Origin of the sequence: Streptomyces sp. MMCC 100, assembly GCF_041538145.2 — a bacterium.
Taxonomy (GTDB): domain Bacteria; phylum Actinomycetota; class Actinomycetes; order Streptomycetales; family Streptomycetaceae; genus Streptomyces.
This window is the reverse complement of record NZ_JBGORK020000001.1, coordinates 7339341-7395125: the sequence shown is the minus strand read 5'-3', so window position 1 is coordinate 7395125 and position 55785 is coordinate 7339341. Positions and strand designations below refer to the sequence as shown.

At 70.0% G+C, this 55785-nt stretch carries 59 protein-coding genes and 2 pseudogenes (2 of these 61 running past the window's edge); 34 read left to right on the top strand and 27 right to left on the bottom strand.

The features are described from left to right. On the top strand, positions 1–1025 hold the 3' portion of the coding sequence (locus ABS735_RS34280; protein ID WP_373903976.1) for a protein kinase domain-containing protein. It extends 769 nt beyond the left edge of the window; only the last 1025 of its 1794 coding nucleotides appear in the window; its start codon lies beyond the left edge, outside the window; its stop codon occupies positions 1023–1025. Positions 1026–1031: 6 nt separating this feature from the next. On the opposite strand, the gene ABS735_RS34275 is transcribed toward ABS735_RS34280, so the two are convergent. Then, a complete protein-coding gene (locus ABS735_RS34275) occupies positions 1032–1334 on the bottom strand; it encodes a PLD nuclease N-terminal domain-containing protein (protein WP_373904299.1) in 303 nt (100 codons plus the stop codon). An 87-nt stretch (positions 1335–1421) separates the two neighbouring features. Here ABS735_RS34275 and ABS735_RS34270 point away from each other — a divergent pair, with 87 nt between their 5' ends. Next, the gene (locus tag ABS735_RS34270; protein WP_373903975.1) at positions 1422–2879 is read left to right on the top strand and encodes a menaquinone biosynthesis decarboxylase; all 1458 of its coding nucleotides are present in this window, start codon (positions 1422–1424) and stop codon (positions 2877–2879) included. Continuing rightward, entirely contained in the window at positions 2876–3781 is a 906-nt protein-coding gene (gene mqnP, locus ABS735_RS34265) for a menaquinone biosynthesis prenyltransferase MqnP (RefSeq protein WP_373903974.1), read from the top strand. Before ABS735_RS34270 ends, mqnP begins: the two co-directional genes overlap by 4 nt. Positions 3782–3831: 50 nt before the next feature. Here mqnP and ABS735_RS34260 read toward each other — a convergent pair whose 3' ends face one another. The 3 genes from ABS735_RS34260 to ABS735_RS34250 are packed head-to-tail and all read right to left on the bottom strand — an operon-like array spanning position 3832 to position 5518. After that, the gene (locus tag ABS735_RS34260; protein ID WP_373903973.1) at positions 3832–4161 is read right to left on the bottom strand and encodes a hypothetical protein; all 330 of its coding nucleotides are present in this window, start codon (positions 4159–4161) and stop codon (positions 3832–3834) included. Continuing rightward, on the bottom strand, positions 4158–4640 hold the full coding sequence (locus tag ABS735_RS34255) for a hypothetical protein (RefSeq protein ID WP_373903972.1): 483 nt from the start codon (positions 4638–4640) through the stop codon (positions 4158–4160). The genes ABS735_RS34260 and ABS735_RS34255 overlap by 4 nt, the downstream gene beginning before the upstream one ends. Continuing rightward, complete coding sequence (locus tag ABS735_RS34250; protein ID WP_373903971.1) at positions 4637–5518, bottom strand: P-loop NTPase family protein; 882 nt, start codon at positions 5516–5518, stop codon at positions 4637–4639. The genes ABS735_RS34255 and ABS735_RS34250 overlap by 4 nt, the downstream gene beginning before the upstream one ends. A gap of 203 nt (positions 5519–5721) precedes the next feature. Here ABS735_RS34250 and ABS735_RS34245 point away from each other — a divergent pair, with 203 nt between their 5' ends. The 9 genes from ABS735_RS34245 to ABS735_RS34205 all read left to right on the top strand — a co-directional run bounded on the left by ABS735_RS34245 (position 5722) and on the right by ABS735_RS34205 (position 12569). Then, positions 5722–6372 (top strand): UbiX family flavin prenyltransferase, encoded by a 651-nt coding sequence (locus ABS735_RS34245; RefSeq protein WP_373903970.1) that lies wholly within the window; start codon positions 5722–5724, stop codon positions 6370–6372. A gap of 93 nt (positions 6373–6465) precedes the next feature. Continuing rightward, positions 6466–6921, top strand: a complete 456-nt coding sequence (locus ABS735_RS34240; RefSeq protein ID WP_030401669.1) for an Lrp/AsnC family transcriptional regulator — start codon at positions 6466–6468, stop codon at positions 6919–6921. 251 nt (positions 6922–7172) lie between these two features. Continuing rightward, entirely contained in the window at positions 7173–8336 is a 1164-nt protein-coding gene (gene mqnE / locus ABS735_RS34235; protein ID WP_030145306.1) for an aminofutalosine synthase MqnE, read from the top strand. Between the two features lie 173 nt (positions 8337–8509). After that, a complete protein-coding gene (locus ABS735_RS34230; protein ID WP_373903969.1) occupies positions 8510–9166 on the top strand; it encodes a UdgX family uracil-DNA binding protein in 657 nt (218 codons plus the stop codon). A gap of 16 nt (positions 9167–9182) precedes the next feature. Beyond that, positions 9183–9707: a GNAT family N-acetyltransferase gene (locus ABS735_RS34225; RefSeq protein WP_373903968.1), complete on the top strand. Its 525-nt coding sequence runs from the start codon at positions 9183–9185 to the stop codon at positions 9705–9707. A 117-nt stretch (positions 9708–9824) separates the two neighbouring features. Further along, positions 9825–10124, top strand: a complete 300-nt coding sequence (locus ABS735_RS34220; protein ID WP_373903967.1) for a DUF4229 domain-containing protein — start codon at positions 9825–9827, stop codon at positions 10122–10124. A gap of 141 nt (positions 10125–10265) precedes the next feature. Continuing rightward, positions 10266–10367 carry a putative leader peptide gene (locus ABS735_RS34215; protein WP_315978814.1) on the top strand — a complete coding sequence of 34 codons (102 nt, stop codon included), beginning with the start codon at positions 10266–10268 and terminating at the stop codon, positions 10365–10367. Between the two features lie 73 nt (positions 10368–10440). Continuing rightward, the gene (locus tag ABS735_RS34210) at positions 10441–11799 is read left to right on the top strand and encodes a dicarboxylate/amino acid:cation symporter (protein ID WP_373903966.1); all 1359 of its coding nucleotides are present in this window, start codon (positions 10441–10443) and stop codon (positions 11797–11799) included. Between the two features lie 71 nt (positions 11800–11870). Continuing rightward, the gene (locus ABS735_RS34205) at positions 11871–12569 is read left to right on the top strand and encodes a TetR/AcrR family transcriptional regulator (protein WP_373903965.1); all 699 of its coding nucleotides are present in this window, start codon (positions 11871–11873) and stop codon (positions 12567–12569) included. Here ABS735_RS34205 and ABS735_RS34200 read toward each other — a convergent pair. Both ABS735_RS34200 and ABS735_RS34195 read right to left on the bottom strand, forming a co-directional pair. After that, positions 12557–13444, bottom strand: a complete 888-nt coding sequence (locus tag ABS735_RS34200; protein WP_373903964.1) for a MaoC family dehydratase — start codon at positions 13442–13444, stop codon at positions 12557–12559. The genes ABS735_RS34205 and ABS735_RS34200 overlap by 13 nt on opposite strands. Next, the gene (locus tag ABS735_RS34195; protein ID WP_373903963.1) at positions 13444–14766 is read right to left on the bottom strand and encodes a 3-oxoacyl-ACP reductase; all 1323 of its coding nucleotides are present in this window, start codon (positions 14764–14766) and stop codon (positions 13444–13446) included. The genes ABS735_RS34200 and ABS735_RS34195 overlap by 1 nt, the downstream gene beginning before the upstream one ends. Positions 14767–14911: 145 nt before the next feature. Between ABS735_RS34195 and ABS735_RS34190 the strand changes: the two genes are divergently transcribed. Together ABS735_RS34190 and ABS735_RS34185 are read left to right on the top strand one after the other, a co-directional pair. Then, entirely contained in the window at positions 14912–16189 is a 1278-nt protein-coding gene (locus ABS735_RS34190) for an acetyl-CoA C-acetyltransferase (protein ID WP_373904298.1), read from the top strand. Between the two features lie 223 nt (positions 16190–16412). After that, positions 16413–18344 (top strand): AMP-dependent synthetase/ligase, encoded by a 1932-nt coding sequence (locus ABS735_RS34185; RefSeq protein ID WP_373903962.1) that lies wholly within the window; start codon positions 16413–16415, stop codon positions 18342–18344. A 60-nt stretch (positions 18345–18404) separates the two neighbouring features. On the opposite strand, the gene ABS735_RS34180 is transcribed toward ABS735_RS34185, so the two are convergent. Together ABS735_RS34180 and ABS735_RS34175 are read right to left on the bottom strand one after the other, a co-directional pair. Then, entirely contained in the window at positions 18405–19049 is a 645-nt protein-coding gene (locus tag ABS735_RS34180) for a class I SAM-dependent DNA methyltransferase (protein WP_373903961.1), read from the bottom strand. Between the two features lie 152 nt (positions 19050–19201). Then, on the bottom strand, positions 19202–19405 hold the full coding sequence (locus ABS735_RS34175; protein WP_003992177.1) for a cold-shock protein: 204 nt from the start codon (positions 19403–19405) through the stop codon (positions 19202–19204). A 302-nt stretch (positions 19406–19707) separates the two neighbouring features. Between ABS735_RS34175 and ABS735_RS34170 the strand changes: the two genes are divergently transcribed. Further along, positions 19708–20556: a menaquinone biosynthetic enzyme MqnA/MqnD family protein gene (locus ABS735_RS34170; RefSeq protein ID WP_373903960.1), complete on the top strand. Its 849-nt coding sequence runs from the start codon at positions 19708–19710 to the stop codon at positions 20554–20556. A gap of 75 nt (positions 20557–20631) precedes the next feature. After that, positions 20632–22422 carry a serine/threonine-protein kinase gene (locus ABS735_RS34165; RefSeq protein WP_373903959.1) on the top strand — a complete coding sequence of 597 codons (1791 nt, stop codon included), beginning with the start codon at positions 20632–20634 and terminating at the stop codon, positions 22420–22422. A 326-nt stretch (positions 22423–22748) separates the two neighbouring features. On the opposite strand, the gene ABS735_RS34160 is transcribed toward ABS735_RS34165, so the two are convergent. After that, entirely contained in the window at positions 22749–27326 is a 4578-nt protein-coding gene (locus ABS735_RS34160) for an FtsK/SpoIIIE domain-containing protein (protein ID WP_373901294.1), read from the bottom strand. A gap of 287 nt (positions 27327–27613) precedes the next feature. Between ABS735_RS34160 and ABS735_RS34155 the strand changes: the two genes are divergently transcribed. Continuing rightward, positions 27614–27916, top strand: coding sequence for a WXG100 family type VII secretion target (locus tag ABS735_RS34155; RefSeq protein WP_030145321.1), 303 nt, complete (start codon positions 27614–27616; stop codon positions 27914–27916). 86 nt (positions 27917–28002) lie between these two features. On the opposite strand, the gene ABS735_RS34150 is transcribed toward ABS735_RS34155, so the two are convergent. The 13 genes and pseudogenes from ABS735_RS34150 to ABS735_RS34090 form a co-directional block, all read right to left on the bottom strand. Further along, positions 28003–28713: a hypothetical protein gene (locus ABS735_RS34150; protein ID WP_373901295.1), complete on the bottom strand. Its 711-nt coding sequence runs from the start codon at positions 28711–28713 to the stop codon at positions 28003–28005. A 53-nt stretch (positions 28714–28766) separates the two neighbouring features. Next, the gene (locus ABS735_RS34145; protein WP_373901296.1) at positions 28767–29681 is read right to left on the bottom strand and encodes a hypothetical protein; all 915 of its coding nucleotides are present in this window, start codon (positions 29679–29681) and stop codon (positions 28767–28769) included. A gap of 54 nt (positions 29682–29735) precedes the next feature. Then, complete coding sequence (locus ABS735_RS34140; RefSeq protein ID WP_373901297.1) at positions 29736–30953, bottom strand: enoyl-CoA hydratase/isomerase family protein; 1218 nt, start codon at positions 30951–30953, stop codon at positions 29736–29738. A gap of 2 nt (positions 30954–30955) precedes the next feature. Beyond that, on the bottom strand, positions 30956–31261 hold the full coding sequence (locus tag ABS735_RS34135; RefSeq protein ID WP_373901298.1) for a hypothetical protein: 306 nt from the start codon (positions 31259–31261) through the stop codon (positions 30956–30958). A 36-nt stretch (positions 31262–31297) separates the two neighbouring features. Next, the gene (locus tag ABS735_RS34130; protein ID WP_373901299.1) at positions 31298–31666 is read right to left on the bottom strand and encodes a hypothetical protein; all 369 of its coding nucleotides are present in this window, start codon (positions 31664–31666) and stop codon (positions 31298–31300) included. A 496-nt stretch (positions 31667–32162) separates the two neighbouring features. Continuing rightward, complete coding sequence (locus ABS735_RS34125) at positions 32163–32801, bottom strand: hypothetical protein (protein ID WP_373901300.1); 639 nt, start codon at positions 32799–32801, stop codon at positions 32163–32165. Between the two features lie 37 nt (positions 32802–32838). After that, complete coding sequence (locus tag ABS735_RS34120; RefSeq protein WP_373901302.1) at positions 32839–33471, bottom strand: hypothetical protein; 633 nt, start codon at positions 33469–33471, stop codon at positions 32839–32841. Beyond that, on the bottom strand, positions 33458–33871 hold the full coding sequence (locus ABS735_RS34115) for a hypothetical protein (protein ID WP_373901303.1): 414 nt from the start codon (positions 33869–33871) through the stop codon (positions 33458–33460). Before ABS735_RS34115 ends, ABS735_RS34120 begins: the two co-directional genes overlap by 14 nt. Positions 33872–33880: 9 nt before the next feature. Then, entirely contained in the window at positions 33881–35236 is a 1356-nt protein-coding gene (locus ABS735_RS34110; RefSeq protein WP_373901304.1) for a coiled-coil domain-containing protein, read from the bottom strand. Between the two features lie 4 nt (positions 35237–35240). Further along, entirely contained in the window at positions 35241–35540 is a 300-nt protein-coding gene (locus ABS735_RS34105) for a WXG100 family type VII secretion target (RefSeq protein WP_373901305.1), read from the bottom strand. A 182-nt stretch (positions 35541–35722) separates the two neighbouring features. Continuing rightward, positions 35723–35931, bottom strand: a pseudogene (locus ABS735_RS34100) (hypothetical protein); the annotation flags it as partial. Positions 35932–36014: 83 nt separating this feature from the next. Next, positions 36015–36683, bottom strand: a complete 669-nt coding sequence (locus ABS735_RS34095) for a hypothetical protein (protein ID WP_373901307.1) — start codon at positions 36681–36683, stop codon at positions 36015–36017. A 117-nt stretch (positions 36684–36800) separates the two neighbouring features. After that, the gene (locus ABS735_RS34090; RefSeq protein WP_373901308.1) at positions 36801–37541 is read right to left on the bottom strand and encodes a hypothetical protein; all 741 of its coding nucleotides are present in this window, start codon (positions 37539–37541) and stop codon (positions 36801–36803) included. Between the two features lie 113 nt (positions 37542–37654). On the opposite strand from ABS735_RS34090, the pseudogene ABS735_RS34085 reads away from it, so the two are divergent. Then, positions 37655–37818: pseudogene (locus ABS735_RS34085) on the top strand (IS5/IS1182 family transposase); the annotation flags it as partial. Here ABS735_RS34085 and ABS735_RS34080 read toward each other — a convergent pair. The 3 genes from ABS735_RS34080 to ABS735_RS34070 are packed head-to-tail and all read right to left on the bottom strand — an operon-like array spanning position 37805 to position 40283. Further along, positions 37805–38536, bottom strand: a complete 732-nt coding sequence (locus ABS735_RS34080; RefSeq protein ID WP_373901309.1) for a hypothetical protein — start codon at positions 38534–38536, stop codon at positions 37805–37807. The pseudogene ABS735_RS34085 and the gene ABS735_RS34080 sit on opposite strands and share 14 nt — an antisense overlap. Then, positions 38536–39579 (bottom strand): hypothetical protein, encoded by a 1044-nt coding sequence (locus ABS735_RS34075; RefSeq protein WP_373901629.1) that lies wholly within the window; start codon positions 39577–39579, stop codon positions 38536–38538. Before ABS735_RS34075 ends, ABS735_RS34080 begins: the two co-directional genes overlap by 1 nt. A 32-nt stretch (positions 39580–39611) precedes the next feature. Next, positions 39612–40283 carry a hypothetical protein gene (locus tag ABS735_RS34070; RefSeq protein ID WP_373901310.1) on the bottom strand — a complete coding sequence of 224 codons (672 nt, stop codon included), beginning with the start codon at positions 40281–40283 and terminating at the stop codon, positions 39612–39614. Between the two features lie 471 nt (positions 40284–40754). Between ABS735_RS34070 and ABS735_RS34065 the strand changes: the two genes are divergently transcribed. Then, positions 40755–41057: a hypothetical protein gene (locus ABS735_RS34065; RefSeq protein WP_373901311.1), complete on the top strand. Its 303-nt coding sequence runs from the start codon at positions 40755–40757 to the stop codon at positions 41055–41057. Between the two features lie 597 nt (positions 41058–41654). Here the strand turns inward: ABS735_RS34065 and ABS735_RS34060 are convergent. Both ABS735_RS34060 and ABS735_RS34055 read right to left on the bottom strand, forming a co-directional pair. Next, positions 41655–42419, bottom strand: a complete 765-nt coding sequence (locus ABS735_RS34060; RefSeq protein WP_373901312.1) for a hypothetical protein — start codon at positions 42417–42419, stop codon at positions 41655–41657. A gap of 32 nt (positions 42420–42451) precedes the next feature. Further along, on the bottom strand, positions 42452–43351 hold the full coding sequence (locus tag ABS735_RS34055; RefSeq protein ID WP_373901313.1) for a hypothetical protein: 900 nt from the start codon (positions 43349–43351) through the stop codon (positions 42452–42454). Between the two features lie 501 nt (positions 43352–43852). Between ABS735_RS34055 and ABS735_RS34050 the strand changes: the two genes are divergently transcribed. The 15 genes from ABS735_RS34050 to ABS735_RS33980 form a co-directional block, all read left to right on the top strand. Further along, complete coding sequence (locus ABS735_RS34050; RefSeq protein ID WP_373901314.1) at positions 43853–44572, top strand: hypothetical protein; 720 nt, start codon at positions 43853–43855, stop codon at positions 44570–44572. An 18-nt stretch (positions 44573–44590) separates the two neighbouring features. Next, a complete protein-coding gene (locus ABS735_RS34045; RefSeq protein ID WP_373901315.1) occupies positions 44591–45472 on the top strand; it encodes a hypothetical protein in 882 nt (293 codons plus the stop codon). After that, positions 45469–46776: a TadA family conjugal transfer-associated ATPase gene (locus tag ABS735_RS34040; protein ID WP_373901316.1), complete on the top strand. Its 1308-nt coding sequence runs from the start codon at positions 45469–45471 to the stop codon at positions 46774–46776. Before ABS735_RS34045 ends, ABS735_RS34040 begins: the two co-directional genes overlap by 4 nt. Positions 46777–46837: 61 nt before the next feature. Further along, complete coding sequence (locus ABS735_RS34035; RefSeq protein WP_373901630.1) at positions 46838–47839, top strand: type II secretion system F family protein; 1002 nt, start codon at positions 46838–46840, stop codon at positions 47837–47839. After that, complete coding sequence (locus tag ABS735_RS34030) at positions 47836–48759, top strand: type II secretion system F family protein (RefSeq protein ID WP_373901317.1); 924 nt, start codon at positions 47836–47838, stop codon at positions 48757–48759. Before ABS735_RS34035 ends, ABS735_RS34030 begins: the two co-directional genes overlap by 4 nt. Before the next feature lie 57 nt (positions 48760–48816). After that, entirely contained in the window at positions 48817–49068 is a 252-nt protein-coding gene (locus ABS735_RS34025; protein WP_134654608.1) for a hypothetical protein, read from the top strand. Between the two features lie 30 nt (positions 49069–49098). Further along, the gene (locus ABS735_RS34020; RefSeq protein WP_373901318.1) at positions 49099–49560 is read left to right on the top strand and encodes a TadE family protein; all 462 of its coding nucleotides are present in this window, start codon (positions 49099–49101) and stop codon (positions 49558–49560) included. Beyond that, on the top strand, positions 49561–50031 hold the full coding sequence (locus tag ABS735_RS34015) for a TadE/TadG family type IV pilus assembly protein (protein WP_373901319.1): 471 nt from the start codon (positions 49561–49563) through the stop codon (positions 50029–50031). Beyond that, positions 50028–50501, top strand: coding sequence for a Tad domain-containing protein (locus ABS735_RS34010; protein ID WP_373901320.1), 474 nt, complete (start codon positions 50028–50030; stop codon positions 50499–50501). Before ABS735_RS34015 ends, ABS735_RS34010 begins: the two co-directional genes overlap by 4 nt. A gap of 61 nt (positions 50502–50562) precedes the next feature. After that, positions 50563–51228 carry a hypothetical protein gene (locus tag ABS735_RS34005; protein WP_373901321.1) on the top strand — a complete coding sequence of 222 codons (666 nt, stop codon included), beginning with the start codon at positions 50563–50565 and terminating at the stop codon, positions 51226–51228. Continuing rightward, the gene (locus ABS735_RS34000; RefSeq protein WP_373901322.1) at positions 51228–52274 is read left to right on the top strand and encodes a hypothetical protein; all 1047 of its coding nucleotides are present in this window, start codon (positions 51228–51230) and stop codon (positions 52272–52274) included. The genes ABS735_RS34005 and ABS735_RS34000 overlap by 1 nt, the downstream gene beginning before the upstream one ends. Positions 52275–52516: 242 nt before the next feature. After that, the gene (locus ABS735_RS33995; RefSeq protein WP_373901323.1) at positions 52517–52843 is read left to right on the top strand and encodes a hypothetical protein; all 327 of its coding nucleotides are present in this window, start codon (positions 52517–52519) and stop codon (positions 52841–52843) included. A 26-nt stretch (positions 52844–52869) separates the two neighbouring features. Continuing rightward, a complete protein-coding gene (locus ABS735_RS33990; RefSeq protein ID WP_373901324.1) occupies positions 52870–54264 on the top strand; it encodes a putative T7SS-secreted protein in 1395 nt (464 codons plus the stop codon). After that, positions 54261–55589 carry a hypothetical protein gene (locus ABS735_RS33985; RefSeq protein WP_373901325.1) on the top strand — a complete coding sequence of 443 codons (1329 nt, stop codon included), beginning with the start codon at positions 54261–54263 and terminating at the stop codon, positions 55587–55589. The genes ABS735_RS33990 and ABS735_RS33985 overlap by 4 nt, the downstream gene beginning before the upstream one ends. After that, positions 55586–55785, top strand: partial view of a hypothetical protein gene (locus tag ABS735_RS33980; protein ID WP_373901326.1) — the beginning only. 439 nt of this gene lie beyond the right edge of the window; 200 of the gene's 639 nt are visible here — the first part of the coding sequence; it begins with the start codon at positions 55586–55588; the stop codon falls past the right edge of the window. Before ABS735_RS33985 ends, ABS735_RS33980 begins: the two co-directional genes overlap by 4 nt.

The window sequence follows — 55785 nt, the reverse complement described above, 5'->3', positions numbered from 1 at the left end:
CGCGCGAGATCCTCGCCCGCATCGGACCGCTGGGCGGCGAGAGCGCGACGGCCCTGCCGCACGCGCAGCAGTGGACGCCGGCCGTCCGCCCGACCCGCGCGGACGCCGTACCCACCCAGGCCGTACCCACCCAGGCCGTACCCGCCCAGGTCGTCCCGCCGCCCGCCGCGCCCGAGGGCCATCCGCGGACCAGGGTCGACCCCTCACGCCCGCCGGCGCCCGCACCGCCGGAGGTACGCCCGACCTCGGTTGGGACCGAGGGCCGCCGCAGCCGACGGGCCTTCCTGCTCTCCGGCGCGGGCGCGCTCGCCGCCCTCGGTGTCGGAACCGGGTTCTGGCTCAACCGCCCGGCCGGACCGGGTACGGCGGACGGCTCCGCGCCCCAGCCGTCGCCCTCACCTTCCTCCGCGGCCCCGCCGCCCCCGGGACCGGTCGGGCTCTGGCACCTCGACGAGGCCGCCGGTCATGTCGTGCGGGACGCCGCGGGCGGCCACGACGGCACCGCGACCGGCGTCGCCTGGCAGGACGCCGGGGGAGGCGCCCTCTTCGACGGCACCGGCAGCCAGATCGTGACCGACGGCCCGGTGCTGGAGACCGGCGCGGGCCGCAGCTTCACCGTCGCCGCCTGGGTCCGCCTCTCCGTCGTGCCGGATGTCTTCGCCACCGCCGTCAGCCAGGACAGCGCCGACGCCAGCGGCTTCTACCTCCAGTACTCCAGCGAGGACCACGGCTGGGCCTTCGCACGCCCCGGTCTGCGCGCGGTCGGCCGTACCGCACCCGCCGCGCACGTCTGGACCCACCTGACCGGCGTCTGCGACGGCCCCGCCCGCAAGCTGCGCCTGTACGTCAACGGCGTCCAGGAGGCCGTCGTCGAGGACACCGCCCCCGCCCCCGCCACCGGCGCCTTCATCATCGGCCGGGCCTCCTTCGCCGGGGAGCCCCGCGACTTCTTCCCCGGTGCCATCCGCGACGTACGGGCCTTCGACCGGGCGCTCACGGCGGCCCGGATCAGGACACTCGCGTGAGGAGCCTCAGTCCCTCTTGGGGTCCTCGTCCCGGTCGTCGTCGAGGGACTTCAGGAAGTCCGGGTTGTCGTCCGGCGCCACCCACTGCCGCCGCCCGCCGCCGCCCTGCCAGGGCGAGGAGCCGGCGGGCTGCCGCTTCTTGCCGGCGATGATCCAGGAGATCGAGCCGACCAGCGGGAAGAGCAGCACGAGGATCGCCCACAGCGGCTTGGGCATGTGGCGGATGTCGGCGTCCTTCGTGCTGATGCAGTCGATGAACGCGTAGACGCTCAGAGCCAGTGGCACGAGGAACATCAGCACCCGGAGCATGGGCTTCTCCAGCTCAAGCGAGGGGTGGGGACGCGTCATGGCCCCCAGGTACAGGGCCAGGGTAGCCGCTCGGGGATACTGGACGGCATGGCTTACGACGATCTTCGCTCCCTGCTCAGGGCGCTGGAGCGCGAGGGCGACCTCAAGCGCATCAAGGCCGAGGTGGACCCGTACCTGGAGGTCGGGGAGATCGTCGACCGGGTGAACAAGGCAGGCGGCCCGGCGTTGCTCTTCGAGAACGTGAAGGGCTCCGACATGCCCCTCGCGATGAACGTCTTCGGCACCGACCGCCGCCTGCTCAAGGCCCTCGGCCTCAAGTCGTACTCCGACATCTCGGACAAGATCGGCGGGCTGCTCCGCCCCGAGCTGCCCCAGGGCTTCGTCGGCGTGCGCGAGGCCTTCGGGAAGCTCGGCGCGATGACGCACGTACCGCCGAAGAAGGTGAAGCCGGGCAGCGCGCCCGTCCAGGAGGTCGTCCTCACCGGCGACGACGTCGACCTGGACCGCCTCCCCGCCCTCTTCACCTGGCCGGACGACGGCGGCTCCTTCTTCAACCTGGGCCTGACCCACACCAAGGACCCGGAGACGGGCATCCGGAACCTGGGCCTGTACCGGCTCCAGCGCCACGACAAGCGCACCATCGGCATGCACTGGCAGATCCACAAGGACAGCCGCAACCACTACCAGGTCGCCGCCCGCCGCGGTGAGCGCCTGCCCGTCGCGATCGCCTTCGGCTGCCCGCCCGCCGTGACGTACGCCTCCACCGCGCCGCTCCCCGGCGACATCGACGAGTACCTGTTCGCGGGGTTCCTGCAGGGCAAGCGGATCGAGATGGTCGACTGCAAGACGGTCCCGCTCCAGGTGCCCGCGCAGGCCGAGGTCGTCATCGAGGGCTGGCTGGAGCCGGGGGAGATGCTCCCCGAGGGCCCCTTCGGCGACCACACCGGTTTCTACACCCCGCAGGAGCCCTTCCCCGCCCTGAAGATCGACTGCGTGACGATGCGGAAGCGCCCGCTGCTCCAGTCGATCGTGGTGGGCAGGCCCCCGACGGAGGACGGCCCCCTCGGACGGGCCACGGAGCGCTTCTTCCTCCCCCTCCTCAAGATCATCGTCCCGGACATCGTGGACTACCACCTCCCCGAGGCCGGCGGCTTCCACAACTGCGCGATCGTCTCGATCGACAAGAAGTACCCCAAGCACGCCCAGAAGGTGATGCACGCCGTCTGGGGCGCGCACATGATGTCCCTGACCAAGCTGATCGTGGTCGTCGACGCCGACTGCGACGTCCACGACCTGCACGAGGTCGCCTGGCGGGCGCTCGGCAACACCGACTACGCCCGGGACCTCACCGTCGTCGAAGGCCCGGTCGATCACCTCGACCACGCCTCCTACCAGCAGTTCTGGGGCGGCAAGGCGGGCATCGACGCCACGAGGAAGCTGCCCGAGGAGGGGTACACCCGGGACGGGGGCTGGCCGGACATGGTGCTGTCCGACCCGGATACGGCGGCGAAGGTCGACCGCCGCTGGAAGGAGTACGGACTGTGACGTCGGCTTCCGCCGCCCTGCCGCAGCAGCCGGGGCGCACCAAGGCGTTCCTGCGCCTGGTGATGATCGAACACTCGGTGTTCGCGCTGCCCTTCGCCTACATCGCCGCGCTGACCGCGATGTACATGTGGGACGAGAACATCCACTGGGGCCGGCTGCTCCTGGTCACCGTCGCCATGGTGGGCCTGCGCACCTTCGCGATGGCGGTCAACCGGATCATCGACCGCGAGATCGACGCCCGCAACCCCCGCACCGCCCACCGCGAACTGGTCACCGGCGCCATGTCGGTCAAGCACGCCTGGACCGGCGCGCTGATCGCCCTGGTCGTCTTCCTCGGCGCGGCGGCCCTGCTCAACCCCCTCTGCCTGGCCCTCGCCCCGGTGGCCGTCGTGCCGATGGTGGTCTACCCGTACGGCAAGCGGTTCACGAACTTCCCGCAGGCCATCCTCGGCCTCGCCCAGGCCATGGGCCCGATCGGCGGCTGGCTGGCGATCAGCGGCTCCTGGTCCTGGGAGGCCGTGATCCTCGGTCTCGCGGTCGGCATCTGGATCGGCGGCTTCGACCTGATCTACGCCTGCCAGGACGTCGAGACCGACCGCGAGGTCGGCGTCCGCTCGGTCCCGGCCCGCTTCGGCGTCCCGGCCGCCATCTGGGGCGCCCGCGCCTGCCACACGGTCACCACGGCCCTGTTCGTCTGGTACGCCGTCGCCACCGACGCCGGTGCCTTCTTCTGGCTCGGTCTGGTGATCGTCGCGGGCGCGTTCCTCTACGAGCACACCATCGTGCGCCCCACCGACCTGACCCGCCTCAACAGGGCGTTCTTCTCGGTCAACGGCTTCCTCGGTATCAGCCTCTTCCTTTGCGCGCTGATCGATCTGCTGGTGCGTGGGCTCACGGTGTAGAGCCGCGTCGGCACAACGGCGACGAGACTGCTGTGGCGGGCGCCGGACGGTTAGGGAAACACCGAGGTAACGAGTACGACGCCCGCCACGCAGATCAGTGCCCCACCGGTCAACGCACTTGCCAGGCCCTTGCCCAGGTTGTTGTCCACCATGCCGCCGGCCACGGACAGCCACAGCCAGGAAGCCCACCAGATTTCCAGGGCACCGAACATCGTCAGCCCGGCTGCTGCGGCAGCCGCGTCCCAGTTGTCGGTGAGCGCGGACTCGTACGCCGAGTTTCGGGTGGCCACCACACCGATCTGCGGCAGTACCAGACTGGCCAGGCCGGCGATGCTGGCGAACAACAGCAATCGACGTACCAGGGGGAACAGGTGGTTCACCAAAGACCTCCTCGCTCTTCGACGGAGAACCGGGCCAAGCGGCTACGGGCCTGCCGGGTCCGACTCGTCGGCCACAGCTCGCTCGTCGCAAGGTGGACGAAGACCTCTCTCAGTCCGTCCACTAGTTCGGTGAGCTCCGTCTGCCGTTGCGAGCGTCTCCGGGAGGCAGGGCGAACGGCGTACTTCTCGACCAGCGCCGCGACGGCCAAGGCTGGTGCCAGAGCGATCGCCGCAGCGGGAGGCGCGCTGAGGGCGGCAAGGAGAAGCGCTGGAGCCAGCACAACCACAAACTGCAGACTGCGGAGCACCAGAAGGTGCCGGCGGTCCCGGACCACGACACCGAGTAATTCCTCCGCCCGCGTGAGCAGTAGGTCGAAATCCCGGCCCGTATCAGCCGTGTACCGCCTGAAGAGGCCGTCCGGCATCGCCTCGGGGTCCTGGGCGCCCTTGTTCTGCTGGTTCCGGGCTCCCCGTCTCACAACAGTTCCTTCAGCATCCGATAGAAGTGCTCCATCAGCGCCCCCACCCCGGTGCTGTCCAACTGGCTGGTCTGCCGGGGGAGGGACTCGCTGAAGGTGTGCCGCAGAAGTTGGGAGCTGACCGGCACCACCGAGATCCGGACACCGGTCTGATCGGCCAGGTCTCGCAGCACCGTGCTGAATCCGGACTCTCCGACAGGTGGCTGTGCCGTCGCGTCCGAGCCGGGCACGTAGTAGTCGCGGGCCTCGTCGATGTGCTCCCAGAACAAGTCGGCCTTGGCGACCGCCACGATCAGCCAGCGCAGACTCCGCCGGGCCGCGCGCGTGTCGTTGATGCGGTCGCACAGTTGCTCGAAGTCTGCGAGTTCCTTCTCCAAGTGCCACGCGCGGACGCTCTGCAGGGTGAGGCCGCCGGAGCTGTTGCGTGCCGCCCTCTCCAGCACGCTCTGGTTCGCCCGGTTCCAGACCTTGTTGTGCCCCCAGCAGACCACGTGGATGATGCCTTTCGGCGATGTGTGCTCGCTGAGGATCTTGTCCATGGCGCGGTCGCGTTCGTGGGCCACCTGTCCGGGTACCACCAGCGCGGACACCCTGGCTCGTAAGGATCCGAGGTGCAGAGTGCGATGTCCGTACTCGGCGGTGAGGCTCTTGGTCGTCTCACGACCACCCAGCCGGGCGCCGCCTTCCGACAGCGCCTCGAACAGCATCGTCTTGCCGGCCCCGGGCTCGCCGGTGAAGGCGATCGTGTGTCGGACGAGCCCGAGGCCCGCTCGGCCTGCCTGGAACTCACCGGGCGACCACCGGCCCCGTTCCGCGGCCTCGGCCGCGCGTACGGCGGTGTCCCAATTCGCTCTCACGTCGTCCCAGCCGTCAGACATGCAGGCTGTCTCCCCCCGTGCCCCGTACGTCTTTGGGGCATTCATCGCATGAACACTCTCGGTTGTTACACGGCAAACCGACGCCCTGGTGCCTCCCTGACGCCGAGGGCCCGCCCCGGCCCGGCCAAGGCGGGCGGACCGGTCCTGAGGACTGCCCCGTCCACCGGTAGGCTCAAGATGTGAACCCAGGAGATTCGCAGCGCGTGCCTTGGATCGTGGGGGTGTCCGGGGCGTCCGGCACCCCGTACGCCGCCGCCGTGCTGCGTGCGTTGCTCGCCGCCGGCGAGAGCGTCGACCTGGTGGTCAGCCGGGCCTCACGGCTCACCCTGCTCGACGAGACCGGCATCTCCTTCCGCGACGCCCACTGGCAGCAGGACCTGCGAGAGTGGCTGGCCCGCGGAGCCGACGGAAAGCCGGACGCGTTCGACGCGGACGTCTCCGGCGTACGGCACTGGAGCGCGGGCGACCTCGCGGCCGGGCCGTCCTCGGGGTCGTACCCGACGAAGGGCATGCTGATCGTGCCCGCGTCCACGGCCTGCGTGGCCGGCGTCGCGCTCGGGCTGTCGAAGGACCTGCTCCAGCGCACCGCGAGCGTGACCCTCAAGGAGCGCCGCAGGCTCGTCGTGGCCGTACGGGAGACCCCGCTGGACGGCCGGACGCTGCGGCACCTGGTGACCCTGGACGACGCCGGCGCGAGCGTCGTGCCCGCCTCCCCGGCCTTCTACGCGGGGGCGACGCACATCCAGGACCTGGTGGACTTCGTCGCCGGACGCGTCCTCGACGCGGCGGGCGTCGGGCACGACCTCTACCGTCGCTGGCGCGGCGACCTCGGCGGGGCCCGCCCCACCGGCTGAGCGGCGCCGGAGCACCACCTCCCCCCACATGTTCGTGACCCACACGTTTGTTACCCACATCTTCAGAACTCTTCAGTGGAAGGCTTCGATCGCATGGACGCGGTGGACAGGCAGCTCATCCAGGCCCTGAGGGAGAACGGCCGGGCCTCCTACGCGGAGCTGGGGCGCCTGGTCGGACTCTCCGGACCCAGCGTCACCGACCGCATCAACCGGCTGGAGGCGGCCGGTGTCATCACCGGCTACCGGGCCACCGTCGACGCCGCCTCGCTCGGCCTCGGCGTCACCGCGCTGATCGGCGTCTCGCTCTCCGACGCCGCCGACCACGAGGACGTGGCCCAGCGCCTCAAGGAGCTGCGGGAGATCGAGGACTGCTGGTTCATCGCCGGCGACGACTCCTACATGCTCAAGGTGCGCGCCGCCGACGTGGACGGCCTGGAGAGCATCATCCGGCGGCTGTCGGGCACCAAGGGCGTGTCCAGGACCCGTACCACCATCGTTCTCTCCACCAAGTGGGAGAACCGGGTGGGGGAGCTGCCCGAAGAGGTCTAGGGGGTGTCGTTTGGATCAGGCCGGCTCCAGGAGACGGTGCCTTGTGGCCGACCCGAGCGGGGTCTGGTGCGTGCAGCTGCAAGGCGGAGGAGGGCGACAGGGCGGAGCCCTGGCAACCGACGACAACGCCGCAGATGTGCGTGCCAGGCCCCGCGACCCCGGCAAGATCCAAACGACACCCCCTAGGCACCGGGACCGGCCGCCGCGCCGGAGCGTACGGTTGACGAGTTCGTCTCAGAAAGAGGTATCGCATGGACGCCGGGCTCAAGCGCGAGCTGGAGCAGAAGGTCCGCTCCGGTGAGCGGCTGACCCGCGAGGACGGCATCGCGCTGTACGAGTCGGACGATCTCGCCTGGCTCGGCGGCCTCGCGCACGAGGTGCGGACGCGGAAGAACGGCGACGTCGTCCACTTCAACGTCAACCGCCACCTCAACATGACCAACGTGTGCACCGCCTCCTGCGCGTACTGCTCCTTCCAGCGCAAGCCGGGGGAGAAGGACGCGTACACGATGCGCATCGAGGAGGCGGTCAAGCTCGCCAAGGCGATGGAGGGCGAGAACCTCACCGAGCTGCACATCGTCAACGGCCTGCACCCCAACCTGCCGTGGCGCTACTACCCGCGCTCGCTGCGCGAACTGAAGGCCGCGCTGCCGGACGTCTCGCTCAAGGCCTTCACGGCCACCGAGATCCACCACTTCGAGACCATCTCCGGGATGTCCGCCTCCGACATCCTGGACGAGCTGATCGACGCCGGTCTGGAGTCCCTCACCGGCGGCGGCGCGGAGATCTTCGACTGGGAGGTGCGGCAGCACATCGTCGACCACCGCACCCACTGGGAGGACTGGTCCCGCATCCACCGCCTGGCGCACGAGAAGGGCCTGAAGACCCCGTGCACCATGCTCTACGGCCACATCGAGGAGCCCCGCCACCGCGTGGACCACGTGCTGCGCCTGCGTGAGCTGCAGGACGAGACGGGCGGCTTCCAGGTCTTCATCCCGCTGCGCTACCAGCACGACTTCGTGGACATGAAGGACGGCAAGATCCGCAACCGCCTCCAGGCGCGGACGCAGATGGCGACCGGCGCGGAGGCGCTGAAGACGTTCGCGGTGTCGCGGCTGCTCTTCGACAACGTCCCGCACGTCAAGGTCTTCTGGGTCATGCACGGCGTCCAGACCGCCCAGCTCGCCCTCCAGCACGGCGCGGACGACATGGACGGCTCGGTCGTCGAGTACAAGATCACGCACGACGCGGACGACTTCGGCACGCCGAACAAGCTGACGCGCGAGGACCTGCTGGACCTCATCCGCGACGCCGGGTTCCGGCCGGTCGAACGGAACACGCGGTACGAGATCCTCCGGGAGTACGAGGGTCCCGACCCGGCGCGCCGGGAGGCGCCGCAGCCGATGCGGGTCTGATTCCGCGGTCGTCCTTCGGCTGCCGGCCGGTGGCTGCTGATCGCGCGGTTCCCCGCGCCCCTCGAGGTACGTGCACTGCACGCCCCTGAAAGGGGCGCGCGGAACCCTGCGTGAGCACCCACTCAGCCGCACCCGGCATGGGTCGGCACCTCCGCGGCGGGTACCCGGCCCGCATGTCAGGCACCCCCACCAGCGCACCCGAGGACGCCTACACCGCGGAGCCCTTCGTCCCGCACCGCGGCGGCCTCCCCGCCCTCCGCGAAGCCGCCGCCGAGTGCCACGGCTGCCCCCTGCACAGGGACGCCACCCAGACCGTCTTCGGCGCCGGAAAGGCGTCCGCCCGCGTCATGCTCGTCGGTGAACAGCCCGGCGACCAGGAGGACCGGCAGGGCAAGCCCTTCGTCGGTCCCGCCGGGCACCTCCTCGACCGGGCGCTGGCGGAAGCCGGCATCGACCCGGCGGACGCGTACGTCACCAACGCCGTCAAGCACTTCAAGTTCACCCGGGCGGAACCCCGCAAGCGCCGTATCCACAAGGCGCCCACCCTGCGCGAAATGACCGCCTGCGGCCCCTGGCTGGCCGCCGAGCTGGACCGGGTGGAGCCCGAGCTGATCGTGGTGCTGGGCGCCACGGCCGGCAAGGCGCTGCTCGGCTCGTCGTTCCGGGTCACCCAGGTGCGCGGCACGGTGCTGGAGGAGGAGATCCACGGGCGCCCGGAGCGCCTCGTGCCGACCGTGCACCCGTCGGCGGTGCTGCGGTCCGACGACCGGGACGCGGCCTACCGGGGACTGGTCTCGGACCTGAAAGTCGCCGCAGAGGCACTCGCGTAATAGCTACTATGGCTCCGTGTCCCTTACTTTCACTTTCGATCCGGCCGTCACCCCCGACCTCCGTGACGGCGTCCTCGACCTGTGGACCGACGTCTCCAACGCCGGCGGCTCCGTCGGCTTCGTGCCGCCGGTGACACGCGAGGACATCCGCCCCGAGCTGGTCAAGCACATGGTGGGCATGGCCGAAGGGCGCACCCGCCTGCTCGTCGGACACGACGAGGAGGGGCGGGTGGCCGCCACCGCGTTCCTCGCCCTCAACACACACCGGCTGATGAGGCACTGGCTGTGGCTCTACACGGTCATGGTCCACCCGCGCCACCAGGGCCGCGGCTACGGCCGGGACCTGATGACCGCCGCCGCGGACGCCGCCCGCACCTGTGACGGCATCGAGGCGATACGGCTCACCTGCCGGGGCGGGCTCGGCCTGGAGCGGTTCTACGAGTCCTGCGGCTACAAGGAGGTCGGGCGGGTCCCCGGCGCCATCCGGGTCGCTCCCGGCGACGACCGGGACGACGTCTTCATGCTGCTGCCGCTGGGCTGACGACGCACCGGCCCCGCGGCCCCGCCCGGCGGGGCGCGACCCCCGTGCAAGATCGGCAGTCCGGCATGTTTCACTGGACAGTGCCTCTTTGTGCCAGAAACGGAAGAGTGGATTGAGATGCTCCGCTACACGCTGATGCGCCTCGGGATCTTCGCAGGCTGCCTCGTGGTCGTCTGGGGGCTCGTCTACGCCGGAGTGTTCCCGCGCGGCCTCGGCGACTCCAACGGCATGTGGATCCTCCTGCTCTCCCTGCTGATCTCCGCCCCCATCAGCTACGTCGCGCTGCGCAAGGAGCGGGACCGGGCCTCGGAGCAGGTCGCGGGCCGCGTCACCCGCATGAAGGCCAACCTGGAGGCCAACCGCGGCCAGGAGGACACCGCCGACGACACGGCACGGGCCCAGGGGCAGACCTCGTAACGTCCGTCACGCGCACGCACGCCCCGGCTTCCGAATTTCACCGGAAACCGGGGCGCTTTGCGTTTAACGGGCAGGAGCCCGCTCCTGCCTCTCAAAGTATGGCTTTGAGTGTCTCAAAGCACAGGTGTTAAAGTCGTGTGCATGAAGCAAGCAGCCGCGCCCACCACACCGCAGCGCCTCGCGCTCGTGGCGCGCCTGCACGTGGACCTCTGCCGGAACGCGTCCGCGAACTGTCGCCCCTGACGTTCCCCCCTCATCCAGTCGTTCCCACGTCAGCTCAGCGCGTCCCATCCCGCGTCCCGTCCCCCTACGGAGCATGTCCGTGTCCTCAGAGTCTTCAGCGTCTGCCGCGGCGAAGCCCGCGAAGTCCAAGAAGTTCCCGCAGTACCTCAAGGTGCCCTTCTGGACCCAGATACTGGCCGGTCTCGTCCTCGGTGTCCTGCTGGGCTGGCTGGCCCGCAGCCAGGACATATCCTGGCTGGTCACCACCCTGGAGAAGGTCGGTGACACCTTCATCGGCCTGCTGAAGCTGGCCGTCGCACCGCTGGTCTTCTTCGCGATCCTCGTCTCGATCACCAACCTGCGGAAGGTCAACAACGCGGCCCGCCTGGCGTCCCGCACCCTCCTCTGGTTCATGATCACGTCGCTGATCGCGGTGGCCATCGGCCTCGTCATCGGCCTGGTCACCAACCCCGGCGCCGGCACCGGCCTCACCGCGGCCGACGGCGCCGAGCCCGAACACACCGGGTCCTGGATCGACTTCCTGACCGGCATCGTGCCGACCGACGTCATCACGCCGTTCACCGAGCTGAACGTCCTGCAGATCGTCTTCATGGCCGCCGTCGCCGGTATCGCCGCCCTCCAGCTCGGCGAGAAGGCCCAGCCGATCCTGAACCTGAGCGAGTCGGTCCTCGAACTCCTCCAGAAGGCCCTGTGGTGGGTCATCCGCCTCGCCCCGCTCGGCACCGTCGGCCTCATCGGCAAGGCCATCGCCACCTACGGCTGGGACCTCATCGGCAAGTACGCCACCTTCACTGCCGACATCTACGTCGGCTGCGCCATCGTGATGTTCGTGGTCTACCCGACGCTGCTCGCCACCGTCGCCAAGGCCAGCCCGCTCCAGTTCTTCAAGGGCGCCTGGCCCGCCATCCAGCTGGCCTTCGTCTCCCGCTCCTCCGTCGGCACCATGCCGCTGACCCAGAAGGTCACCGAGCGCCTCGGCGTCCCCAAGGAGTACGCGTCCTTCGCCGTGCCGTTCGGCGCGACGACCAAGATGGACGGCTGCGCCGCGATCTACCCGGCGATCGCCGCGATCTTCGTCGCGCAGATCTTCGACATCCAGCTCGGCATCGGCGACTACCTGCTGATCGCCTTCGTCTCGGTGGTCGGATCCGCCGCCACGGCCGGCCTCACCGGCGCCACGGTCATGCTCACCCTGACCCTCTCCACCCTGGGCCTGCCCATGGAGGGGGTCGGCCTCCTCCTGGCCATCGACCCGATCCTGGACATGATGCGCACGGCGACCAACGTGGCCGGCCAAGCGCTCGTACCGGTGATCGTCTCGGCCCGCGAGGGGCTGCTCGACCGCAAGGCGTACGACGAGGCGCACGCCTCGCCGCTCGACGAGCCGGAGCGGGACAAGCAGGCGTCGGAGCCGGTTCCGGTCGCCGCCTGACCGTCGTGATCGGGGCGTCGGCGTCGCGCTGACGTCCTGATCACCACCGCACGGACCGTACGCTGATTCGCATGGGTGCAGGGAAGACCAAGCGGATGCCGCGTGCGGTCCGTGAGCAGCAGATGCTGGACGCCGCCGTGAGCGTCTTCGGCAGGCGCGGGTACATGGCGGCGTCGATGGACGAGATCGCCGAACTGGCGGGCGTGTCCAAGCCGCTGGTGTATCTGTACCTGAACTCGAAGGACGACCTCTTCAGCGCCTGCATCAGCCGCGAGGCCCGCGCCCTCACCGAGGCGGTGCGGGCCGGCGTGCGACCGGGGCTGCCCGCCGACGGACAACTCTGGTCGGGGCTGCGGGCGTTCTTCACCCACACCGCGCGGCATCCGGACGCCTGGCGGGTGCTGCACCTGCACGCCCGTACGCACGGCGAGCGGTTCGCCGCCGAGGTCGCGGTGATGCGAGAGGAGATCGTCGCGTTCGTGACGCAGCTGATCGCCGCCGCGGCGCGTGACGCGCACCGGGACCCGCACCTGCCCGAGGGCGAGGTCGCCGGGCTGGCCGAGGCGCTGGTCGGCGCCGCCGAGTCGCTCGCCGACTGGGCGGGCGCCACCGAGGGTGTCACCGCCAAGCAGGCGGCGGCGACCCTGATGAACTTCGCCTGGGCCGGCCTGGGCGACCTGATGACGGGGCGGCCGTGGTCCCCGCCGGAGGAGTCCGGGCAGGAGCCGGCGGAGGCGGTGGATCAGGCGGTCCCGGTTCAGGCCGGGTAGGGCCCGACCTCGCCGGACAGGTGCAGCCTCCCGCCACGGGTGCCGCGCAGTTCGAACCGGCCACCCGCGCCGCCCTCACCGTCCCCGGCCCCGTACGTCACCGTCCCCGGCAGCAGCACCGGTGTCCGGAACTCCGCCCGCACCACGGTCGCGTCCGGTGTCCCGTGCTCGGCGAGACACCGGGCCACGGTCCACATGCCGTGCGCGATGGCCCGCGGGAAGCCGAACAGGCGGGCGGTGAGCGGGTGCAGGTGGATCGGGTTGCGGTCCCCGGACGCGGCACCGTAGCGCCGCCCGGTGTCACCGGCGAGGCGCCACTCGGCGCGGGCGGGAAGGGGCTCCCGGTTTCCCGAGGGAGCCTCCTCGGCGGTGGGACGCACGGTGGTGCGGTGCCGGGCCAGGTACGTGCTGCGGGACTCCCATACGACATCGGCGCCGGCGCGCAGTTCCGTGACCACCGACGCCTCGGTGCCGCGCCGGTGCGGGGCCAGTGCCTCGACGTACACGGTGAGTTCGTACGCTGCGGACGCGGGCATGGCGGCCCGCCGGGTGATGCCGATCGAGGTGTGGACGAGCCCGAGCAGGGGCAGCGGGAAGTCCCGGCCGCTCATCAGGCGCATGGCCATCGGGAAGCCCAGTACGTGTGGATACGTCACCGGCAGCGCGTCCGCGCCGGTCGAGAACCCGCACACCCGCTCGTACGCCGCGAGCCGCGCGAGGTCCACGCGCAGGCCGGGCAGTACCAGCCGGGTGCGGGGGAAGTCCGCGTCCGGGCGGGGGCGCTTGAGGGGGGAGCGCAGCGCGCCGCGCGCGAGCAGCGGCGCGAGGGCGGGGACGCTGGTGAGTGTGGCGGTGGCGGGCGTCGAGGTGGTCATCACGCCCCCAGCAGGCTCTGGCCGCAGACCCGTACGACCTGGCCGTTGACCGCGCCGGAGGCCGGGTGGGCGAGCCAGGCGGTCGTCTCGGCGACGTCGACGGGCAGGCCGCCCTGGGCGAGGGAGTTCATGCGGCGGCCGGCCTCGCGGATGAAGAGCGGGACCGCCGCCGTCATCTTCGTCTCGATGAACCCCGGCGCCACCGCGTTCACCGTCACCCCGTGCTCGGCGAGGGCGCGGGGAGCGAGGGAGCGGACCAGGCCGACGATGCCCGCCTTGCTGGCGCCGTAGTTGGTTTGGCCCGCGTTGCCCGCGAGCCCGGCGATGGAGGCCGTCGCCACGATCCGGCCGCCCCGGTTGACCGCGCCCGCCGCGAGCAGCGCGTCCGTGGTGCGCAGGACGCTCGCGAGGTTGACGTCGAGCACGGAACTCCAGCGTTCGGCGGGCATGTTGACCAGGCGCCGGTCGCGGGTGACGCCGGCGTTGTGGATCAGGATGTCGAGTCCGCCGGGCAGCGCGGCGGCGATGCGCTCGCCCGCGTCGGCGGCCGTGATGTCGAGGGCGAGGGCGGTGCCGCCGAGGCGTTCGGCGGCCCGGCGTGCCGCGTCCTGGGCCTCCGGTACGTCGAGGACCACGACCTGGGCGCCCTGCCCGGCCAGCGTCTCGGCGACCGCCGCGCCGATGCCCCGCGCGGCGCCGGTGACCAGGGCGGTGCGCCCGGCGAGCGGCAGCGTCCAGTCGTCGGGGGCGGCGTCCGCGGTCCCGGTCCCGTCCCCGGTTCCGTCCGCGGCCGCCGTACCGACCTCGATCACCTGGCCGCTGACGTAGGCGGAGGCGGGGGAGAGGAGGAAGCGGAGGGTGGACTCGGCGGGCGCCGCGTCGGTGAGCCGTACGAGGTTGACCGTTCTGCCCCGCCCGATCTCCTTGCCGAGCGAGCGCGTGAACCCCTCCAACGCCTGCTGGACGGCGGCCTGGTGGTGGTCGGCCGGGTCGAGCGGGGCGCCGAGCACCACCACGCGGCCGCTCGCGGCGACGGACCGTACGACGGGGTGCAGCGCGGCGTGCACCTCGGCGAGTGCGTCGACGTCCCGTACGCCGGTGGCGTCGAGGACGACGGCGGCGGGCCGGCCGTCCTCGTCCCGCGGCAGGCCCGTGCGGGCCAGGACGGGCGCGAGGTCGAGGTCCGACTTGCCGGCCGTGAGGTGGAGCAGGCCGCCGTCGAGCGCGTCCCGCCGGAGCTCCGCGGGCTGCGGCAGCCCCAGTCGGCGGGTGAGGAAACGGCCGGGTGCGGTGCCGGTGAAGCTGAGATAGCGGTCGGCCATGTCTGTCTCCCAGGCGGCTGCGACGTGGTCCAGAGGTCGGCTGTGGTGCTCTCCTGGCTCACCGTGCCCACAACTGCTTACTCTGGAGTAAGGTTACCGGAGGTAAGCCTATGGCACGGGTGAGGAGCAGGTCGAGAGGAGCCCTCTGGCAGCGCAGCCCGCGCGCCGCGTCGCGGTCCTCGGCGGCGCGCGCGTCCCCTTCGCCCGCTCCGACGGGCCGTACGCCACCGCCTCCAACCAGGAGATGCTCACGGCGGCCCTCGACGGCCTGGTCGAGCGGCACGGCCTCCAGGAACCGGGCGCGGTCGGCGAGTTCGTGGCCGGCGCGGTCCTCAAGCACAGCCGCGACTTCAACCTCGCCCGCGAGACCGTCCTCGGCTCGGCACTCGACCCGCGCACCCCCGCCTACGACATCCAGCAGGCCTGCGGGACCGGTCTCCAGGCCGTGATCGCCGCCGCCAACAAGATCGCCCTCGGCCAGACCGAATCGGCGATCGCGGGCGGCGCCGACACCGCGAGCGACGCGCCGCTCGGCGTCAACGACCGGCTGCGCCGCATCCTGCTGGAGGCCCGCCGGGCGAAGTCCACCGGCGGCAGACTGAAGGCCCTGGCCAAGGTCCGCCCGGGGCACCTGGTCCCCGACATCCCCCGCAACGCCGAGCCGCGCACCGGTCTGTCGATGGGCGAGCACGCCGCGGTCACCGCACGCCGGTGGGGCATCACCCGGGAGGAACAGGACGCGCTGGCCGCCGCGAGCCACCAGCGACTGGCGGCGGCGTACGAACGCGGCCTCTTCCAGGACCTGGTGATCCCCTTCCGGGGCCTGGCCCGCGACCAGAACCTGCGCCCCGGCTCGACGGCGGAGAAACTGGCCGCGCTCAAGCCGGTGTTCGGGCTCGACGCCCCCGGGCCCACCATGACGGCGGGCAACTCCACGCCCCTGACGGACGGCGCGGCGACGGTGCTGCTGGCGAGCGAGGAGTGGGCCGAGGCCCGGGGCATCCAACCCCTCGCCTACCTCACGGCGTACGAGACGGCGGCCGTGGACTTCGTCGGCGGGGACGCGGCCGGTGGCGAGGACGGGTTGCTGATGGCCCCGGCCTACGCGGTTCCGCGGATGCTGGAGCGGGCCGGGCTCGGGATCGGGGACTTCGACCTCGTCGAGATCCACGAGGCGTTCGCGTCCCAGGTACTGGCCACGCTGGCCGCCTGGGAGAAGCGGGGCCTGGCCCCGGTGGACCGGGCCCGCCTGAACGTGGCAGGCTCCTCCCTCGCCACCGGCCACCCCTTCGCGGCGACAGGCGCCCGGATCGTGGCGACGCTGGCCACGCTGCTCGCCGAGCGGGAGGGACCGGGACGCGGCCTGATCTCCGTCTGCGCGGCGGGCGGCCAGGGCGTCACGGCCGTACTGGAACGAACGTGACTTACCCTCAGGTAACTCTCAACACTGCACACGTCCGGCGCGGGAAGATCCCGGAACGCGCACCAACTCCCCACGTGAGCGCCGTACGATCGCGGAACTGACCGCCGGTAACCCCTGTCCGCGGAACCGGCGATGAACGCCTCGGCGCGCGAGGCACGTACGTCATGCAGCAGAGCAGCGACAGCAGAAGCAGTGTCTTTGCTGCACGTCCCAGGAGCCGCCCGTGTCCACCCCGCTTCCCTCCTTCGCCGCGTCCGCCGCCTACGCCGACTCGCCCGGCCCCACCCTGGTGGCGCCAGAGACGCGGATGCTGGACGGGGCCGTACGGGAGGCGTACGTACCGCCGTTCGCGCCCCCGGTGCGCCGAGGCTCCCTCGCCGACCTGCCCTTCGACAACGCGGCGGCGGTACCGGGCCAGGTGGTCCTCAGCCGCCGCTCACCGGAGGGCGACTGGTCCGACGTGACGGCGGCCGAGTTCGCCGGGCAGGTGCTGGCCGTCGCCAAGGGCATGATCGCCGAGGGCCTGACGCCGGGGGACCGGATCGCGATCATGGCGCGGACGACGTACGAGTGGACGCTGCTGGACTTCGCCGCGTGGGCGGCCGGCCTGGTCACGGTCCCCGTCTACCCGACCTCCTCCCTCTTCCAGACCCGCTGGATCCTCCAGGACTCCGGCGCCGTCACCCTGGTCACCGAGACCACCGCGCAGGCCGCCGCCCTCGGCCCCGAGCTGGACCGCATGCCCGACCTCAAGCACCTGTGGGTCATGGAGAAGGGGCACGTGGAGCGGCTCGCGGAGCTGGGCGCGCGGGTGCCCGACGCGGAGGTGGAGGTGCGCCGCGGCATGCTCGGCCCGAGCACGCTCGCCACCTTGATCTACACCTCGGGCACGACCGGCCGCCCCAAGGGCTGCGTGCTGACCCACGGCAACTTCTTCGCCGAGGTCGACAACGCGATCGAGCTGCTCTACCCCGTCTTCAAGGCGGAGACCGGCGAGGAACCCTCGATCCTGCTCTTCCTCCCGATGTCCCACGTCTTCGGCCGCATGGTCGCCGTGGCCTGCGTCCGCGCCCGGGTCCGCCTGGGCCACGCGCCGAGCCTGAAGCCCGAGGACCTGCTCCCCGACCTGGCGGCCTTCCGCCCGACCTGCCTGCTGACCATCCCGTACATGCTGGAGAAGGTCTTCAACAGCGCCCGCGCCAAGGCGGAGTCCGGCGGCCGGGCCTCGGCCTTCGACCGCGCCGTCTCGGTGGCGGTGCGCTACGGCGAGGCCAAGGAGGCCCGCCAGCTGGGCACGGGCGGTGGCCCCGGCCGCGGCCTGAAGACCGCCCGGTCCTTCTACGACCCGCTCGTCTACCGGAAGATCCGGAGCGCCATGGGCGGCCGGGTCAAGTACGCCATCTGCGGCGGCTCCCCGCTCGGCCGCCGCCTGGCCGCCTTCTACGCCGGGGCCGGCATCGAGATCTTCGAGGGCTACGGCCTCACCGAGACCACCGCCGCGGCCACCGTCACGCCCCCGCTCAAGCCGCGCCTGGGCACGGTCGGCTGGCCGCTGCCCGGCACCCGCGTCCGGATAGCCGCCGACGGCGAGATCCTCGTCGCCGGCGAGCAGGTCCTGCACGGCTACTGGGACCCCCAGGCGGGCGGCGTGGTCCCGGCCGCCCCCGACGGCTGGTTCGCCACCGGCGACATCGGCAGCCTGGACGACGAGGGCTATCTGACGATCACCGGCCGCAAGAAGGAGCTGCTGATCACCGCGGGCGGCAAGAGCGTCGCCCCGGCCCCGCTGGAGAACTGGCTGCGCTCCCACCCCCTGATCTCCCAGTGCATCGTGCTGGGCGACCGCCGCCCCTACGTCTCCGCCCTGTTCACCCTCGACGCCGACGGCCTCACCCACTGGCGCCGCATGAACGGCAAGCACCCGGTGCCGCCGGAGCTGCTGGTGGACGACGAGGAGGTCCACGCGGTGCTCCAGCGGGCGGTCGACGAGGCCAACAAGCTGGTCTCCCGCCCGGAGTCCATCCGCCGCTTCGCGATCCTGCCCAGGGACTTCACCGAGTGGGAGGGCCATCTGACCCCCTCCATGAAACTGCGGCGCGAGGTGATCATGCGGGACTTCGCGGGAGCCGTGGAGGCGCTGTACGACGGCCGGTGAACGGCTGCGTGAACGGCTGCGTGAACGGCTGCCTGAACGACTGCCTGAACGACTGCGTGCTCAGCGGCGGGCGATGAGACAGGCCTGCGGGACCTGCGCCACGGTGGTCTCCTCGGTGATCCGCACCGTCCGGGACAGCACGGTGAACCCGGCCTGCTCCAGCAGCCCGGCCATCGGCTCGGGCCGCCGCCGTTCGAAGTCCAGGGCGACCGGGTGGCCCCACGGCCGGTCGTGGTGGCGGGGCTCGTCGCCGACCTGGAAGCCGAGCAGAAGGTGCCCGCCCGGGGCCAGCACGCGCCGGACCTCCCCGAAGAGGTCCGGCAGCCGCTCCCACGGCGTGTGGATCGACGAGTACCAGGAGACGGCCCCCGCGAGGGCGCCGTCGGGCAGGTCCAGGTCCAGCATGGACCCCTGCTCGAACCGCAGCCCGGGGTTCTCGCGGCGCGCGATCGCGAGCATCGAGGCGGACAGGTCGAGGCCGAAGACCCGCAGGCCCAGCGAGGCGAGGTGCGCGGTGACCAGGCCGGGCCCGCAGCCGAGGTCGGCCACCTGGCCCTCCGGCCCCACCAGCTCGGCGAAGGCGCCCATCAGCGCCCGGTCCAGCGGGGCGTCGTCGAGCACGGTGCGGAAGCGGGCGTGGTAGTCCTCGGCGACGGCGTCGTAGAAGGCCCGGGTGGTGGCCACGAAGGCGGGGTCGATGGTCATGAGCGGACCCTACTGGCGGCCACTGACAGCCACTGACAGCCGTTGACAGCCACTGACAGCTCGGCTCCGGCGGGAAAATTCACGGAGCATTCATAAAGGCAGGAGCCCCGTCACCGAAAAACGGCGCGGGGCTCCTTGGGTACTGCTGTCAATCAGACAGGAGTGACATTCTCCGCCTGCGGACCCTTGGGGCCCTGCGTGACGTCGAAGGACACCTGCTGGTTCTCCTCGAGGGAGCGGAAGCCGCTCGCGTTGATCGCGGAGTAGTGGACGAAGACGTCGGGGCCGCCGCCTTCCTGGGCGATGAAACCAAAGCCCTTTTCGGCGTTGAACCACTTCACGGTTCCGGTAGCCATAAGCCCTCCTTGGGCCCAAAGGGTTGCCCTGCTCCAGAACCAGCAAGTGTGAAGACTTTGAATGCCGCACAACTGCATACGTCTGAGAACGACGAGAGCCCGCGGTCACATGCTCCGCAGGCTCTGTACTGCAAGGGAAACCAAACTGCAACTTGCTGTGAGCCTAGCACGCAGGCACCCGAGCGCAACAGAGGCCAAGATCACTTCACCCGGACGTTTGAACGCCTGAGCCGTTCGGCTGACGCCCGACGGCGCCGGGGGTCGGCGACGGGCGGATGCCGGGGGAGGGCTAGCCTCGCGATGTGGACAATTCTCGCACCCGGCCGCGCGTCGGCCACATCCAGTTCCTGAACTGCCTGCCCCTGTACTGGGGGCTCGCGAGAACAGGCACGCTCCTCGACTTCGAGCTGACGAAGGACACCCCGGAGAAGCTCAGCGAGCAGCTGGTGCGCGGCGATCTCGACATCGGTCCCGTCACCCTGGTCGAATTCCTCAAGAACGCCGACGACCTCGTCGCCCTCCCCGACATCGCCGTCGGCTGCGACGGCCCGGTGATGTCGTGCGTGATCGTCTCGCAGGTCCCGCTGGACCGCCTGGACGCTGCCCGGGTCGCCCTCGGGTCGACCTCGCGCACCTCCGTACGCCTCGCCCAGCTCCTCCTGGCGGAACGGTTCGGCGTCCAGCCGGACTACTACACCTGCCCGCCGGACCTGAGCCTGATGATGCAGGAGGCCGACGCGGCCGTCCTCATCGGGGACGCGGCCCTGCGCGCCAACATGATCGACGGCCCGCGCTACGGCCTCGACGTGCACGACCTGGGCGCCCTGTGGAAGGAGTGGACGGGCCTGCCGTTCGTCTTCGCGGTCTGGGCGGCCCGACGGGACTACGTGGAGCGCGAGCCGGTCATCGCCCGCAAGGTGCACGAGGCCTTCCTGGCCTCCCGCGACCTCTCCCTGGAGGAGGTGGACAAGGTCGCGGAGCAGGCCGCCCGCTGGGAGGCCTTCGACGAGGACACCCTGGCGAAGTACTTCACCACGCTCGACTTCCGCTTCGGAGGTCCGCAGCTGGAAGCGGTCACCGAGTTCGCCCGCCGCGTCGGCCCCACCACGGGCTTCCCGGCGGACGTGAGGGTGGAGCTGCTCCAGCCCTGACACGCCCGGGGTGCCGGCACGGGCGGCGCACTACCCTGCTGGGAGGTACCGGCGTACGGGGGAGGGGTGGACGCCATGCGGCCGCTCGATGTCGACGAACCCACTGTCGTGGGGCCTTACCGGCTGCTCGGCCGGCTGGGCTCCGGCGGCATGGGCCGGGTCTACCTGGGCCGCAGTGCCGGGGGCCGCACGGTCGCGGTGAAGATCGTGCACCCGCACTTCGCGCTGGACGAGGAGTTCCGGGCCCGGTTCCGGCGCGAGGTGGACGCCGCACGCCGGGTCGGCGGCGCCTGGACCGCACCGGTACTGGACGCGGACCCCGAGGCGCGCGTGCCGTGGGTCGCCACGGCGTACGCGGCCGGTCCGTCCCTGACCGCGGCCGTCGCGGACGGCGGCCCGCTGCCCGCCCACTCGGTACGGGCGCTCGGCGCGGGCCTGGGCGAGGCGCTGTCCGCCGTGCACGAGCTGGGCCTCGTCCACCGCGACGTGAAGCCGTCCAACGTCCTCCTCACCCTCGACGGCCCCCTCCTGATCGACTTCGGCATCGCGCGCGCCACGGAGGGCACGGCCTCCCTCACCTCCACGGGCGTGTCCATCGGCTCGCCCGGCTACATGTCCCCCGAGCAGATCCTCGGCAAGGGTGTGACCGGGGCGGCCGACGTCTTCTCGCTGGGCGCCGTGCTGGCGTACGCGACGACGGGGCAGCCGCCCTTCCCCGGGGACTCGTCGGCCGCGCTGCTCTACAAGGTCGTCCACGAGGAGCCGCGGCTCGACGGCCTGGACGGGGAGCTCCGCGAGCTGGTCGCGTCCTGCCTGGCCAAGGACCCGGCCGCCCGCCCGGCCCCCGAGGAGGTGGCCCGGTGCCTGGCCCCCGAGGGCGCGGCCCGCCTGGTGACCGGCGGCTGGCTGCCGGGGGCGCTGGTGGAGCGGGTCAGCCGGAGCGCCGTACAGCTGCTGAACCTGGAGGCGGCGGAGGCGGGGCCGGGGGCGTTCGCGGGGGAGGCGTCGGGTCCGGTGGGGTTCAGCCGGCCGTCGGTCACGGCGGGCGGGGAGCACGGGGCGGATGCTGGTGCTTCGCCGGGACCGCAGGGCGTGGCGGCGCCTTCGGCCGCCGGTGCCTTCGGTCCGCCGCCGGTGATGCCGCCGCCCACGGCGCCGTCGTCGTCGCTCCCGTCGTCGGCCCCGTCCCCGTCCTCCTCCTCGGCCGTCCCCGGCCCGAGGGACGCCGAGCCGGGCGGCGCCGCGGGTGCGGGGCCGGGCGGCGCCGCGGGTGCCGGGCCGGGCACGGGGCACCCGCCCGGCAGGCTCGCCCTCTCTGTCGCGGCGACCTCGACGCAGGCCGCCCAGGGACGCGGCCGGCGGATCAGCTGCACCGTGGCACTGGCGGTGGCGGGAGCGCTGGCGGCGGTGACCGTGGGGTCGGTGTTCGTCCTTGACCTGCTGCCCGGCTCGGGCAACGACGCGAACAACGCCGGCGGCGACACCTCCCACGAGCCGCCCGCCGCCACCTCCGGCGGGCTGCCCGCGCGCTACGTCGGCACCTGGGAGGGACAGGCCGCCGCCCTGGACGGCAAGCTGCCGCTGGGCACCTTCCGGATCACCATCAAGCAGGTGAAGGTAGGCCAGGAGCTGGGCAGGCTCCGCCAGACCGACGCGCTGGGCGGCGTCTGCGTGGACGTGATCACCCTCAAGAAGGTGACGGAGAAGCAGATCGTCGCCGGGTCCGTCGGCGCCGAGGGCAACCACGACGGCTGCAACCCCGCGCCCACCACGGTCACCTTCACTCCGGTCGGCGACGACCTCGACTACGCGTCGAAGAGCGAGGAGTCGGGACGGCCGAAGGCGCGGCTGTCGAAGACCGGGTAGCGGGGGGGGGTGCCTCTATGTCTTTCGTCAAGCGAGGCGCGGGGTTCTGGGTTCGTAGAAGGTGCCGTCGCGGAGCATCGCGAACAGCACGTTGATCCGTTGTCGAGCGAGCCGGAGGAGGGCCTGTGTGTCTCCAACGGCGCCTCTCGGGCCCGGTGGCACCACCCCCCAGGTCATCGGTCCGACAGGGGGGACCAGCCATGCCGGGCCCGGAGGCCAGCGGCCCTCTTGCAGGACCGCGAAGAACATAACGGGGGAGCCCGGGGGTAGCGGGGGCGGCAGGAGGCGAGGAACGCGGCCAGGGGCCGCCCCCGCCTCCCACCGGCTCAGCCCGGCACCACGACTGTGCGCAGCTCCCCGTCGCCGAGGTGCAGCATGCCCTTGCCCGGCGTGACCTGGCCGCCGACCATCTGGCGCGAGATGCGCAGCCCGATGAGGTCGCCGCTGGAGGACTCCTGCGGGGAGAGCAGGATGCCGCGGCGGGCCTTCTTCGCGTCGACCTGCCAGCCGGAGAAGCCGCTGCACACGTCCTCCTCGTCACCGGCGATGACGAGGGCGAGGCCGCGTTCGGCACCCCGGGAGACGATCTTCTTCATCTGGCTCTCGGCGTCGCAGTCCTCGAGGATCTCGCCGTCGTCGACGAGGACGGCGATGGGCTCCTCCAGGCTCGCCCCCTCGATCAGCTCCTCGAACTCGTCCTCGTCGATGTCGTCCCCGGTGAAGACCTTCAGCACGCCTTCCGCGCCGTCCAGTTGACGCACCGGCGACTGGCGGGGCGCCGCGACGACCAGGCGGGTGCCCTGGGCGAGGAGGGACTGGGCGACGTTCATCAGCACCGTGGAGCGGCCGGACTTGGCCGGTCCCGCGATGACGAAGGACGGCACGCCGTCGGCGAGGTCGGGGCCGAAGCCGACGATCTCGTCGCCGCCGATGCCGATCAGCGCCCACAGCTTGGAGCGGGACGCCTCCGGATCGCGCATCTCCCAGGCCTCGGGGAAGGAGATCCGGCTGGGCAGGCTGTCGACGCGGAACGGACGCCGGGCGCGCGGCACGTCGGCGTCGCGCGCCGTGGCGGCCTCGCCGATCGCCGTGATCGCCGCCGCCTGGCCCTGGCCGGTGGTGTCCTCGGAGAGCAGCGCGAACTGCGTCTCCGTACCGGCCTCGTTGCGGAAGGCACGGCCCGGCGGGATCTCCTCGGGCACCTTGCGGGCCGGGATGCCGAGCGAGGCGAAGTCGCTGCGGTCGGCCAGACGCAGGCCGTACTTGTCCTCGGTGAGCGTCGCGATACGGCCCACGAGCAGCGTGCGGTCACCGGTCAGGACCAGGTGGATGCCGACGCTGGCACCCTCGCGCATCATCGTCTGCAACTCGTCGGTCAGCGAGCCGTGGTCGACCTCGCCGAGGGTAGGCACCCACCCCTCCCAGCGGTCCAGGAGCACGACGATGTGCGGCAGCCGCTCGTCCTCCTCCACCGAGGCCCGCTGCTCACCGATGTCCGCGAACCCGGAGTCGGCCAGCAGGTCCTGACGGCGCGACAGTTCGCCCTTGAGCCGGTTGACGAGCCGTACGACGCGCTCGGTCTGGTTGCGGCTGACGACCGCGCCGCAGTGCGGGAGCCGGGTCAGCGCGTTGAGGGCGCCGTTGCCGCAGTCGATGCCGTACAGATGGACGTCGGCGGTGGAGTGGGTGCGGGCCAGCGAACCCGCGATGGTGCGCAGCACCTGGGAACGGCCGCTGCGCGGAGCACCGCCGATCATCAGATGGCCGAAGCTCGCGAAGTCGACGACGACCGGGCGGCGGGCCTGGTCGGAGGGCAGGTCCTCGATGCCGTACGGGGCGGGCGGCAGCTTGCCCGGGGCGGCGCCGGCGAGCGCCGGGACCTCGATCTCGTCCAGCAGCAGCTTCTCGTCCAGGGCCGGCAGCCACGGGCTGTGCTGGGCGGGGATGCCCAACGACCGGTTGGCGTCGCGCACCGCGTCGACCAGCACCTTGAGGTCGGTGATCTCGTCGTCCTCGCGGGACTCGGTCTTCGGCTTGGTCAGCGCCGCCCGGCCCAGGTCCTCCCAGCCCAGCGGTCCGACCCAGGGCGCGAGCGCCGCGGGGTCGGCGGCGCCGGGCCGACGGCCACCGACGCGCCCCGACTGGAAGGGAACGAGGGAGGAGTGCCCCAGCCGTACGTAGGCGCGGCCCGGGGTGTTCTTGGAGATGTGCCCGGCCTCGGGCGAGTCGATGACGTCGGACGACTCGCCGCCGTCGGTCACGCGCAGCGCGATCCGGAGGTTGGTGTTGGCGCGGATCTCGGGGGAGACGACACCGCTGGGCCGCTGGGTGGCGAGCAGCAGGTGGATGCCGAGGGAACGCCCTCGCTGGGCGATGTTGACGAGCCCGGTCACGAAGTCGGGCAGGTCACGCACCATGGAGGCGAACTCGTCGATGACGATGAGCAGTCGGGGCACCGGAGCGTGCGAGGGGTCCCTCCTCACCAGATCCTGGTAGTCCTCGATGTCCTTGGCGTCGGCGGCGGCGAGGATGTGCTCGCGCCGCTTCAGCTCGGCGCCCAGCGACTCCAGCGCCCGCTCGACGAGATGCGCGTCGAGGTCGGTCACCATGCCGACGGTGTGCGGCAGCTTCACACAGTCCTTGAACGCGGACCCGCCCTTGTAGTCGACGAGGACGAAGGTCATGTTCTCGGGTGTGTTCGCGACGGCGAGGGCCGCCACGATGGTCTGCAGCAGCTCCGACTTGCCGGAACCGGTGGTACCGGCGATGAGGCCGTGCGGCCCGTCCTTGCGCATGTCGATGCCGAACGGGCCGTCGTACGACTCGCCGATGACGGCCATCGTCGACTGGCCGCCCATCCGCCAGCGCGCGCCGATCGCGTCGGCCGTCGGCGGCTCCAGCTGGAGCACGTCGAGCAGCCGGCTGGCGCCGGGGAGCGCGGAGTCCTCGGTCTCGCCGCTGATGTCGCGCAGCGCGGACAGCGACCGTGCCAGCCGCAGGCACCAGGCGGGCGTGACGAAGTCGGGCCGTACGTCCGTGATCCGCTCGACCCCCGCCTCCTCGACCCGCAGCCGCAGCTTCTCGGTACGGGCCCGCTGCTCGGGCTCGGCGGGGGCGTTGGCGTGCCACGCCTGGAAGGACGGGAAGCCGCCCGCGACCTGTTGCGAGGGTTGCACCTGCTCGTCCCGCTGCCGCCGCCCGCTCTCCTCGGCCTTGGGCTCGGCGACGACGAACGCCTGGCACTCACCCGGCAGGAACCGCTCCTCGGCGTCGAGGCAGACGGCGAACATCGACACGGCGGGCCCTTCCCGCAACAGCCGTACGACACCCGGCAACGACCGCAGCCGCCGCGACCCGTCCCACACCACCACGATGTCCGGATCGGCGAAACTGGACCCCTGCGCGCCGCTGCCCTTCTGCTCGGCGGCCTTCTTGCGGGCGTCGAGGATCTGCGTCAGCTCGCCGATGCGGGCGCCGACGGTCTCGGCGTCGGTGCCGATGAGGACGTTGACGTCCTGGCCCCCGGAGGGCCGGGAGTGCGGCAGCCAGCGCACCCAGTCCCATTCACTCTGCGCGGAGTTCTCGCTCAGCACGTAGAACTGCACGTCCATCGGGCTGTGCAGCGCGGCGGTCTGTGCCACGGCCCACCGTCCCAGCGACCGCGCCGAGTCCCCGGGCCCCGCGATGCCGACGACCCCGAGTTGGCGCAGCGACAGCGCCACGGGAGCGTCCTCGATCTTCCAGGTGACCTGGCGCCGGTGGTCGTCCTGCTCGGGATCGTCGAGCACGACCTCGGACGGCAGCTGCCCGGTCCCCACCCGCAGCAGCAGATGGTCCCGATCGGTCCGCCGCCGCTCCCAGAGCCGGGTGCGCGGCCCGGTCCCGATGGACAGGACGACCGCCGGGTCGGGAATGGCCTGCCGCCGATCGTCCCGTTCGGCGACCAGCGCGTCCTGCGCGTCCTTCTCGATCCGCGCCTTCTGCTCCTCGTACTCCTTGACCTGCTTGGCATGGGACTTGCGCCCGTGCTTCTTGTCGTTGAAGTAGTTGGCGAACAGAAGGATCGGGCTGAGCCCCGCCATGATCAGGTAGTACCAGCGCCCGAACACCACCACGGCGACCACGGCACCGACGAGCGGCGTCAAGGCCATCAGCCAGGGCAGCGGCCGGGCCTCGTACTCGCGGGGCGGCGAGGGCAGCCGGAAGTTGGTCTGCCGCTCGGCCGGACGCAGCCGCGGCGGCCGGTTGTAATCCAGTCCCACCCCGTCCTCGGACCACTTGAGCGCGGCGTTGGGCGGCGCGTACCGGGCCAGCTCGACGAGCGAGTTCCCGACCGCTATCTGCCCCCCGAGCGGCCAGTCGTCCCCGTCCCGGTCCTTGACGGGCTCCCCGTCGAGAGTGACGCCCTCCTTGTCGCCGTGCACGGCGACCTTGCAGGTCCCGTCGGTGGCGACGGAGAGGGTGAGGGCGCGGGCGTCGACCTCGGGGTCCTCGATGCGGACGTACGCGGCCGGCCCGCTCCCGATGTCGTACTTCCCGACCCCGAGCCGGTGCACGAACCCGGCCCCGGGGCCGCCCACGACCCGCAACTCCACGAGTCCGGTGGGCTCCCCGGGCAGACACCCGGACGGATCCTGCAGACTGACGACGGCGCCCTCGCGCAACGGCGACCCGATGACCGTGGCGGACGGATCGACGGCGTACCCGTCGACGTAGACGAGCGGCGCGCTGCCGCCCCCGCCGTGGCTCTGATGCCCGATGGGAATGACCTGCGCACCCGCGACCCCGACCTGCTTGGCCAGCTCCTCGGCGATGTCCCCGACGGTGGACTCGGGATCGGCGTCGAGCACGACGTCGGCGGTGCCACCGCCGTACGGATCGACGACGGTCAGGGTCAGTCGCACGCTTGTCCTCCCCAGGCGAGCCCCTGCGGCCGCTTCCACACCACGACTCACAGTCCAGGCGACGATATCCGCTGGGTGTCGCGGTCCGGCAACAGGGAGGTGACCGGACGTTCCCGTTGGCAATGCAGGGATGTGACACCAGTGGCCTCCCCCGTAAGCTGCTGCCTCAAGAGCGGACGATCACACCGGTCGTGACATACGACCGGCGTAACCGGTGCGCCGGTTCGGTCCGCAAACGAAGGAGCCACGGGGGTTGGCCCTGCGGCGTTGTGAGAGGAAGCGGCTTCATGGCCAAAGACCTTGACATCACATATCAGGACATGCGGGATGCCGCCAAGCATGTCGTGAAGGAGAAGGAAAAGCTCCAGGAGAAGCTCGACGGCCTCCGCAAGTACATCGCGAACCTGGTCGAGTCGGGCTACGTCACGAAGTCCTCCTCCAAGGCCTTCGACGACAACTTCGACGAGTTCACCCGCGGCGCCAAGGACACCCTCGACGGCCTCGACGGCATGGGCGACTACCTCACCACGGCCGCCGACAAGTTCGAGCAGATCGACGAGGAACTGGCGAAGCAGGCGCGGAGCAAGTGACTCCTTGCCGGTAGGCATGGACGTTCTCGCTTGGAGCGGCCCTCGGGACCTGGTCCCGGGGGCCGCGTCCCCGTCGGCGATTCAGCTCAGTCCTGGTCACCGAGAGGGTCGTCGAACGAGAGTGTCCGGAGAACGGCTGACATGAGTCGGTAGATCTCGGTCCAGTGGTCCATGGACGGTGTGTTGAGGGTGAACACCGCCGTGTACGGGCCTGTGGGAAACGGGACGTGCACCTGGATCTGGCCGGTGAGGAGCTTCGTCTCCTCGGAGTCGCTCGTGGCCGCCGCGTTGACGGGGTACTCGCGCAGGGTGATGCACGAGACCGCCGGGCCGCAGGGGAGATCGACCCAGATGGCGTTGTTGTACGGGTCGCCGGACAACGCCGCGAGGATGCCCTGCGCGACCACGTCGGTGTCCGCCTCGGACTGGTCGGTCGGGATGATTCCCACGGTGAAGGCGCAGTGAGCGACGCCCTCGGCAGGTTCGTACCGCACCCCTTGGTCCGCATCCGAGGTCGCGTCGTGCTCGGCGGTGGAGAACAGACCCATAGCGGCATAAGAAAGACCTGTGGACGCCATCAGCTCCCCTACGGCCGCATAGTACGGGGCAGCGGACTCCCACAGGTGTTCGTCACCGCGAGAATACAATTCCCGTACCAGCGCCGACGCGCTCTCCACGCGTCCCTCAGGGGTGGCATCCAGTGGAAGGGCGAAGAACCCCTCAGGGACGATGAACCAGAGAGGCGGAAGGCCGTTCCTGAGAGGTATGGCGTGCGGAATGGATATGTCGGACGTCATGAGAAGTAATGTGCCGTTCCTGTCCAGTGTGAGACACGGAATCCAGAACCTTGTCAGGTGAGAAAGTCATCCGGATGGTATTCCGTCAGGCTGAGTTCGGTGCCGTCCGCATCCATCACTGTATTCAGGCCGGAGTGTCCAAAAAAGGCGTGAACCGTGCTGGGAGCGAGTACCTCGATGCGAAGGCAGCCACAGGTGTTCTGCTTGACGAGGGGCGCCTGGGCGTCTGGTGCCTGTGCCGACGCGAACCGTTCCGCAGTCTCGCGTTGAGTGGGTGTCAGTCGGTCCAGCGGGATGAAGTCGAGCGGCTCGATGAGATAACGAGTCAGTCTCTCTCGTTTCACGCTACTGAACCGGCACCACGAATCGTCCGTGAAGGTGATCTTGACGTCGTTGCCGACCTTGAAGTCGCGCAACTCCACGCTTCTTATGTCGGACCGCGGAATCTCCCACAGATGTTCGTCGTCGATGAGGGTGTCGTCTCCCTTGACGTACGGAAACCCGACGATCACCAACCGACGGTCTGTGACGACCGCGTGCGTGCGGTAGTGATCGGGAGAGGACCGTGCCGGATCCAACTGCCACGGCAGCGTACGGGCCTTGGCGTCCGGAGCGGCCCAGATGACCGGAAAGTCCTCGACCTCGTCTGCGCGGTCGTGAGAGAAGTCCGCACCAGTCCCCCCGGACGGCCCGCCGACACTCCCGCCTTGGGAGGACAGCGCTCCCCATGCCAGGGTGACCGCAGCGATCGCCGTGCCCTTGAGCGTGTTCAGCGCACCCGCCTTCGGTGCCGACCGCGCCGTGTACGTCGGTCCTTTCGGCCAGCCGGGCAGCTGTCCCTGGATGTCGTTGCGCTCCGTGTCGCGAAACCAACGCTTTCCCCTGACGCGCATAGCCGCGCCGGAGGCGAACACGACGGGGGCGCGAGCGAGGAAGGTCTCTCCCTGCGGGGGTAGCCAGAGGGTCATGGCCGTCGTTCCTTCTCCTTGGCGGACATGGCAGTGATGTGCTCCTCCGGAACGTCAGTCGGTCACGTGCCCATAGATCTTCGGAGCGACCTTGAGGCCGGCGTCCAGCGCTATCCCGGCAGCACTGAAGGGTTCCAGATTCACGCCCGGTATCAGGTTCGCACCCTTGGTTCCGATCAACTGCCCCGGGTGGTAGCCGGCGTAGGACAGGCCGCCCATGCGAGACATCAGACCACTGCTCGAGTGCGCGACCTCGAAAACCTCGTCGGAGAAGCCGCCGATCTTCACCAGCCCGGCCTTGCCCAGACCTCCCGTGATATTGGCGGATTCCTTTCCGAAGGAAAGCACCACGCGTGCTCTGCCGATTTCGGTGGCTTTGAATCCTTTACCCAGTCTGCTCGCAGTAGAGGCCGCTTTGGCCGCCCCGACGACCTTCGCGCCCTTGCCGAGCATGCCGATGCCCGGCAGCAGCCCCACGGCGTCGAGACCGATCTGTGCCCAGCCCACGTCGGCACCGGCTGCCTTCGCCACTCCGTGAGTCGCCAGTGACAACCCGGCGCCGATGAGTGCGGCCGTTCCGAAGATCGCCGAGAGGGGTGGGAACGGGAGGGTCACGATGGCCAGCATGCCCAGTACCGCTGTGATGTCGCTGAGTACGTCGCCGATCGCCTTGATCAGGTCCGCGTGTTCCTTCAGCCAGTCGCCGGTGGCGTCCCACGCGTCGGCGATGCCCTTGCCGAGTTTGTCCCAGAAGCCGGGCTCGTTGGGCGCGATGTCGGCGGCCTTGTCCAACTCCTTTCCGATACTGCGGGCCGCCTCCCTGAAGCGTTCCTCCAGGTCGTGGACCTTCTGGATGACGCCGTCGACTGCGCTGGACGCCTCACCGAGCTCCTTGCTGCCCTTGCCGTCGGCCTTGGCCTCGGCGTCGGACTTCGCGTCGAGCTTCTCGCCGGCCGACTTCTCCAGCCGGGTCGCCTCGTCCTGGAACTCCTTCAGCTCGTTGGACCAACGGTGCAACGCGCGTGAAGCCTTGTCGAAGGACTCGAAGCTCTTGCGGATGAGCGGGGTGACGTCCTCGCCGATGTACTCGGTGAACGCGATCGCGGTCTTGCCCTTCCAGGCGCCGCATTCGATGCGCTCGAGTTCTCTCACCGCGGTGCCCAGGTCACTGGCCAGACCGCCGAGCTTCTTGGCGAGGTCGCGGGTGTCCTCGACATCCCCCGGGGTAGGGTCCCAGCCTATGTTGGGGAACGCTGGACGCGTACCGGCCACGTCTACTTCCCCTTCTTGGCCTTGGCGGCTTTGAGGGACTCCGCCAACTCCAGGTCGAGGTCGCTGAACGTGTCGCCGATGTGGTTGATCATCTTTACGGCGCCTTGCGTGTGCTTGCCCAGCTGCTTGATCCCGTAGCCCCACTCATCGGCGAAGTCCTGGACGTCGTCGATGAGTTTGGGTTCACCGACAGCCGAGGCGTCGGTGCCGCGCAAGGTCCGGCGCGTGGCTTCCATGCGGTCGCTGATGGTGGAGAACGTCTCCTTCAGGTGCTGGAAGATGGTGTCGTCGAGTGTCAGGTCGCTCATACGGCGGTCGGGTCCCTCCGGGCTTTGGGGGCAAGCTCACCGACCGTATCGATCAGTCGCCCGGTTCACCACCGCGAACGAGTCAAGCTTCCCGCACCGCAGACCCAGTTCAGACCTCGCCCTCGGACGGCTTTCGCGGCCGCACGCGCCTTGCGGGGAGTCGAAGGGTGTGGTCTCCACCCGCTCGCTGGCCTCCGCCGTCCCGGGAACGGGCTCCGCGAGCATGCTCAGGTGCAGTTCGCCTCCTGGTGTGTGGCTCCGGCGTAAGGTGGTCATCACGGCGTCGAACAGTTCGACCGGTGTCTCGGTGAATTCGGTGTCCATGTCGGGGGCTATCAGCGTGCTGAAGGAGAACGTCAGCCACGTGGCCGGGGCGCTGTGCGGGATCGGCACCGTGTACTGCACCTGCCAGGAGGGGACGTCGACGCCCCGCTCGGGGTCGGCGGGCAGTTTGCGCAGGGTACGGACAGGAAATCAGGCTCGTCGGCGTCAATGGCCTGCGGGCCTCACTCCGGGTTCGGGTTCAGTCAGATACTGCGTGTTGAATTCCAGCAGGAGAGACAGGGCCATTGACCGAACGGTCTGTGAGGGAGGGCAAGGCTTTCGCCAGGTCTCTTATCGGTGGCGTCTGCGATGGCAACGGTCACAGCCACCCCCCACTGCCACCTTGTAGTAGGTTCCCCAATGCGGCAGCAGCATTGGGGGAAAGCGTCGGCGCGTCGACATGACCGGGGCATCCTTCAGGCGGTTTCCTTCGTGGATCCGGCCGATGCCCCTACTGAGCAGTCTGTTGTTGAGCGGGCCCATGCTTGTTGTTTCCGTCGGAGATTGCGCTCTTAAAGTCGGCCGGTTCGCGACAGTAGCGACCGTCTCACCCGTTGAGCCGGCCTCCGGCAGTTGGTCAGTCCGTCCCGGGAAGCCGGAGAGTCCGCGCGAAGTCGTCCAGTGCCTCCATTGCCGCGGCGATCACTTCCGGATCGTCGTGGTGCCCACGCAGTACGACGTCTGGGAGGCCGGGCTGGGTGTGCCAGTGGTATGTCACCGAGGTCATCATGATGTTGCTGTCCGCAGGGTAAGAGCGGGTGACTCGCGTCCCGTCCGTGCCCAGGTGTGGGGATGCGAAAGGAGTGCTGCCGGTTCGCTGCTGCCACTCGGGGATCTCCGGGTGCGGCACAGTGAACGCGGTGTGTCCCTCGCAGGATGACAGGTCATGCGCCTCGCAGTGGAAGCGGGTGGCGTGCATGACCAGCGGCATGTAGGTCAGCGGAACGGGGTGGTAGATAAACGCCTCATCGGCCTGGAGCTTGTCCCGGAGCGTGACGATTGTCTGCTCGTAGAAGTCCTTGTGGAATCGGCGGAGTCTGCGGGTGAGTGCGATGCCGTGGATGGCGGCCAGGCCGGTCAGGTGCAGGTCCAGCCACTCCTTGAAGTTCTTCTTGTCGATCTGGAGATGAAGATAGCCCCAGAGGTCTGGGTTGGCATCCGTGTCGATGTGGAGTGGGGCGCCGAGATCGGTGCTCCACAGGCTGCCGTCGGACATGAGTGGTCTCTTTCTTCGTGGCCGGCAGAGAAATCCTTCAGGCGTAGCTCCAGCGGAAGGTGCCCATCACAGCATCGAACAACTCCACGAGGATGTCATAGAAGGCGGGATCCGAGCCGGGCGCGATCAGGGCGCTGAAGGAGAAGGCCAGGTACCGGTCGGGGGTGCTGTCCGGGACCGGAACGAAGTACTCGACCCGGCGGTGTGCGACGTCGACGCCCTGGGCTACGTCGGCAGGTACCTCTCGCTCCGAGCGAAGGGCTGCGGTGTCATCGAGCGTGCGCGTCACGGCACCCGGAGTCACGGAGGCGAGCGTGGCCAGGACCGCGTCCGGGCCGCTGGCAGGCCTAACACGTGGAACTTCGATCGGCTCGGAGGCCACTATCGAAACGGGCAGTGCGACGCCGTGAAAGCGTTCGGTGGGGAGGTAGAGGGTCATTCCCCCCTTGGCCCTGGCCCGGCGCACTACCTTCTTCATCTCCTGAGTGAGCTTCAGTCGGGCCTTCGGAATGTCGTCCTTGGGGAAGCCCACGGGCAGTTGCGCGACGGCCTTGCGGACGATGTGGTCCATTGCTTCCTTGGTGCCCGTGTGCAGCGGAATTACATCCCAGCCGGGTGGCGGCACCAGGTTGAAACCGTTCGGGGGTCGACGGTGCTCAGCGGTGGTCATTGCGCCCCCGCGTCACTTCCACGGCATAGGCAACGCCTACGAAAATCGCCCACGCCGGGGCGGCGATCATGCCCAGCCAGAATCCGAAGAAGAGCGATGGCAGGAAGAAGCCGCCGCCCATGGCGAGGTCCCGGGTTAGGTAAGGAGGCCGGTCCGCGTGCCGGGGGTACTTCACGAAAACCCAGACGTAGTGCAGGAGGCAGCCGATGATCCCGGCCTCGTAAACGTAGAGCACGTCGTTCATCAGTGGCTCCGGCAGCAGGATCATGATTCCCAATACCGGCAGGAACAGTGGCATTCCGATGAACAGCGTCAGCCGGAGTCGCCGGTTAGGTCCGGTGCCGAGCCCGGTGCGTGCGGCTTCGGCCTCGGCAATGCGATGCGCCGAGTTCAGGTCCATGCTCGTTCCTCACCAGTGAGTGTCGGGGGCGGGCTTCAGCGTGTTGTCCTTCCAGTCTGAGTACGCCGCGTTGTACGGCTTCTCGCCGGTTCCGAACTCCTCCATGGTCCAGCTTGTAAGGTCGCTCTTGCCCAGTGCCTTGTCCACGACGTCCATCCCCATGCCGGTCCAGGCGATACCGAGGCCTGCCTGGTAGGACTTGTACGCCTTGTCTGCCGCGGCCCCTGCGGCCGCTGGGAAGGCGGCCTTGTTCGCCTGCAGCATCTTCGCCATGCCAGCCATCTCCTTGTCGCCGAGGTGTACCAGCGTCGACAACGGACTGACCCTCAAAGGCCCTTTGGTGACCAGGCCGACGTTCTGAGAGATGGACTTGCGCATCGCGTTACGGGCCGCTCCGAGGGCCTGCCGCCCTGCCCCTTGCGGCAATTTGGTCATCAACCGTCCTGTTTCGTCCAGGACACTCTTGACGCCCCTGAGTCCTTGCCGCAGACCGGCGGTCCGGGCGGCCTGAGCAGCGCCTACGGTGGCCTTGGCGCCGGTGGCGAGCTTCGCCGCAGCCCCGAGGCCGCCCACGACGAGCAGGCCACCCACGACGTCGAAGATGACATCCGTCCAGGAGGCGTCGCCGGATGCCACCAGCAGGAGTCTGAGCCCGATCGTGAGTACCGCGATGCCAAGGACGACGAAGTTCAATAGAGGAAAGGCGAGTGCCAGGAAGCCGGCAACCGTCGCGACCCAGCCGAGCGCATCGATGAAGGCCTTGAGCCCGTCCGCATGGTCATGGACCCAGCCTTTTACGTCGTCCCACCACGAATCCTCGATCACGTCGTCGATCTCGTCGCGGATCTTCCCGGCGTAGTGGTTGGCGCGAGTGTCCCTGTTGCCGGTGAGGGTGTCCAGGGTGATTCGGAACGGTTGGATGGGGTCGTCGGCAGGGCTGGTGCCACTGGGGGACGCGTGCGGGACGTCCTTGTCCTCCGAAGCGGCCTTCTTTGCCTTGTCGGTCTCGACCTCCTCCTGCTTCTCCTTGGCCTGGCGCAGGAGCTTGTCGGCGTCGCTCTGGAAGTCCTCCAATTCGTTCGACCACTTGGTCAGGTGGCCGTGCACCCGCTCGTACCGTCCGGCCACCTCCCGCATGTGCTTCTCCAGCGTGGAGGACTCGTCGCGCAGGGTCTTTACGTACTTGCCCTTCAGGGTCTCGTCGTCGCTGATCGCCTTCAGGTTCTTGGCCTGGTCCCGGAGTTTCTTGGCCACCGAGATCATGTGCTTGACCTCGGCGCGGATCTCCTCTGGGTCCCCGGGGACGGGATCGGAAGCGCACAGTGGCTGCCAGTCCACCGGACGGCGCTTGGAAGTCGGTGTCATGGCGTTACTTCTTCTGCTTCTTCTTGTTCGCCTTGGCCAGTTCGTCGTCGAGATCCTGGAACGCCTTCTTGCTGCCGGCCACTAGCTCGCCGACCGACTCGATTGACTCGATGAGCCTGGTGCGGTAGTCATCCCAATTGTCGACGAAGTCCTCCATGGCATCGGCGACGGAACCAGAGCCCCAGTGTTCCTTCATGTCGTCCCGGCGGTTCTCGATGTCCTCAAAGGTCTTCTTGAGCTGGCCGAGCTTACGCTCGCAGTCTCTGAGGAAGTCGAAGTCGACCGTCAGGTCCGGCTCGCCCATGCAGTCTCCATCCCCCGTGATCGATCTGACTGTGCCGTGTGCCGTGATGCAAAGATTCGGCCAAGGTATCTGACTTTAGTGGTGGGGTTATCGGTTTCGCCAGTGCGAACTTTCCGGGAATGTGGGTGAATCGGGGCATAGGGTGTGTTCGGCAGTGTGGTCGTGTCCTCTCCGTGTCGCGATCAGCAAAGGTTCGCCAGAAGCGCCGTGACAGGCCGGAATACAGCCACCAGAGGCCTGTGGAGCTCATCACCGATTGACTGCCTGAATTTAGGCGGGGCTTGGTCGGCCTTGTCCTTGGCGTAGGGCTCGCCGATGGAGCCGTCGTCGCGAACGTGCACACGCCGGAGGCCGGGTAGGTCTCGGTGTCGGGAGTGCCCGGCCCCAGCTTGCCGGCAGGTTCACCCTCGCCTAGGACGCCTCCCAGATCCGCGCAATGCACTCAGGGCCATGCCCATGTTTCCTCCCGCCTCCTCAACTACAGCGGAGCACGGCATGGGAGAGGACGAGGCGCCGATACAGCCAAGCGGCCCGGATCAGGAACCTGGTGTCGTTCTCCGACGTCATGACGAGCTCGCTGCCCTTCCTCCACTCGGTGACGCGCGCCTTTTCGGGCTGGTCGCCGCCCTCCGCACCCGCGTCGGAAATGGCCTGCACAACGCCGAGCAGCAGCTTTCCCACACCGCGTTGCAGCATTTCCGACGGACCGTTCTTCGCCCACTCCGCGCTGCTCACGATCTCCGGGTGCCCCGGCTGCCCCAGCCGCCAGGTCGGGCGCAGCGCGTGCTTGAGGGGAGCGACGCGGTGGATGCTCCCCACCAGTGCGCCCTGCGGGTCACGCACACCGTACCGACGCCTGCCGTCAGCAGCGTCGATGGAGCAGAGCAGCCGCTCTCCCTCCGGGTCCTCGTACAGCCGATGAGGGCCGTCCTTGTGCAGAGTCTCGCAGGGGAAGAAGGCGCAGGGGGCGTTCACGCGCTGGAGGCCGCCGCCTTGCGGGACCCGGATGGCGCGCCGGCCCAGGACTGCACGTCTGCGGCGCTCAGTGGCGGGCCTCTCCTCGTCGCTTACGACGAACTCCCAGGCGTCGGCCCAGGCAACGATGGGTACGGGGCGCTCGTCCTCGCGCTTGTTTCCGAACATCAGCGAGTCTCCACGTTGTGGTGCAGGATCTGCGAGAAGTTCGTCCTATCAGCAGGGAGGCGAACGCCTGGATCCCGGCTCACGCGCTTGTGCGTGTGAGCCGGACGGCCTCTTCCGTCAGTTCCGACACCTCGAACAGCACCCCGCGAACTCCACCGTCTCTCCGACTCGCACGTCCTTGTAGCCGACGACGGGGATCGCGGCGCAGTTCGCGTTGATGCCGACGGTCTTGGCGGCGGTGTCGATGTAGGAGACCGTGATGGACAGGCCCCTGGGGATGCGCTGCACCCCACCGTTGTCGGGCAGCGGGAGCGTGTCGCCCTTGGCCGGGAAGCCCTTGGCTGCGGCGGCCACGACGGTGCGGTTGTTGGTGAAGCAGAGGCCGTCGTCGGCGGCGCCCTGCTGGGGTTCCAGCGACTTCGGTGCGGCGGCGAGCGCCGTCCGGTCCTTCGCGGCCTTCGGTTCCAGGACCACGCGGTAGGAGCAGATCTGCCGCACGGTGTAGCCGTGGCCGGCGACGGTGACCGCCGTTCCGGGCTCGACCTTCCACTGCCGCTGGCCCGGCGCGTACGTCGCGCCGTCGCGCAGTGTCGCCGTCCGCGTCGTGCCGTCCGCGTCGGCCCCGGCGTACTGCACGCCACCGCCGCCGGGCAGCTTGAAGCCGCCCCCGCGGAGGACGTGCGCCCCGTCGGCCGTCGCGGTGCCCACACATGCTGGGCCCTTGTCCCGCGCCGCGGGCGTCGTGCCGCCGCCCCCTTCGTCACCGCCGTCGGAGGATGACCCGCATCCGGTCACCACCAGCATGGCCAGGACGGCGCCCGCTCCCGTGATGCCGTAGCTACTCACCGGCCTGAACACTGGGTTCCTCCTCCACGGCGTCGTGCAAGGCTTTGTCCGCGCGTTGCAGGACGACACGGGTGCGGTAGTCGCCCTCGGCGACCCGCCGTCCTCGCATGGTTGCTTCCCCTTTGCGTCGCCCCGGCATCGCCCCCTCCACCACCGTCAGACGCGGAACCCGACACGGCACTATCGCTTGGTCGTAGAACGCAGCTTCACTTGGCCGCAAGGTTTCCGACGACTGCGGATCCGCTGGGAACTACGAGTCGACATCCGCCAGGCGTTCATGGCTGATTGATACCGCTTTCGCCGTCGATGGTGTCTACTGCGCGGCTGCTACTGCTGCCAAGGTGAGGCAGTCGCATCAAATGCTTGTGGATCTCGCTGCGTTCTTCGTCGGTGATGACGTTCAGCCACGAGCCGTCGGAGAACACGACGCGGAGCCGGTCGCTTCGGTGGATGCCGAGAAGTGGGTCCTCCACCCGGGCTTCCGACGTGGGAATCTCGGCAACGACCACCATGCGCTCGGTCTGCCGGACGGACACTCGCTTGGGAGGAGCAGCCAGCACGATGCGGTCCGGTGTCAGTACGAGCAGGCGTTTGGGGTGCGGCGAATGCCCGTACCAGCGCAGCAGGAACTGTCCGGCCGTCGCCGTCCAGTTCCCGTCGAAGAGCTGGTCCAGGGCGTGGTCCTTGATGGCCTTCTTCCGCTCCTCGTCGTCCCGTGCCCGGGCACGGGCTCTGGCGCGCTCCTTGGAGCTCAGGAGCCACTCGGCCAGGTCCTCCAACGAAGCGAGCAACGCGAAGAGCGCCCCGAAGGGCCAGAGAACGGCTACCAGGGCGACGCCCAGCATCCCGAGCGGCCGGATGAATGCAGGGCGTACCGGCGCTCCGCCCGCAGCCTTGCGTGCCTCCGCGGGCGGTTCCGGGATCTTGCTGATCCGGCACCAGGCGGCACAGTCGGCGTCAAGGCCGAGTCGCGTCTTCGCGACCTTTGCGAGGCCTGTGGATCTCATCAGCGGTTGACTGCCTGGATTTCCTGGACCGTGACCGCCTGTGCGTTCTGGAAGGTGCCGTCGGGCAGGTCGCCGCCCGCGCCGCCGGTGCCCGTCCAGGCGATGTCCCAGGTGATGGTGGCCTGGAGGTTGAAGGTGCCGTCTCCGGAGGAGCGGAGGTACTTGATGCCGCAGGGCGGGGTCTGGTCGGCCTTGCCCTTGGCGTAGGGCTCGCCGATGGAGCCGTCGTCGTCGAACGTGCACTCGCCGGAGGCGGGGTAGGTCTCGGCGTCCGGGGTGCCCGGCTCCAGCTTGAGGGACACGGGCTTGGCAGTGGTGGTGGCCGTGAGGGCGAAGCCGGGGACATTGATGGACGCCGTGGCGTGGACCTCGTGGAAGTCGGCCTTGTCGAGCCAGGCCCAGGTCGGCAGGTTCACCTTCGTGGTCTGGGCCGGGACGAGGGTGACCTTTGTACCGGGAAGCTCCATGTGCTGGTAGGCGAGGGCGGCGAGTATCTCCGGGGTGATGGCCTGCTCGTACCGGGGCGGCGGGGCCTCGCCGTTGTCGACCCAGAAGGGGAGTTCGGTGCAGGAGCTGCGCTTGAGGATGTCGGGTTCGTTTGGATTCTCTACGCCGGCCCAGAACATGCCTTCGCCGTCTTTGGCGACGTTGTAGTCCTCGTACCCGGGGTGGTCCTCCCAGCCGAATCCGTCCTCGTAGTGGGCCTTCGTCTGGCCTATCGCCGCCCCCGGTGTCCCGGTCATGCCGGGGGCGCTCGCCGCTTTCTTGATCTTGGCGGACATCTCCTTCTTGAAGTCCTTGGCACCGAGGTAAGGGGCGTACCAGCAGGGCGGGGGAGACCAGTTCACGTCCGAGGACGTCACGTTCCCGCTGGCGCCGTTCGGGGCGACGGATCCGGAGTACTCGATGCGTACGGCGGAGTGGATGCCGGTGTCGTCGGTGCCCCCTGTCTGCTCCGTCTCGGCGCCCTTGTCGGACCCGACCGGTTTCCCCGCGTAGGCAGGAGCAGTCAGAACTAGAGCACTGATGGCGAACGTCAGCATCGCGGTGGTGACGGTCGCGCGACGTGGTGACCTCACTGGCACTTTGCCGCCTTCGTCTCGACGAATACCTTGGATGCCTGCCACAGACTCTCAGCCGTCGGGTACTTGACCATGATGATCTTGTAGTAGTCGAAGTCCTCGATGCTGGGCTCAGTTGTCAGGACCTTCTTGGTCTTGATCTCTTTGCCGTAGAACTTGCTCGAGTCGGCGCAGAACGCCACCTCCACAGACGTGCCGTTTTCGGCTGACCGAGTGGTGGCGTTGTAGTGACGCAGAGTGCCCGTGGCGGTCCAGCCGCCGTCAATCCATGCCTTGATCTGCGTTTGTGCGTACTTCAGCCCGCCGTCGGTGGCGTATGCGGCCACGGCGGCGTCCTTGGTCGTACGCTTGTCGACGCCTCGGTAGATGGCGCGGAAGAAGTTGGCGGCATCGTCCATCGCGGCCGCTTCGTTCTTGTCCTTCGGCTTGTCCCAGTCGAAGACCAGGTTCATGTCCTTGGGGAGAGACACGTCGACGCCGTCCGGCTTGCCCCCCGCCGGTGCCGCCGAGGGCTCCGCCGACTCCTTCGGCGCTTCTGTCCCCTGGTCGGCTCCCGCGATCTTGTCGTTGTCGCTGGACTTGTCGTCCCCGCCCCCGCAGGCCGTCAGCAGCAGGGCTGCTGAGGCGGCGAGCGCGGCAGCAACGGGCAAAGAGCGGCGCTTCACAGTGGACTCCCCGTGAGACAGAAGTGCGGTCGAGGCTACTGACGGTATCCGCGTGCTTCCCGGTTTCGCCAGAGTGAACTGCCTCGGGAATCGCTACGGTGCCCTGGGCACACGAGGGGCTAGTGGGGGCGAGGAGACACGTGGCGGATGTCATATCCCGGAACAGGGTGATCGGTTCGGACGTGGTGCGGTGGCTGGTGTTCAGCCTGCTGTGCGCCGGGGGTTCGCTGGGCCTGTCCTGGCTGGGCCCCGTCGTGCCGCTTCCGTCCGTGGTGCGCGGCGTGGCAGGTCTGTTCGCGGTCCTGATTCTTCCCCTGGCGTGGCTCCTGGTCCCGGTGCTCGTGCTGCGCCGCGTGCCGCGCAAGAAGCGGAAGGTGGCCTGGCAGCTCATCGTGCCGCTGACCGCCGGAGTGGCGCTGGGGATTTTTCGGCACGGCGGCCGGGAGCGCAGCCGCCCTGGCGGACCGGGGCGTGACGGTGGACGCGGTGGTCGTCAGTGCGGACTACAGCAGTACCAACCACTGCGAACTGCGCACCGTCGACGGACAGGACATTTCGCCCTCGCTCTCGGAGAGCGACGGCTGCCTGGACTCGACGTCGAAGGGCGACGAGCTGCGCGTGCGGTACGACCCGGAAGGCGTCGCGAGTCCCGATGACGGGCGTACCAGCTCCAACGGAGCGTTCCTGGCGACGCTCTTCGGGGCGGCTGTCGTGATGGGCACGTGGGGCGGTGTGCGGCAGAGCAGGTGGGATCGGGCGTACGGCGATGCGTGAGCGGCCAAGGGCCGGGGCGACGGATCGCGACCCTCGGCTCCGGGTGCGGGACGGCGTCGGATTCGTGCTGTTCGTCGTGGTCGGAGCGGCGGTGCTGGTCGGCGTGTTCGGAGGGTCGCGGTGGGCCGCACGCGAGAGCGCAGCCGTGCTGTACGAGCTGCCCGGAGGGTCCTGGGCCCTCGGGGGCGTCCTTGGGCTGGTCACTCTTCTCGGGTGGGGCGGTGCCGTGTCGGAGAGGCTCGCGAGCCCTGCCGTGAACGGTTCCGGGGAGGCGTCCGGCGCGGTCCTGCGCAGGGTTGCGCGCGGCGCGTGCCGCGTGGTTGCCCTCGCGCCGGTCTTCTTCCTGCTCAGCGGGTTGCGGGGCAGGAACTGCCGGTCGTACGGCGAGGGTTGTGCGTACATCCCCGGTACCGGCCCCGCGCTCCTCGTCTACGTCGGTTGCGTGGCCGTCGTGGGATGGCTCACCTACCGTCGGCGTCGTGCCGTGCTCGAAGAGCGCCGTGCGCTGGGACCGCGCCGAGGAGGCGAGCAGCGCCGTCGGGGCGAGGGCGATCACGCCCGCGGCGGTGCCCGCCGCGACGCGCAACCGCAGGTCCCTCACGACCCCGCCCCGGCCACCAGCTTCCCGTTCTGCGCCTTCACCACCGTTGGCGAGAGCCTCGCGTCGCTCGGCCTGCCGTTGGCGATCGCCATGCCGTCGACCGAGAAGTAGGTGGCAAGGACGTCACCGCTGCGGACGAACTCGCCGTGCAGGAGGTGCTGGACGCCTCGGAAGGTCATCGTGGACGTGAAGCCGAGCGACTCGTCACCGGCCGGGGTGACCTTCTCCGCCGTGACGGTGTCGTACGGGCTCTCGTTGCCGTTCGCCTTGGCCGTGAAGCCGTCCCCGCACGCGTCCACGGCCTTCCGTGCGTCGGCGAAGGTGGACCGCGCCTTCCCCGGGGCGTAGGACGCCAGGGTGACGTACGTGAAGGTGATGCCCTTTGTCAGCTTCGTCGGCGCGTCCGTCGGCCCCGAGGTGAGTCGGGTGAGGTCAGCCTCAGGAGTGCCGAGGGGCAGTTGGTTCATGGCGTACGCGAGGGGTGCGCAGACGGGCTTGTCGACCGTCACCTCGTCCGTCGACTTGGCGAAGGCGTACTCGGCGTCCGGCTCCTCCACCTCGAAGCCGTCGGTGTCGGCCTTCGTGACGATCGTCGCGGCCAGGCGCTCGGCGGGGGAGGGGGCCTCGGACACGGGCGCCGACGCGCTCGCCTTCGGGTCGTCGGTGGCCGAGTCCGAGTCCGAGCCGCCACCACAGGCAGTGAGCGCGGTGACGGACAGCAGGGACAGGGCGGCGAGGGCTGCCGATGTGTGGCGGTTCACGGGTACTCCGCTTCATAGAGTGGGGTGGGGGGTCAGTTGTGACCGTCGAGCAGGGCGCGCAACTGCGGGGAGAGTTCCGGTACACGTGCACCCGCCGCCTGTGCCGTTTCCAGTGCCTTGACGTACCGCAGGGCCTCCTCGCGCAACTCCTCCTTCTCGCGGCTCTGGCGGTGGCCCGCCAGCCAGACCCAGATGGCCAGGGGAACGAGAAGGAGGGCCGCGTATCCGGCCGCGGTGCCCACGGTGACGGCCCAGGTCGCGCCGCCCGCGCCGGCGAGGATTAGGAGGCAGCCCGCCTCGTCGTGCCAGCCGCCCGCGTCCGCCATGTGCTCGTAGTACGAAACGGCCGAGGGCTTCGGCGGAACGGAGACGGAAGCGGCGGTCGGGGGCGATGGTGCCGTTGCCGTTGCCGATTCCGAGGGGGCTTCCGGTGCTGGTTCCACCGGCGGGTACGTCGGGATGGGAGCCGCGCCCTTCCCGCCTCCGCCCGCCGACCGGCCCTCCAGCCACGGCGGTATGTGCGCCAACGGGATGCCGTGGGCCCGGGCGACGCCGAGGACCTCGCGGTAGCCAGCGAGGGGGCCGTTGCGCAGGGCGCGATTCCATTGGGTTCGTGCGTGGACGAGCAGGGCCACGCCGACGGCGGTCAGGCCGCCCGCGGCACCCAGTACGGCGAACAGGTGGGCGTCGAGTGCCGGGGACATCGCGATGCCGAACGGCAGGAACAGGCCCGCCATCAGTGCCAGCAGGCCCAGCCAGGCCGCCGGTCGGCGTTGTTCCGCCGCCAGGGCCTTGCGTCGTTCCGTCAGCAGCGCGGTCACGGCCGCGTCGTCGGTGTAGTCGACGCCGTACCGGGCGCCGATGTCCCGCGCGGCATCCCGTACCCGGGGGTCTGACCTCAACGCCGTCCCGCTCACCGGAAGTAGACCCATCCGTGCCCCCCGCTCCCTCTGCGTACGCGCCCCGTCACCGATCCGAGCGAAGATCATGGCACGGGCGGTCGGGGCCCTCGTGAGTGAATCGTGCAGGGGTCATGGGTGCACCGTGATGAACCGCACGCGGACGGCATCCAGCTCTGGTCGTCTGTGATTCGCGCGAGCACAGTGGCAGGGGCTGCTTGGGGGGCGTACTCAAGGGGGCTCCGCAGGCGCGAAGTTGCAGATGAGTAACGGTGGGCGGGGCAAGCGGGCAGGGGGTGGGCGTGCCTTGAGGGGCTTATGTGCGGCTGATACGGTGCGATGGCTTGACACTCGCCTTGCTGCTGGTTATTCGCCCAGGTCGGGCGGGTGCGTCAGGGGATGACCCGGGACGTCACCGGTCGGGCGGGCACGGGCGAAGTGTCCGAAATTGCAGACGATTCTGCTTACTTGGGCGATCGGCGCCCGAGTTGGTACGTGGCAGACAATTTTCTTGGTTGTACGGGGAGCGGTTGCGTGAAGATCCAGGAGCGTACGGGGGCGGGCGCGGGACGTTCCGCGGCTCCGGCTCAGCCGTCGGTCGGTGACCGGCTTCCCAGCCCTCCTCGCGAGCGCAAACCGGCGCTGGCCGCACTGGCGGTGCTGCTGATCCTGCTGGGCGCGCTCGGCGCGACGATGCTCGTGCTGCAGGTCGGTGACCGGGTCGAGGCGATCCAGGTGACGGCGGACATCAAGTCCGGTGAGTCCATCACCGAGGACAACATCAAGGCCGTCATGGTGAACGACGACTCCGGCGCCCACTTCGTGCCGTGGGACCAGCGCGCGAGCCTGATGAAGCTCCAGGCTAAGTCCACGATCTACGGCGGCACCGTCGTCGTCGGTGAAATGTTCGGTGCCAAGGCGCAGACCCCCGAGGGCAAGGCATCCGTCGGCCTGGCTCTGAAGGAGGGCCAGTACTACGCGGACATCAAGGGCGGTGACACGGTCGCCGCATACCGGGTCGGTACGAGCGGCTCCAGCGGCTCGGACTCGTCCGACAAGGACTCCTCGTCGTCCTCCTCCGGCAACGGTCTGATCGCGAACGCCTCGGTGGAGAACGTCAAGGGGGAGAGCGACGCCACCGTGAGCACCGGCAGCAAGTCCATCACCCTCCTCGTCGACGAAGGCGACGCGGCCGCTCTCGCGTCGGCCTCGTCCGCCGGCGAGGTCGCCCTCGTGCGCATTCCCGCCAAGTAGAAGGCGACCGAAGAAGCCATGGCCCTCATCGCCCTCGCCGCCGACAAGGGTTCCCCCGGCGTCACCACCGCGGCCGTCGCCCTCGCGGCGGTCTGGCCGCGCCGTGTCCTGCTCGCCGAGACCGACCCGGCGGGCGGCGACCTGGTGTACCGGTCCGCCGCCGCGCACGGCGGTCCGCTGAACCCGAACACCGGCATGCTGTCGATCGCCGCGACCGCCCGCCGCGGTCTCGTGCCCGACCAGCTCTGGGACCACGTGCAGCCGCTCAGCGGCGGACTCGAGGTCCTCGTCGGACTCGGCATCTCCGAGCAGGCCGCCGGGCTCGCGGGCCTGTGGCCCACCCTCGGCCGGGCCTTCGCCTCCCTCGCCGACTCCCCGAACGCCCCCGCCGACGTCATCGCCGACTGCGGCCGCGTCAGCGGGGACTCCCCGGCCACGGAACTCTTCCCGCACGCCGCCCTCGTGCTGCTGATCTCCCGCACCGAGCCGGAGGCCATCGCCCGGGTCCGGGACCGTGCCGCCGCGCTGTCCGGCAAGCTGCACGGCGGGGCCCGCGGCGCGGCGAGCCTCGGCATGCCGCTGATCGGCGTCGTCCTCGTCGCCGACACCAACAACGCCGCCAAGCTCTCCGGCCAGGTCAACGACATGCTGGTGCACGCCCAGACGGGCGCTCGCGTGGTCGGCACGATCGCCGACGACCCGGCCGGCGCCGACCAGCTGGCCGGGCGCAGGCGCGGACGGCTGGAGAAGTCGCTGCTCATCCGCTCGGCCCGCAAGGTCACCTCGGACCTGTACCAGCAGTTCGGCGCCGCCTGGTCCATGCCCGCCGGTCCCGCCGGTCCCGGTGCCGCCGGTCCCGCCGGCACCGGCATGTCCGGCCACGCGGGGGCCGGCCGATGACCGCTGTCGACCACTCTTTGGTCAAGCGGTTCCGGCAGGACGCCGGTGACCGCATCGCCGAGCAGCGCCGTCAGGACCAGGTCGCCGGCGTCACGCCGATGTCCACCGAGGACGAGCGGCACTACGCCCGCGCCGTCATCGCGCAGATACTCGAGGAGTACGCCCGCGCCGAGATCAACGCCGGGCGTACGCCGCTGGACGCGGAGACCGAGGAGGCGTACGCGGCCGCCGTGCACGCCGCGCTCTTCGGCGTGGGGCGGCTCCAGCCGCTCCTCGACGACCCCGAGGTCGAGAACATCGACATCAACGGCTGCGACCACGTCTTCGTCGGCTACTCCGACGGGCGCGAGACGCGCGGCGAGCCGGTCGCCGAGACCGACGAGGAACTCATCGAGCTGATCCAGATCCTCGGCGCCTACTCGGGCCTGTCCTCCCGCCCCTTCGACTCCGCCAACCCGCAGCTGGACCTCAGGCTGCCGGACGGTTCGCGACTGTCGGCGGTCATGGACGTCGCCCGGCGCCCGGCGCTCTCCATCCGTCGCGCCCGCCTGGGCAAGGTCTTCATCTCCGACCTGGTCGGCAACGGCACCCTCACCCCCGAGCTGGGCCACTTCCTGGCCTGCGCGGTCCGGGCCCGCAAGAACATCATGATCGCGGGCGCCACCAACGCCGGCAAGACGACGCTGCTGCGCGCCCTCGCCAACGAGATCCCGCCGCACGAGCGGCTGATCACGGTCGAGCGGGCGCTGGAGCTCGGGCTCGACACCTTTCCCGAACTCCACCCCAACGTCGTGGCGTTCGAGGAGCGGCTGCCCAACTCCGAGGGGCAGGGCGCCATCAGCATGGCGGAACTGGTCCGCCGTTCCCTGCGTATGAACCCCTCCCGCGTCATCGTCGGCGAGGTGCTCGGCGACGAGATCGTCACCATGCTGAACGCGATGTCCCAGGGCAACGACGGCTCGCTCTCCACGATCCACGCCAACAGCTCGCACGAGGTCTTCAACCGCATCTCCACGTACGCGCTCCAGGCGACCGAGCGGCTGCCGATCGAGGCCAGCCAGATGCTGGTGGCCGGTGCGGTCAACTTCGTCGTCTTCGTCCAGCGGCGCAACGACTTCCAGAGCGGCGGCCGCCTCCAGCGCATGGTCACCTCGGTCCGCGAGGTCAACGGCGTCGACGGCCGCGTGCTGTCCAGCGAGGTGTTCGCCGAGACGCCCGACGGCCAGGTCGTGCCGCACGCCCCCATCGCCTGCCTGGAGGAACTCATCGCCTACGGCTACCGGCCCAACGGAACGTGGGGGTGAGACGAACATGAGCGACACGAACGACATGAACACGCTCGCGGCACTGGACTCGCTCGGCTCCATGGGCGGACTGTTCTCCACCACGGTCATGTACGCGCTCGGCTGCGGCGTCGCCGTCGGCGGCGGCCTCGCCCTCTTCCTCGTCGCCGTACGCGGACTGCCCGCCAAGCCCGAGCACGAGAAGCGCCAGGCCAGCGAACGCCTCAACGAGCTGATCCGCTGGGCGGGCCGCCGCGGCTCAGCCGCGGCCATCGTCGGTCTCGTCGTCCTGCTCCTGACCCGCTGGGCGGTGCTCGGCATCGCGGCCGGTGTCCTCGTCTTCTTCTGGGACCGCCTCTTCGGCGGCGCCGCCGAGGAACGCGCCGCCATGAAGCGGGTCGAGGCACTCGCCTCCTGGACGGAGTCGCTGCGCGACACCATCGCGGGCGCGGTCGGCCTGGAACAGGCCATCCCCGCCTCGGCCCGCGCCGCCGCCCCGGTCCTGCGCCCCCACCTGGACGCTCTCGTCGACCGGCTGCGCTCGCGCACCCCGCTGCCCGACGCGCTCCAGCATCTCGCCGACGAGATCGACGACGCGTCCGCCGACATCATCGTCGCGGCGCTGATCCTCAACGCGCGGCTGCGCGGCCCCGGTCTGCGCCAGGTCCTCGGCGCGCTCGCCAAGTCGGCGCGCGAGGAGGTCGACATGCGTCAGCGCGTGATGGCCCAGCGCGCCTCGACCCGCCGCTCGGTCCAGATCGTCGTGGCGGTGTCGGTGCTCTTCGTCCTCGGCCTGTCCATCTTCAACCGGGACTTCGTCGAGCCGTACAGCTCACCCGTCGGCCAGCTCGTCCTGGCCTGCGTGTGCGGCCTGTTCGCGCTGGGCTTCTGGTGGATGCGCAAGCTGTCGGCCATCGAGACGCCGGATCGCTTCCTGGTCCGCGACGGCTCCGACATCCAGTTCGTGCGCCCCCGCACGCCGGGTCAGCCGGGCCCCTCCGGTCAGTCGGGACAGCCCGTACAGCGGCTGCCGCAACCGGCGCAGCCGTCGCCGGCGTCTGGGGACGAGGGGGTACGACGATGAACCTGACAATGCCGGTCCTGGTCGGGGCCGTCATCGGCCTGGGCATCTATGTTCTGGTCCGCGCCCTGATGCCGAGCAGACGCAGCCCGATCCAGCAGGTCGCCCGCATCGACGCGATGCGGGCGCGCGGGGCGGCGTACGAGTCGTCCTCGCGCAAGGCCGAGGACACCGGCCGTCTCGACTCGCTGCGCGCCCAGGTCGGGGCCCGTGTCGCCGAGCTGTACATGCAGCAGGGCTGGCAGCAGCGCTCGCTGCGCGCGGACCTGGCGGTGCTGGACCGCAGCTGGGAGAAGTTCCTGGCGACGAAGGTACTGCTGGCCGTGGGCGGCCTGTTCTTCGGCCCGCTCCTGTTCGCCATCGTCTGGCAGCTGGGCTTCGGCGACAGCCCGATCATCCCGGTCTGGCTGGCCCTGCTCTGCGCGGCGCTCTTCTTCTTCCTCCCCGACCTGGAGGTACGCCGGGACGCCGCCGACAAGCGCCGTGACCTGCGGCGCGTGATCGGCGCCTACCTGGACCTGGTCGCCATGAGCCTGGCCGGCGGCCGCGGTCTGCCGGAGGCCCTGATGGCGGCGGCGGAGGTGTCGGACGGCTGGGCCACCAACCGGATCCGCAGCGCCCTGTCCGACGCGCGCATCACGGGCATCAGCCAGTGGCAGGCCCTCGGCCACCTCGGCGAGGAACTGGGCGTCGAGGAGCTCAAGGACCTGTCCACCTCGCTCGCCCTGGTGGCGGACGACGGCGCCAAGGTCCGCGAGTCCCTGGGCTCCCGCGCCGAGACCATGCGCCACCGCGAACTCGCCGAGATCGAGGGCAGCGCGGGTGAGAAGTCCCAGTCGATGCTCGTGGCCCAGCTCCTGCTGTGTGCCGGGTTCCTGGTGTTCCTGATCTACCCGGCGGCGATGCGGGTGTTTCAGGTGTGACTCAGCTCTTCCAGCTCCGAGCCGCTTCCAGAATCTGATTCGAGAGGACACATCACCATGAACGGACGGAACTTCCGCACCGGCATCCCTGCCGTGGATTTCCTGGTCACCTTCCTGCAGGGCCGCGTGCAGCGCGCCCGCTCCGGCGAACTCGATCGCGGCGCGTCCGCCGTCGAGTGGGTCATCATCTCGGCGGTCGTCGTCGCGCTCGTCGGCGTGGTGGCCGCGATCATCACCAAGGCCATGAAGAAGGGCGCCGAAGGCGTCGGCGACTGCATCGAGGGCGCCGACGCGAGCGGCACCTGCTGAGGCCGATCGGACGTAACGGGGTACACGGGGATGCCGGCAAGCGTGCTCGGACGGGTACGCCGCAGGGTGGAGACCGCGCGTGAAGCGGCGGCCACCCGCGGCGATTCCGGCATGACCGCGATCGAGTTCGTGTTCCTCACGCCGGTCCTGTTCTTCATGATCTTCGCGACGGTGCAGTTCGGTCTGTACTTCTTCGCCGACCACGTGGCACAGGCGGCGGCCCAGGCGGGCGCGCGCAAGGCCCGTGCGACGGCGCACGACCAGCCCGGCGGCTGGCGCGGCGAGGCGCGGGACGTGGTCGACAGCTACATCCGCCAGCTGGGCCCCCAGCTGGTCCTGGCACCGGACGTGAAGACCCTCCAGCCCGAACAGGACACGGTCGGCGTGGAGATCACCGCCCGGGTCCCCACGGTCTTCCCGGGCCTGGACCTGACGGTGCACGCGCAGTCGTCGGGTCCGGTGGAGCGGTTCGTGCAGGAGGGGGAGAACTAGATGACCGCCTCCCGCTCCCACACCGGGTCTCCCGTGCGAACGACCGGGACCGGAGATTTCGGGACCGGCGACCTCGGGACCGACGACCGGGGCCTGTCCACCATCGAGGTGGTGATCCTCGCCCCGGTGATGATCCTCTTCATCCTCGTCCTGGTGGGCTTCGGCCAGCTCGTCGAAGGCCGCGGCGCCCTCGACGGCGCGGCCCGGGACGCGGCACGCGCGGGCTCGATCCAGAAGGACCACGGCACGGCGATGGCAGAGGCGAGGAAGGCGGCCCGGGCCGACCTGGAGGACGTCTGCTCCGGCCCCGTCTCCGTCGTCCAGAAGAGCGCGGGTTTCGAGCCGGACACGCTCTTCACCGTCGAGGTCAGCTGCGAGGTACGCGGCCTGGCGATGATCGGCCTCGACATCCCCACCACCCTCTCGGCGAGCTTCAGCTCCCCGCTGGACCCGTACCGGAGGACGGCGTGAGATCCCCCGTCAGCTCCCGCGTTCCCGACTGGCTGGCGAAACGCAGTGCCCGCCTGGACGACCGAGGCTCCGGCGCCGGCGCGGTCATCATCTTCGCCCTGGTCTTCCTCGCCCTCTCGGCCTTCGTCATCGACGGCGGCATGTCCATCTCCAAGCGCGAACGCGCCGCGGACATCGCCGAACAGGCCGCCCGCTACGCCGCCCAGGACATCGACCGCGAGGCCCTCTACGACGACGTGGGCGGCCCCGCCCCCATCAACTACGAGAACTGCGACGCCCGGGTCAAGGCCTTCGCCGCCGAGATGAACATGACCGGCGGCGACATCGCCGCGACCCACTGCGTGACGGCCGACGCCGGACGGGTGCAGGTCGAGGTCCAGCTCACCTACTCCCCGGTGTTCACGGGGGCGTTCTACGGCGGCGACGTGGTGGTCCACGGTCGGGCGGTGGCGGAGAACGAGGTGGGCTGACCCGCACGCCGCCCCGCCCGCAACCGCCATCCATCCCCCCACCAACGGAGGTACGACTCACATGCGCACACGCACGACGACCGCCACCGCTGCCGCCGCTCTGACGGTGGCGGCCCTGCTGCTCACCGGCTGCGGCGGCTCGGACTCCGACGACTCGGGGAAGGACGACATCGCGGGCGCGGACACGGGGGCTTCGGCGTCCGCGTCGCCGTCGCCGTCGGCGTCCGCTGGGGAGGACGGGGTGGACCGTCCGGAGATCAAGCTGCCGAAGGACATCGTGAACGTCTTCGAGGGCGGTGAGACGGGTGACCCGAAGAAGGACGCCGTCCTGGCGGACAACGAGAGGCGCGTCAACTCGATCGACGAGGCGATCGTCGTCGACGCGGAGAAGCACCCGGCGCTGGAGTTCTACTCCAAGGACGACGCTCTGATGTCGGCCGCCACCTACATCAAGTCCTTCTACGACAACAACCGCAGCTTCACCGGCAAGACGCGCTACTACGAGCGCGAGGTCACGTTCGCGAAGGACGGTTCGGCGACGGTCACGTACTGCATGGACAGCACCGACACCTACCCGAAGGACCGGAAGACCGGCAAGGTGGACCGGTCGGTCAAGGCGTCTCCCAACGACTACGTCTTCTACAACACCCGGCTGGAGAAGAATGCCGAGGGCGTGTGGCAGACCACCAGTGTGTCGTCGACCGAGGCGGCTGAGAGGTGCATGTGATGCGCATCGTCGCCTCGAAGCCTCTGTTTGTCGTCCCCGCTCTGGCCCTCGTGCTGAGCGCCGTACCGACAGCGGCGCACGCCGGTGGCGGACGCACCGCGGGCGGCGGCACGGAGGGCAGCGGCAAGGGCTCCGCCAAGGGACCCGTCATCACGGCCGAGACCAAGGTCACGACGACCGTGAACGGCAGTTCCCGGACGACCGGAACCAGCACGCTCACGCCGCAGAACAGCAACTGGACGCCACCGGCATGCTGGTACGAGCCCGCCTTCTCGCCCAAGGAGATCGAAGCCACGGTGAAGTTGTGGCGGGGCATCGACGGGGTGCCCTTCCTGGGCGGTGTCGGGAAGTTCGTCGGTGACACGCTGGACGCGTACTACAAGGACGGTAAGTACAAGAACTACAACCTCGACAAACAGGGCGAGGGGATGTTCTGGGCCGCGGTGAAGAACCCGAATCGCAAGGACGATCCAGAGGCCAACTCTTGCGACAAGCAGCCGTTCTGGGTGGACGAGGGGAACGTGCCCGACGAGCCGCTCGCCGTGTCGCCGAAGATCCTCGCCGAGTACGCCTACGACGAACTCCCGGTCCCCGGCACGGAGATCGAGATGCGGCCGGCCGAAGCCACGAAGGTGAACCTGCCCACCTGGATCTGGCTGGACAGCACGACGTTCAAGAAGATCTCGGTCACCGCGAGCCTCCCCGGCACCGGCCTCTCCGCCACCACCACCGCCGAACCCGTCTCCCTGCACATCGACCCCGGCACCAGCGAAGCGCGGACGTACCCCGCCTCGGGCGACTGCGAGATCAACGCCGACGGCAGCATCGGAGAGCCGTACGCGGAGGGCAAGGCGAACGACACCCCGCCCTGCGGCGTCACGTACCTCCGCTCCTCCGGCTCCGACGGCTCCTACCCCTTGCGCGCCACCGTCACCTGGAAGATCTCGTGGACCAGCACCACGGGCGAAGGCGGCGACCTCCCCGACGGCACGTTCGGCGCGACGCAGGACGTGAAGGTGCAGGAGATCCAGTCGGTGAACCGCTAGGCCGCATGCCTCGGGCCACGGCCGCATGCACGCGGGGGGACCCGGAGAACCCGCGCCGGGTGCGTCGGGACGCCGGTGAGTCGACTCCCCGGACGTCATGGCGCCGCCACACGGCGGCGATATGGTGGTCCACCGTCGGGCGGTGGCCGCGATCCGGGTGGGCTGTGCTCGTCGTCGAAGCGGCAGACGGGCTCGGGAGTGAGCGCGAGCAAGGCGGCAAGAGGGAGAAGGAGTACGCGGCCATGGGGGACCAGGAAGCGGACATAGACCGGATCCGGGAGAGCGCCCGCGCGCTGAAGCGTATCCGCGGCACCTTCGCCGAGCGGGCCAATCCCGCCGACGGGTACGGTGTCGGCGAGATCGGGTCGCAGAAGATCCTCGACGCGTTCGACAAGTTCGGCAGCAACTGGAAGATCCACCGCAGACAGCTGACGGACGAGTTGGAGAAGCTGTACGGGATCACCAAGGCCGCGGCGGACTCGTACGACAAGATCGACCACGAACTCGCCGAAGCGCTCAGACGCGCGGACGAGAAGGGGAAGCCCGCGAACAAGGGGGACGGGAAGTGACGCGTCCTGCGAACCACCGATGGGCCGTGCTCGACGAGAGCTCCGACCCGGTGCCCGGCGACCCGGAAGAGGTCGCGAAGCTCGGTCGGCAGCTGCGCAAGACCGCCGAGGCCATCGAGAAGGAGGCCCGCGAGATCAAGGAGCTGGCCTCCGTCGAGAACTGGAAGGGCAAGGCCGCCACCGAGTTCCGGTCGGCCGCCGAGGGCGCCGGTGACAAGCTCCGCAAGGCGTTCAAGCGGTACGACGAAGCGGCCGACGCACTCGGAACCCGGGTCGTGGACGGCGTGTGCAGCACCGAATTCGCCTCGGAGCTGCACCGGGCGCAGCAGATGGCCGACAAGGCGCTGCGCGACGCGGAAGCCGCCGACGGAGACCTCGGTGCCGCCCAGAAGTCGTTGGACGGGCAGCCCGACGACATCCCGAAGGACGACCCGGACACCAAGAAGTACAAGGAGCAGAAGGAGAACGCGTCGTCGGCCCTGACGGCGGCCAGGGAAGCGCTGCACACCGCCAAGGAAGTCAGGGACGCCGCCGCGCGCCGGGCCGCCGACGCCATCCACGACGTCATCGAGAACGACGGTCTCAAGGACGGCTGGAAGGACAAGTTCAAGAACTGGGTCCACGAGAACGCTGGCTGGCTCACCCAGATTTCCAAGTGGGCGGGACGCATCGCCCTGTGGGCGGGAGTCGCGGCGCTCGCCCTGGGCTGGATCCCCGTGATCGGGCAGGCCATCGCCGCCGTCGCCAACGCGGTCGCCCTGCTCGCCAGCGTCGTCGCCCTCGCCACCGACCTGGTGCTGGCCCTGGGTGGCGAGGGCAGCTGGAAGTCGGTGTTCCTGGACGCCGTCGGTGTGGCGACCTTCGGGCTCGGGCGGGCGGCGATGGCGGGCGCCAAGGGAGTGGCCGCGGGGAGCAAGGCGCTGGCCCGGAGCAACCTCTACAAGAACGCCGTCGCGTCGGGCATGAAGACCAACAAGGCGTGGAACCTCGCCAACCGGGGCGCCCAGGGCGCGGTCCGGGGCAAGGAGGCGGCGAAGGCCATGGCCAACATGCCCAAGGGGAAACTGCCCACCTGGAGCAACATCAAGGAGGGCTTCAGCCCCGTGTCCATGTACCGGGACAGTGTCGACGGGGTGAAGTCCATCAGCAACGCGTTCTCCAAGCAGGGCTGGCGGGAGGGCCTCGGCGGGATGGCGGCGCCCCGATCGGCGGGCACCCTCGACCCGGATCTGGCGAGGGCCGCCGCCGACCTCGACGGCATCGCGCCCGCCGCGACGCAGATGCCCGCGGTCAGCAACGCGATGAGCAACTTCTCCGGCCAGACCAACGCCTGGGCGGGTGCCACGGCCACCGGCGTGGCCGCCGGCGCCGAGGGGGCCTACGGGGCCGTCACGTCCCTGTACGACGGGGCGACGGGATGACCCCGGCCCCCGAGCCCGCCCTCAGGCCGGCCGCCTCGCGTGGTCCCGGCCTCGAACGCTGCCACTCCGCACGGCTCTACTGCGAGGACGGCGCCCTGGTCCTGCGCACCCGCCGCCGCGTCGTCCGCCACCCGGTGGGCGACACCGGCATCGCGCGGGCCGTGTTCGTCGACGCCCCAGGCGAGGACAGGGAGCGCGTGGGTCCGACTCTGCCCGGGTCCTGGGGCGAACTACAGCTCCAGGACCGCGACGGGGCGCTCGTCGGCCGCTTCGACCTCGAGGACTGGCTGCCCGAGTCGCCCGCCCTGCCCAAACGCTCCGTCCGGGGCGAACAGCTCCTCAGCCGCACGGGGGTGTCCCACCTCCTCAAGGCGGCGGGGATCCCCCTGCACGTGGTGCAGAACAAAGACGACCCGCTGGTGGCCTCGGGGCGCGGAGGAGCCGTGCTGGGGCCGGGCAACGTCTTCCCGTACTGGTACTGGGGCGTCCGTGCCTTCGCCGGAGCCGCGTGGTTCGCGGCGTTCACGGCAGTCCTCTTCTCCGGAACGAGTGCGCCCAGGCTCATCCTCCTGCTGGCGGTCACCGCGGCTGTCGCACCGGTGGCGAGGCTGCTGCTGCGCGCCTGGACGGGGGTACGCCTGCGCCGGTGCACCCCCGCCGTGCGCGAGCGGGTCGGCCCGTCTCCCGCGCCGGGCCTCGGCGCCACGGTGCGGTTCTGCCGGGACACCGAGCTGCGGGTGCAGGACCGAGACCTGGTCCTGCGTGATCTGGGCGGGCAGGAGTACTGGTTCCCGCTGACCGGCGCGCACGCGGTGACGTCACTCGTCCTGGTGCGCGACCGCACGGGCTCCGAGCTCGGCGTGGAATTCCGGGGCCCTGGGAAGCAGGTGCGGGCCGTCCTGCCCTGGGACCTCTGGTTCGGGGGTGGGACGGGGGCCGACGGCTGGGCCCGGCTGCGCAGGGCCGCGGGGCTGACGGTGTCCGAACGCCGCCTGACCGGGAAGGCGATCTGGCCGAAGGGTCCGGTGGCGGGCCTGCGCATGCTCCCCGGATCAGGCACGGAGGCCCGCCGCATGTCGCGCTTCCCCGGCACCATCGCCGGGGTGTCCTCCACCGCGATCATGGCCATCGGCTCCGTCTTCTCCGTCATCCAGGGCCTGCAGATCACCGACGAGCACCCGGACGCCGCGCTCACCGCCGTACTCCTGGGAGCAGTCGGCCTCGCCCTCCAGGGCGCCCCGTACGCGGTTCACCAACTGCGCAGCCGCTTCCGCCTCGACCGGCCGGCCCCGGAGCGGACGACACCCAGGAAAGTTGCCGTATGACGCGCACCGAAAGTCCCACGCCCCCTGCCGACTACCGTCTGCTGCTGCCCGAGGGCTGGTTCCGGATCCTGCTCGACCCCGACCAGCGGGACGGTTCCGTGGACGCACTGGTGGAGCGCCAGTTCCGCGGCGTCGACAACGCCCCGCACCTCAAGGAGGAGCTGCGCGGCGACCTGCGCCGCCGGGCCGCCAAGGC

Coding starts and splice junctions, on each gene's coding strand:
- ABS735_RS34045 (WP_373901315.1), top strand. CDS start 44,591: ATGGCCCTCATCGCCCTCGCCGCCGACAAGGGTTCCCCCGGCGTCACC.
- ABS735_RS34120 (WP_373901302.1), bottom strand. CDS start 33,471: ATGACCACCGCTGAGCACCGTCGACCCCCGAACGGTTTCAACCTGGTG.
- ABS735_RS34035 (WP_373901630.1), top strand. CDS start 46,838: ATGGGCGGACTGTTCTCCACCACGGTCATGTACGCGCTCGGCTGCGGC.
- ABS735_RS34125 (WP_373901300.1), bottom strand. CDS start 32,801: ATGTCCGACGGCAGCCTGTGGAGCACCGATCTCGGCGCCCCACTCCAC.
- ABS735_RS33985 (WP_373901325.1), top strand. CDS start 54,261: ATGACCCCGGCCCCCGAGCCCGCCCTCAGGCCGGCCGCCTCGCGTGGT.
- ABS735_RS34095 (WP_373901307.1), bottom strand. CDS start 36,683: ATGTTCGGAAACAAGCGCGAGGACGAGCGCCCCGTACCCATCGTTGCC.
- ABS735_RS34180 (WP_373903961.1), bottom strand. CDS start 19,049: ATGACCATCGACCCCGCCTTCGTGGCCACCACCCGGGCCTTCTACGAC.
- ABS735_RS34145 (WP_373901296.1), bottom strand. CDS start 29,681: ATGACCCTCTGGCTACCCCCGCAGGGAGAGACCTTCCTCGCTCGCGCC.
- ABS735_RS34135 (WP_373901298.1), bottom strand. CDS start 31,261: ATGAGCGACCTGACACTCGACGACACCATCTTCCAGCACCTGAAGGAG.
- ABS735_RS34055 (WP_373901313.1), bottom strand. CDS start 43,351: ATGGGTCTACTTCCGGTGAGCGGGACGGCGTTGAGGTCAGACCCCCGG.
- ABS735_RS34215 (WP_315978814.1), top strand. CDS start 10,266: ATGAAGCAAGCAGCCGCGCCCACCACACCGCAGCGCCTCGCGCTCGTG.
- ABS735_RS34110 (WP_373901304.1), bottom strand. CDS start 35,236: ATGACACCGACTTCCAAGCGCCGTCCGGTGGACTGGCAGCCACTGTGC.
- ABS735_RS34175 (WP_003992177.1), bottom strand. CDS start 19,405: ATGGCTACCGGAACCGTGAAGTGGTTCAACGCCGAAAAGGGCTTTGGT.
- ABS735_RS34155 (WP_030145321.1), top strand. CDS start 27,614: ATGGCCAAAGACCTTGACATCACATATCAGGACATGCGGGATGCCGCC.
- ABS735_RS34115 (WP_373901303.1), bottom strand. CDS start 33,871: ATGGACCTGAACTCGGCGCATCGCATTGCCGAGGCCGAAGCCGCACGC.
- ABS735_RS34210 (WP_373903966.1), top strand. CDS start 10,441: ATGTCCGTGTCCTCAGAGTCTTCAGCGTCTGCCGCGGCGAAGCCCGCG.
- ABS735_RS34240 (WP_030401669.1), top strand. CDS start 6,466: ATGGACGCGGTGGACAGGCAGCTCATCCAGGCCCTGAGGGAGAACGGC.
- ABS735_RS34030 (WP_373901317.1), top strand. CDS start 47,836: ATGAACCTGACAATGCCGGTCCTGGTCGGGGCCGTCATCGGCCTGGGC.
- ABS735_RS34195 (WP_373903963.1), bottom strand. CDS start 14,766: ATGGCCGACCGCTATCTCAGCTTCACCGGCACCGCACCCGGCCGTTTC.
- ABS735_RS34080 (WP_373901309.1), bottom strand. CDS start 38,536: ATGAGATCCACAGGCCTCGCAAAGGTCGCGAAGACGCGACTCGGCCTT.
- ABS735_RS34015 (WP_373901319.1), top strand. CDS start 49,561: ATGACCGCCTCCCGCTCCCACACCGGGTCTCCCGTGCGAACGACCGGG.
- ABS735_RS34250 (WP_373903971.1), bottom strand. CDS start 5,518: ATGTCTGACGGCTGGGACGACGTGAGAGCGAATTGGGACACCGCCGTA.
- ABS735_RS34020 (WP_373901318.1), top strand. CDS start 49,099: ATGCCGGCAAGCGTGCTCGGACGGGTACGCCGCAGGGTGGAGACCGCG.
- ABS735_RS34230 (WP_373903969.1), top strand. CDS start 8,510: ATGTCAGGCACCCCCACCAGCGCACCCGAGGACGCCTACACCGCGGAG.
- ABS735_RS34005 (WP_373901321.1), top strand. CDS start 50,563: ATGCGCACACGCACGACGACCGCCACCGCTGCCGCCGCTCTGACGGTG.
- ABS735_RS34040 (WP_373901316.1), top strand. CDS start 45,469: ATGACCGCTGTCGACCACTCTTTGGTCAAGCGGTTCCGGCAGGACGCC.
- ABS735_RS34205 (WP_373903965.1), top strand. CDS start 11,871: ATGGGTGCAGGGAAGACCAAGCGGATGCCGCGTGCGGTCCGTGAGCAG.
- mqnE (WP_030145306.1), top strand. CDS start 7,173: ATGGACGCCGGGCTCAAGCGCGAGCTGGAGCAGAAGGTCCGCTCCGGT.
- ABS735_RS34165 (WP_373903959.1), top strand. CDS start 20,632: ATGCGGCCGCTCGATGTCGACGAACCCACTGTCGTGGGGCCTTACCGG.
- ABS735_RS34200 (WP_373903964.1), bottom strand. CDS start 13,444: ATGACCACCTCGACGCCCGCCACCGCCACACTCACCAGCGTCCCCGCC.
- ABS735_RS34150 (WP_373901295.1), bottom strand. CDS start 28,713: ATGACGTCCGACATATCCATTCCGCACGCCATACCTCTCAGGAACGGC.
- ABS735_RS34275 (WP_373904299.1), bottom strand. CDS start 1,334: ATGCTCCGGGTGCTGATGTTCCTCGTGCCACTGGCTCTGAGCGTCTAC.
- ABS735_RS34025 (WP_134654608.1), top strand. CDS start 48,817: ATGAACGGACGGAACTTCCGCACCGGCATCCCTGCCGTGGATTTCCTG.
- ABS735_RS34270 (WP_373903975.1), top strand. CDS start 1,422: ATGGCTTACGACGATCTTCGCTCCCTGCTCAGGGCGCTGGAGCGCGAG.
- ABS735_RS34105 (WP_373901305.1), bottom strand. CDS start 35,540: ATGGGCGAGCCGGACCTGACGGTCGACTTCGACTTCCTCAGAGACTGC.
- ABS735_RS34075 (WP_373901629.1), bottom strand. CDS start 39,579: ATGCTGACGTTCGCCATCAGTGCTCTAGTTCTGACTGCTCCTGCCTAC.
- ABS735_RS33995 (WP_373901323.1), top strand. CDS start 52,517: ATGGGGGACCAGGAAGCGGACATAGACCGGATCCGGGAGAGCGCCCGC.
- ABS735_RS34000 (WP_373901322.1), top strand. CDS start 51,228: ATGCGCATCGTCGCCTCGAAGCCTCTGTTTGTCGTCCCCGCTCTGGCC.
- ABS735_RS34220 (WP_373903967.1), top strand. CDS start 9,825: ATGCTCCGCTACACGCTGATGCGCCTCGGGATCTTCGCAGGCTGCCTC.